Origin of the sequence: Nocardia sp. NBC_01329 (assembly GCF_035956715.1) — a bacterium.
Lineage (GTDB): Bacteria > Actinomycetota > Actinomycetes > Mycobacteriales > Mycobacteriaceae > Nocardia.
The window spans coordinates 6,332,747-6,390,417 of record NZ_CP108381.1 but is presented as its reverse complement, the minus strand read 5'-3'; the positions used below and the strand labels follow the sequence as shown (position 1 = coordinate 6,390,417).

Below are 57,671 nucleotides of genomic sequence, written 5' to 3'. Positions count from 1 at the left end.
AAATCGGAACGACCCAGATACTCCAGCTCCCCCACGGAGTTCCAGCGCACCAAGTCACCCGTGCGATACATCCGCACACCCGGCACAAACGGATCCGCCACAAACCGCTCCGCACTCAACTCCGCACGACCGAAATACCCCACCGCCAACTGAACACCCGCCAAATACAACTCACCCGACACACCATCAGGCACCGGCCGCAAACGACCATCCAACACATACACACGCGAATTCCACTGCGGCACACCGATCGGCACCGACACCACATCCACCGAAGTCACCCGATGAGTCGTCACCGACACCGCAGCCTCGGTCGGACCATACAAATTGAACAACCCAACACCCGGATACTCCGACAACACCCGCCCCGCCGTCACCACCGGCAAAGCCTCACCGATCGCCAACACCCGCCGCAAAGACCCGGACACACCCCCATCCACACCCAACAACGCATCCAACATCGACGGCACCACCGTCAACGTCGTCACACCCTCACCACGCATCAAACCACTCAAATACACCGGATCCCGATGCCCCTCCGGCGACGCGATCACCAACCGACCACCACAAACCACCGCAGCCCAGAACTCCCACACCGACAAATCGAACGTCGCCGCAGTCTTCAACAGAACCGCATCCGTGCCATCCAACCCGAATTCACTGATCAGATACCGCAACTGGTTCACCACCGCCACATGCGGCACCGCCACACCCTTCGGGCGACCCGTCGACCCGGACGTGAAAATCACATACGCCGTATTCGAGGAACGCAACGAGGCGACCCGCTCGCCATCCGACACCGGCGAGCCGTCGAAGGCATCGAGGTCCAGATCGTCGAGCACCACAACCGGCGTATCCGGCCCCGCACCGACACCGAATCCGGTTTCGGAATTCGTCAGCACACAGACCGGTCCCGCGGTGGCCAGGATGTACTCGCTGCGTTCGGCGGCTTGATCGGGATCGACAGGCACATACACACCGCCTGCCACCGACACCGCGTACATCGCGACAACCAGATCCACCGACCGGCGAATCGCCAACGCGACCCGATCCTCCGGGCCGACCCCACGACCGATCAGATACCGCGCCAGACGATTGACCCGCGCACCCAACTGGGCATAGGTCACCTGCGTACCGTCGGCACCCACCAACGCCACCGCAGAACCGTTCGCCGCGACCGAGGCGTCCAACAGTGATACCAGCGTCGCAGCCGAATCCAGCTCCCGGACAGTCGAATTCCGCTCCGCCAGCACCGCCCGCTCGGCGGGCGCCAGGATCTCCAGATCACCCACCGGCACCGACGGATCCGCCACGATCGCGCGCAGCAACCGCACGAACCGACCCGCGAAACCGTCCACGGTCGGCTGGTCGAAGAGCGCGGTGGCATAGGTCAGGTAACCGGCCACGCCTTCGGGGGCGCCCGACGGATCGTATTTGTCACCGACGATCAAGTGCAGATCGAACTGCGAGATCGCGGTATCGAAGTCCACACCCGACACCGTCAGATCGGGCAACCGCAACTCGGTCTGCGCCAGGTTCTGGAACGAGAAGCCCACCTGGAACAGCGGATGCCGCGCGGTCGAACGAACCGGGTTCAGCACCTCCACCAGCCGCTCGAACGGCACATCCGCGTGCGCGAACGCCGCGATATCCACCTCGCGCTGCCGCGCCAGCAGATCCGCGAACGACTCGCCCCGATCCAGCTGCGACCGGAAGACCAGCGTGTTGACGAACATACCGATCAGATCGTCGAGCGCCTGCTCACCACGACCCGCCACCGGTGTACCCACCGTGATGTCATCGACGCCCGACAGCCGCGACAGCAGCACCGCGAATGCCGAATGCACCACCATGAACAAGGTGGCGCCCTGCTGCTGCGCCAACCGCACCAAACCGGCATGGGTCTCGGCGTCGATTTCGACCGCCGCCCGGCCACCGGCGTAGGACTGTACCGCCGGACGCGGCCGATCCGCCGGCAGATCCAGCTGATCCGGCACACCTGCCAGCGCCGACCGCCAATACCCGATCTGCGCGGCCGCCAGCGACAGCGGATCGGACTCCGCACCCAGCAACTCACGTTGCCAGATGCTGTAGTCGGCGTACTGCACCGCCAACGGCGCCCAACCCGGTTCCACACCGGCGGCCCGCGCGGCATACGAGGTCATGATGTCCCGGGTCAACGGCACCATCGACGAACCGTCACCGGAGATGTGGTGTACGACCATCGCCAGCACGAATTCGTCTGCCGCATCATCGATCCGCAGCAGCGTGACCCGCAACGGCACCTCCGCGGTCACATCGAATCCGGTCGCGGCGAGTTCCGAAACGGCCGCGACCACGTCGGCGGCAGCGACCGAGCGAATATCCAACTGCGGTACGGCATCCCCGGCCGAGAGCACCACCTGCACCGGACCGGATTCCGTCTCCGGATACACCGTCCGCAGCACCTCGTGCCGCGCCACCACATCGGAGATCGCGACCCGCAACGCATCCACATCCAGTGCACCGGACAACCGGATCGCCATCGGAATGTGATAAGCCGCCGAATTCTCGTCGAAGCGGTTCAAGAACCACATCCGCTGCTGCGCCAGCGACAGCGGCGCCGCCTGCACGGCCTCACCCGAGGACAGCACCTGCCGCGACCGCGGCTGCGGCACCAGTTCCGCACGCCCCCCCGAACCGGCCTGCTCCTGGATCCGGGCAGCGACGGCGGTCACGGTGGAGGCTTCGAACAGCACCCGCACCGGCACCTGGGTATCGAGTGCTGCGCCCAGGCGCGCCACGACCTGGGTCGCGATCAGCGAGTTACCACCGAGCGCGAAGAAGTCGTCGTCCGCGCCGACCCGGTCCACACCGAGGACATCGGCGAACACGCCGGCCACGATCTCCTCGATCGGAGTGGCCGGGGCCCGGAACTCGCGGGTCTCGAACACCGGCTCCGGCAACGCCTTACGATCCAGCTTGCCGACCGGGGTCAGCGGGATCGAGTCCAGCACCATGATGGCCGACGGCACCATGTAACCGGGCAGCCGATCCTCGACGTACGCGGTGAGTGCCGCGACATCGACCGAATAACCGGTCGCGGCGACGACATACGACACCAGCGAGACCGCGCCCGCGGCGCTCTCGTGCCCGATCGTCACCGCGAAATCGACGGCGGCGTAGGAGGTGAGCGCGTTGTCGATCTCGCCGAGCTCGATGCGGAAACCGCGGACCTTGACCTGGAAATCGGACCGACCCACATATTCGAGCCGGTATTCGATTTCACCGGAGATGAGTTCGCGGGAGGCCCAGCGCACCACGTCACCGGTGCGGTACATACGTTCGCCCGACGCATAGGGGTCGGCTACGAACCGGTCGGCGGTGAGGCCGGGGCGGTCGTGATAACCGCGGGTCACCTGGGTACCGGACACATAGAGTTCGCCCGCCACACCGTCGGGTACCGGCTGCAGCCGGTCGTCGAGCACCAGCGAACGGATACCGCGGTTCGGCCCGCCGATGGTGAGTGCCTCGCCAGCCACCAGCGATTCACCGATATTGACCACGATGGTGGTTTCGGTGGGGCCGTAAACATTGTGGAATGCACGGACCGGGCCGTCCGGGCCACCCAGCGGAACCGCCCACTTCGCCAGCAGCTCGGGCGAATACGCCTCACCACCGACCGCCAACACCCGCAAACTGTCCAAGCCGGTCGGATCGAAGGTGGCCAGCGCCGCCGGGGTGATGAACAGATGGGTCACCTGTTCGTCCCGGATCAGACCGTAGAGCTCGGCACCACCGTAGGTACCCGGGGGCACCACCACCAGCGCGCCACCCGATCCGATCGCCAGCAGCAGCTCCATGATGGAGGCGTCGAAGCTCGGCGAGGAGAAGTGCAGGGTCCGGGTATCGGAGTCCATCCGGTACCGATGCACCTGTTCGGCGCTGAAATTCGCCAGACCGGCATGCGGAACCACCACGCCCTTGGGCACACCGGTGGAACCGGAGGTGTAGATGATGTAGGCGATATTCGCCGGCGTCAGCGGCCGCACCCGGTCCGCGTCGGTCACCGGTTCGGCCGAATGCTCGTCGAGCACCAGCTCGTCGAGCACCAGCCAGTCCACCGTGCCGGGCAGATCCGCCCGCACCCGCGACACCGTCACGCCCATCCGCACACCCGAATCGGCGAGCATATGGGCGATTCGCTCGGCCGGATAGGTCGGGTCGATCGGGACGAACGCCGCACCCGACTTCGTCACCGCCCACTCGGCCAGCACCGAATCCGCCGACCGCGGCACCGCGATCGCCACCAGATCCTCGGCCCCCAGCCCGGCAGCGATCAGCTCCCGCGCCAACCGGTTCGAGTGCTCGTCTGCCTGCCCGTACGTCCACCGCTCACCGGCGAACACCAGAGCCGGCGCCGACGGATCCACCGCCACCGCCGCGGCCAGCAACTCCGGCAACGTGCGGGCCGGTACCGCCGGGCCGCCGGTGCGGGTCAGCGCCGCCGCACGTTCACTTTCGTCCAGGATCTCGACCGCACCCAGCACCACGTCCGGGTCGGCGGCGACCGCGTCGAGCAACCGCTGCCACCGGGTGAGGAGGACCTTCGCGGTGGTTTCGTCGAACAGTTCTGTCGCGTAGTTCAGCGCCAGATCCATCCCGCCCGAGGCGTTCTCGCCCAATGTGAACTGCAGATCGAATCGGGCGACGTCTTCCGCGAGCTCCAGTCCGGACACTTCGAGACCCGCCAGATCCAGCACCGCCTGCTGGGCGTTCTGCAGCGACAGCGCGACCTGGAAGAGCGGATTACGCGCCTGCGACCGCTCCGGCGCCAGCAGATCCACCAGTCGCTCGAACGGCACATCGGCGTGGCCGAACGCATCCAGGTCGGCCTGTTTGGCACGATCCAGTAGTGCGGTGAAGGTTTCGCCCGAACGGACGGATGTCCGCAGTACGAGGGTGTTGACGAACATGCCGACCAGATCGTCGAGCGCCTGCTCACCACGACCCGCGATCGGCGTACCGACGGCGATATCGTCGCTACCGGACATCCGTGCCAGCAGCGCGGCCAGCGCCGCGTGCAGCACCATGAACATCGAGGCACCGCGCCCGCGGGCCAGCTCGTCCAGGGTGCGGGTCAGCTCGGCCGGCAGCTCACTGTGCACCGTCGCGCCGCGCAGCGAGGCCACCGCGGGACGCGGCCGGTCGGTCGGCAACGCCAGCTCGTCGGGCAGATCCGCGAGGGTGCGCTGCCAGAACGCGATCTGCCGCGCCATCGGCGAATCCGGATCGTCCTCGGCACCGAGCACCTGCCGCTGCCACAGCGTGAAGTCGGCGTACTGCACCGCCAGCGGTTCCCAGCTCGGCACACTCCGCTGAGCGCGCGCCGCGTACGCGGTCATCACATCCCGGGCCAGCGGCGCCATCGAGAAACCGTCCGCGGCGATATGGTGCACAACCACAACCAGCACATGCGCGTCCGGTGCGGCTTCGAACAGCCGCATCCGCAGCGGCACCGCGGCGGCCACATCGAAACCGGTGGCCACGAACTCGGTGACCGCCGCCACCACCTCGGCCGCGGCGACCGCGACCGGCTCCAGATCCAGCTCTACCTGCCCGGCGGGCACGATCACCTGCGCCGGGGCACCGTCGACCTCCGGGAAACGGGTGCGCAGCGACTCATGGCGCCACACCACATCGGCCACGGCCGCACGCAGGGCCGCCACATCGAGGTCACCGGAGAGCCGGATCGCCATCGGCAGGTTGTAGGCCACCGACGAGGTGTCGTACTGGTTGAGGAACCACATACGCTGCTGCGCGAACGACAGCGGCACCCGCGCCGGCCGCGGACCCGCTACCAGCGCCGGGCGTGCACTCTCCCCAGCCTGTTCGGCCCGCACGGCCAGCGCCGCGACCGTCGGCGCCTCGAACAGGGCGCGCACCGGCACACTCGCACCCAGCGCGGCGCTGAGCCGCGCCGCGACCTGGGTCGCGACCAGTGAATTACCACCGAGCTCGAAGAAATCGTCGTCCGCGCCGACCTGCTCCACCCCGAGGACGTCGGCGAACGTATTCGCCACGATCTCCTCGATCGGCGTGGACGCCGCGCGGAACACCCGGGCCTCGAACACCGGCTCCGGCAATGCTTTCTGGTCCAGCTTGCCCGAGGCGTTCAGCGGGAACGCCGCCAGCACCACGAACGCCGACGGCACCATGTACGACGGCAGCCGGCCACGCAGCTCGGCGCGCAACTCGTCGGTGTCGATCTCGTCGCCGGTAGCCGGCACCACGTACGCCACCAGATGGTCACCGGTCCGCGCGTGACTGCGCATGACGACCAGCGCCTGGGCGACGCTCGCCAGTTCGGTGAGCGCGTGCTCTATCTCGCCGGGCTCGATCCGCAGACCGTGCAGTTTCACCTGGAAATCGCTGCGGCCCAGGTACTCCAGCTCCCCGTCGGGAGACCACCGGACCACATCGCCGGTGCGGTACATGCGTTCCCCCGCGCGCAACGGGTTCGCGACGAAACGCGTGGTGGTCAGATCGGGGCGGCCCAGATAGCCGTGCGCCAATTGCGCACCACCGATGTAGAGCTCACCCGGAACACCCACCGGAACCGGCCGCACCCGGTCGTCGAGCACATAGGTCTGCGTATTGAAGCCGGGAACACCGATGGGCACCGCGCCGGACTCGACATCGGTCACCTCGTAATTGGTGACGTCGATCGTGGTCTCGGTCGGACCGTACTTGTTGTGCAGGCGCGCGCCGGTGCGTTCCCGCAACCGCTGTGCGATATCACCGGACAGCATTTCCCCGCCGACGACGATATCGCGCAGTCCGGCCCAGGCTCCGGGCTCGGACTCGGTGAGGAACACCGACAGCATCGACGGCACGAACTGCGCCATGGTGACGCCCTCGTCGGCGATCAGCCGGGTGAGATAGACCGCGTCACGATGACCTTCCGAACGTGCGATGACCAGGCGAGCACCCACCTGCAGCGGCAGGAAGAACTCCACCACGGACGGGTCGAAGGTCGCCAGGGTCCGCTGCAGCAGCACATCGTCGGCACCGACACCGTGCCGCGCATGTGCGTTCACCAGGTAATTGACCACTGCCCGATGCGATACCGCGACACCCTTCGGCCGGCCGGTCGATCCCGATGTGAAGATCACGTACGCGGTGTTGTCCGGGCGTAGTGGCCGGTTCCGATCGGCATCGGTGAGCGGGGTGTCCGCGAAATCGGAAAGGTCCAGGTGGTCGATGCGCACCTGATGCTCGATCCCCGGGTCGAGATCTTCCCCGGAGGTGAGTACACAGACCGGCCGCGCAGCATCGACGATGTACTCGAGGCGGTCGAGAGGCTGGTCCGGGTCCAAGGGCACATATGCGCCGCCCGCCGCCACCACCGCGTAGAGACCGGTGAGAAGATCGAAGGATCGGCGCATTCCGAGCGCCACACGGGACTCCGGGCCCACTCCGGCATCGCGCAGCCGGCGCGCCAGTCGGTGTACCCGGCTCGCGAACTCGCCGTAGGACAGACTGGTGCCCTCGAACGTGAGCGCCACCGCCTCGGGGGTCCGGGCGACCTGCGCCTCGAACAACGACACCAGCGTCATGATGGTGTTGCCCGGGGTCTCGGTGAGTGTCGTCTCCACGGGGAACTCCGTGGCATTCCACCGATCCAGTACCAGCGATCGCTCGACGGAATCCATGATCTCGATATCGCCGACCGGGACCTCCGGCTCAGCGACCACAGCACGCAGGATCCGCACGAAACGCCGGCCGAATTCGGCCGTGAACGATTCATCGAAGAGATCTGTGGCGTAGACGATCGCGGCGCCCATACCCGATCCATCGGCAGGCGCGTTGCTCAGCGTGAGCACCAAATCGTACTTCGTGGTCGGCGCTTCCACGTTCAGGTCGGTCATGGTCAGACCCGGCAGTTCCAGGCTCGAATCACCGAGATTCTGGAATGCCAGCATCACCTGGAACAGCGGCTGCCGCGACTGCGACCGCACCGGGTTCAGCACCTCGACCAGCCGTTCGAACGGCACATCGGCATGCGCGAACGCGTGCAGGTCGCGATCGCGCACCTGCGCGAGCAGCTCGGTGAACGGTACGCCCACATCGACCTGAGTGCGCAGCACCAGGGTGTTGACGAACATGCCGACCATATCGTCGAGCACGCGTTCACCGCGTCCGGCGATCGGAATACCGACCGCGATATCGGTGGTTCCGCTGAGCCGGGCGAGCAAGGCGGCGAAACTGCTGTGCAACAGCATGAACAGGGTAGTGCCCTGTGCTTTGGCCAGCTCGTCGAGCGGATCGATCAGTTCGCCGGGCACGACGAACCGGTGCGTCGCCGACTGTTCACTGGCCACCGCGGGACGAGTGCGCGTGGACAATCGGAGTTCGTCGGGTAGCCCGTCGAGCTCCGCGCGCCAGAAGTCGAGCTGGCGGGCGGCCAGCGACGCCGGATCGTCCTCGGAACCGAGGAGTTCGCGCTGCCAGATCGCATAGTCGATGTACTGGACCGGCATCGGCGTCCAGTCCGGAGCCTGACCGGCGGTCCGCGCCGCATAGGCGATCATCAGGTCACGGCTCAGCGGATGCATCGAGAAACCGTCGGCCGCGATATGGTGCACCACTCCGACCAGCACATGGTCGTCGGCGGCCAGGCGATAGACCCGCATCCGCACGGGCGGCTCGACCGTGAGATCGAACCCGAGGCAGACGAACTCGAGAATCGACGCGAGCAGCTCCCCACCGAGCTCGTTCACAGTTCCGGCGCCCGCGGAGACTTCGACTGTCTCCACATCCGGAACCACCTCGGCCGGCGGCAACACCTGCTGGTAGCCGACACCGTCGTACGACGGGTAGACGGTGCGCAGCGATTCGTGCCGAGCGATCACATCGCCGACCGCCTCGATCATCGCCGGCACATCGAGTGCGCCGCGCAGCCGGAGGACCACCGGGATGTTGTCGACCGGCGATTCCGGTTCGAAGCGGTTGAGGAACCATAGGCGCTGCTGTGCCTGCGACAGCGGTGGACGCTCCGGCCGGGGGCGGGGCGCGAGCACCGGACGCCCACCGGCGCCGGCCTGCTGCTCCACCCGGGCTGCCAGGGCGGCCACGGTGGAATCCTCGAACAGCATCCGCACCGGAACCTGAGTGTCGAGCGCGGCGCCGATCCGGGCGGCGACCTGGGTCGCGATCAGCGAATTACCACCGAGCGCGAAGAAATCGTCATCGGCGCCGACCCGTTCGGCGCCGAGCAGCTCGGCGAACACCCCGGCCACGATCTCCTCGATCGGTGTCGAGGCAGCCCGCGCCCCCCCTGATTCGAGCACAGGCGCCGGCAGCGCCCGCCGATCCAGTTTTCCGTTGATGGTCAACGGGATCCGGTCCAGCACCACCAGCGCCGACGGAACCATATAGGACGGCAGCCGCTGTGCCGCGCCCTCACGGACGGCGTCCGGATCGGTTTCGGCTCCGGTCTCCGGGACCACATAGCCGACGATCCGGTGATCGCCCGGCTTGTCCTCACGGACGATCACAGCGGCCTGCGCGACACCCGGCTGCGCGAGCACCGCGGCTTCTATCTCACCGAGCTCGATCCGGAATCCGCGCACCTTGACCTGGTCGTCGGCGCGGCCCAGATACTCGAGTTCGCCGGAGCGGTTCCAGCGGGCGAGGTCGCCGGAACGGTACAGACGGGCGCCGGGTTCGCCCAGCGGGTCGGCGACGAAACGTGCCGCCGTCAGATCCGGGCGGCCCCGGTAACCGCGCGACAGTTGCACACCGGAGACGTACAGTTCACCCGCGACACCCACGGGCACCGGCCGCAACCGATTGTCCAGCACATAGGTTTTCAGGCCGGCCAGCGCGCGGCCCACCACGCTGCCGGCCGCACCGGCGATCGTGGCCGCGTCGAGGGCGCGGTAGGACACATGCACCGTGGTCTCGGTGATGCCGTACATGTTCACCAGCAGCGGCGAGGCGGTTTCCCGGCCGTCGACCACCTGGGTACGTCCGGCCGTACCGTCACCGTGCCGTTCGACCCAGTCGGCGAGCCGGCGCAATTCCAGTGCCTCACCGCCGAACACCACATAGCGCAGCGCCAGCGGACGGTCGTCGGCCGCGATGCGATCGGCCTCGGCCAGCTGATAGAACGCCGACGGAGTCTGGTTCAACACCGTGACCCGTTCGGCGCGCAGCAGTTCCAGGAATTGCTGCGGCGAACGCGAGACGTAGTAGTCGACGACCACGAGGGTGCCGCCGAACAGCAGCGGTCCCCACAGCTCCCACACCGAGAAATCGAAGGCATAGGAGTGGAACAGTGTCCACACATCGTCGGCGCCGAAACCGAATTCGCGTTCGGTATTGGCGAACAACCGCACCACGTTCCGATGAGGCACCGCGACGCCCTTGGGGCGGCCGGTGGAACCGGAGGTGTAGATAACGTAGGCGGTGTTGTCCGGCCGCAGCGGCGCGAGCCGATCGGCGTCGGTGATCGGACCGTCGTCGGCGTCCTCGATATCGCCGGCTTCCACCGCGTAACCGTCCACCGCGACCCACGAGATACCGGCGGGAAGTCGCACCGGCACAGTGGAGTCGAGCACCACGGTCGCCGGATCGGCGTCACCGAGCACATACGCGAGGCGTTCGGCCGGCGAATCCGGATCCACCGGTACATAGCCGGCGCCCGATTTGATCACCGCGAGCAACGCGACCACCAGATCCAGCGAACGCGGCAGCAGAACCGCGACCAGACTCTCGGGCCCGGCGCCTTCGGCGATCAACCGCCGGGCCAGCACATTCGCCCGGCGATCCAACTCGGCGTAGCTGAGCCGATCGTCGCCGAACTTCACCGCGGTCCGCTGTGGATGCTCGCGGGCCGCCACCTCGAACAGGCTTGCCAGGGTGGCGCTCTCGGGCCGATCGACCGCCTGTCCGTCGACGCTGAACACACCCGCGGCCGCGTCGGCGCCGGTACCCGTCCAGCGCCGCACTACATCGGTGCGCTCGGATTCACCGAGCAGATCGATATCGCCGACCGCGACACCCGGATCCCGGGCGATCGCACGCAGGATCCGAACCAGTCGCTCGGCGAAGCCGGCCACCGTCTCCGGATCGAACAGGTCGGTGGCATACGCCCACTGCATGAGCAGGCTGCCGTCGGTGGCACTGTCCGTGCCGACCGTCAGCTGCAGATCGAATTTCGCATGTCCGGGATCGAATTCGACGACCTCGAGCTCCAGGCCCGGCAGCGCCACGGCCCGGGTATCGGCCGCCGACGCCGCTTCGAAGGACAGCGCCACCTGGAACAGCGGGTGATGTGCCTGCGAGCGGCGCGGATTCAGAATGTCGACCAGCCGCTCGAACGGGATATCGGCATGGCTGAAGGCCGCCAGGTCGGTCCGCCGTACCTGCGCCAGCAGTTCGGTGAACGGCATTGCCGGGGACACTTCGGTGCGCAGGACAAGGGTGTTCACGAACATCCCGACCAGATCGTCGAGCGCCTGCTCACCACGGCCTGCGATCGGAGTGCCGATCGCGATATCGCTGCGGGCGGCCATCCTGCTCGACCAGGCCGCCAGCGCGGCGTGCACCAGCATGAACAGCGTGGTGCCCTGCGCGCGGGACAGATTCTCGAGTTCGGCCCGCAGCGCCGGGTCCACGGCGAAATCGTGGACGGCACCAGAATAGGAGGCGATCTCCGGACGCGGCCGATCGGTCGGGAGTTCCAGCTGATCGGGCAGATCCCGCAACGTGTCGACCCAGTAGGCGACCTGCTGGGCGGCGACCGATTCCGGATCGTCCTCCGAGCCGAGCACCGCACGCTGCCAGAGCGTGTAATCGGCGTACTGCACCGGCAATGGTGCCCAGCCGGGCGCCACACCGCGACTGCGCTCGCTGTAGGCGACGACGAGATCGCGCAGCAGTGGTCGCGGCGAGAAACCGTCAGCGCTGATGTGATGCGCGACGAGAACGAAAACATAGGTGTTCTCGTCCAACCGCAGCAGGGTCGTCCGGAACGGCGGCGTATCGGTGACGTCGAAGAACACCCCGATCAATTCCAGAATCCGGGTGGGCAATTCCGCCGCGGCGACCGGTTCGGGGGTGAGGTCGAAGACCACTTCGTCGGCGGGCAGTACCTGCTGGTGGCCGATCCCGTCCACTTCGGGGTAAACGGTGCGCAAGACCTCGTGCCGGGCGACGACATCGGCGATGGCGGCGCGCAGCGCGTCCACCTCGAGATCGCCGGTCAGCCGGATGGCGAACGGAATGTTGTACGCCGCCGAGGCGTGGTCGAACCGGTTGAGGAACCACATCCGCTGCTGAGCCAGCGACAACGGCACCTGCTCCGGACGCGGCTGCGCCACCAGCGCCGCACGACCGCCTACGCCCACATGTTCCTGAACCTGCGCGGCCAACCCCGCCACGGTCGAAGCCTCGAACAACACCCGCACCGGAACCTGGGTATCCAACGCCGCACCCAACCGAGCAGCGACCTGAGTCGCGATCAGCGAATTACCACCCAACGCGAAGAAATCATCATCCACACCGACCCGCTGCACACCCAGAACATCGGCGAAGACGCCGGCCACGATCTCCTCGATCGGCGTCGACGCCGCCCGGAACTCCCGCGCCTGGAACACCGGCTCCGGCAACGCCTTCCGATCCAACTTCCCCGAAGTATTCAACGGGAACGCGTCCAGCTCCACCACAGCCGCCGGAACCATATAAACCGGCAGCACCCCACGCACCGACTCCAGCACAGAGGCCTGAACGATCTGCTGCCCCGGAGCCGGAACGACGTAGGCGACCAGCTGCTCACCCAACTGCGAACCCACAACCGCCACCACAGCCTGACTCACCAACGGCTGCGCCAAAAACGCCGACTCGATCTCACCCAACTCGATCCGCTGACCACGGAACTTCACCTGGAAATCAGTACGACCCAAATACTCCAACACCGGCCGCTCATCGACCCGCGTCCACCGCACCAGATCACCCGTGCGATACATCCGCGAACCCGCATCGAACGGACTCGCCACAAAACGATCCGCACTCAAATCCGGACGCGTCACATACCCACGCGCCAACTGACCACCCGCCAAATACAACTCACCCGTCACACCCTCGGGCACCGGACGCAACCGAGAATCCAACACATACACCCGAGAATTCCACTGCGGCACACCGATCGGCACACTCCCGACCTCCTCACCCGACGCCTCCCAATACGTCACCGACACCGCAGCCTCGGTCGGACCATAAAGGTTATGCACCACAGCACCAGAAACCGCACGCATCGCCGACACCGTCTCCAACGGCAACGCCTCACCGATCACGAACACATGCCTCAAAGACGGAACCGAACCCGCCACAACATTCGCCGCGAACACCGTCAACATCGACGGCACGAAATCAGTCACCGTCACCCGCTGCTCAGCAATCACCCCCGCCAAATACCCAGGATCACGATGACCATCCGCCGTCGCCACCACCAAACGCGCACCCACAGCCAACGGCAAGAAATAACCCCACAACGACACATCGAACGTCGTCGCCGTCTTCTGCAAATACACATCCCCAGCACCCAACCCATACTGAGACAACATCCACGCCACCTGATTACCGATCGCCGAATGCGACACAGCAACACCCTTAGGACGACCCGTCGAACCCGACGTGAAAATCACATACGCCGTATTGCTCGACCGCACCCGACCCAGCCGATCAACATCAACCACCGGCGACGCGTCATAACCACTGACATCCAAGACATCCAGTTCCAACACGGGCACACTCGTCCCCTCGGGAACCGCACCCACATCACCGGTCGTGGTCAGCACACACACCGGACCCGCCGTATCCAGGATGTAACCGATCCGCTCCACCGGATGCGCCGGATCCAACGGCACATACCCACCACCAGCAGCCACCACCGCATACATCCCGACCACCAAATCCAGCGACCGCGACACCAACAACCCGACCAACGACTCCGGACCCACACCCTGCGCGACCAGATACCGCGCCAACCGATTCACCCGACCCGAGAACTCCGCATACGACAGACTCGTCCCCTCGAACGACACCGCCACCCGATCCGGGAACTCCACCACCATCCGAGTGAAACCGTCCAGCAACAACCCCTCCGGCACCACCTGCCCGGTCGCGTTCCACTCCGACAACACCCGCACCCGCTCAACCGGAGCGAGAATCTCCAGATCACCCACCGCCGTCGACGGCTCGGCAACAATCGCCGCCAGCAACCGCACGAAACGATCCGCGAAACCCTGCACCGTGCCCTGATCGAACAAGTCAGTGGCGTAGGTCAGATAACCCCCGACCCCCTGCGGTGCACCGGAGGAGTCATAGCTGTCGCCCACGATCAGGTTCAGATCGAACTGCGAGACCTCGGCGTCGACCTCCACACCCGACACGGTCAGGCCCGGCAACTCGAGGCTGGACTGGGCCAGGTTCTGGAAGGTGAATCCGACCTGGAACAGCGGATGCCGCGCGGTCGAACGCGCCGGGTTCAACACCTCCACCAGACGCTCGAACGGCACATCCGCATGCGCGAACGCCTGGATATCCACCTGACGCTGACGGGCCAGCAACGCGGCGAAGGATTCCCCACGATCGAGCTCGGTCCGGAACACCAGCGTGTTCACGAACATACCGATCAGATCGTCCAGAGCCTGTTCACCACGACCCGCCACCGGCGTACCGATGGTGATGTCATCGGTCCCGGACAGACGCGACAGCAGTACCGCGAATGCCGAATGCACCACCATGAACATGGTGGCGCCCTGCTGCTGCGCCAAGCGCAGCAATCCGCCATGGAGTTCCGCGGTGATATGTATTTCGACGCGGCGCCCCGCGAACGATTGCGCCGGCGGGCGCGGACGATCGACAGGCAGATCCAGTTGGTCGGGGACCCCGGCCAGCGCCGACTTCCAGTAGGCGATCTGCTGGGCAGCCAGCGATTCCGGATCGTTCTCGTCACCGAGCAGTTCCCGCTGCCACAGCGCATAGTCGGCGTACTGCACCGCCAACGGCGTCCAACCCGGCACCATCCCGGCCGCGCGGGCCGTGTAGGCGGTCATCAGGTCTCGCATCAGCGGGAGCGCCGACGAACCGTCACCGGCGATATGGTGCGCCACCACCACCAATACGAACTCGCGCGCGTCGTCGGCCGAGTCGTCGATCTCGAACAGCGCCATCCGCAACGGCACCTCGGCCGTCACATCGAAGCCGGTGGAAACCAGCTCCGAAACCGCCGGAACGATATTCGCGCTGTCGATCGACCGCACGATCAGATCCGGAACCGCCTCGGCCGCCGGCAACACCACCTGCACGGGCCCGGACTCGGTTTCCGGGTAGAGGGTCCGCAGCACCTCATGCCGACCCACCAGATCACCGATAGCGGCACGCAGCGCGTCCACGTCCAGGTCTCCGGCCAACCGACTGGCCCACGGAATGTTGTAGACAGCCGACCGCTGATCGAACCGATTGAGGAACCACATCCGCTGTTGCGCCAGCGACAGCGGAATCCGAGTCGGGCGCGACACCGCTACCAAGGGCTGACGCCCACCGGATCCGGCCTGCTGCTCCACCCGCGCGGCCAGCGATGCCACAGTGGACGCCTCGAACAGCATCCGCACCGGCACATGGGTGTTCAACGCCCGGCCGAGACGGGCCGCCACCTGGGTGGCGATCAGCGAGTTACCACCCAGATCGAAGAAGTCGTCGTCCATACCGACGCGCTGGATATCGAGAACCTCGGCGAAGGCGCCCGCCACGATCTCCTCGATCGGGGTGGACGGCGCGCGGAACGCGCGGGTTTCGAAGACCGGTTCGGGCAACGCCCGGCGATCCAACTTGCCGCCCGGAGTCAGTGGGATCTCGTCGATCACCACAATCGATGCCGGCACCATATACGACGGCAACCGCTCACCGAGGAACTCACGCACCTGCGCGACATCGGCCGGGAAGCCCGGCACCGCAACGATATAGGACACCAGCGACACCGCACCCGCGGCGCCCTCATGACCGACCGTCACCGCGAAGTCCACATCACCGTGCGCGGTCAGAGCGGCGTCGATCTCGCCCAGTTCGATGCGATAGCCACGGATCTTGACCTGGAAGTCGTTACGACCCACATACTCCAGCGCCGGGTCACCGGCACTGTCACGCCGCCAGCGCACCACATCACCGGTGCGATACAACCGCGAGCCCGGGGTGTACGGATCGGCCACGAATCGCTGCGCGGACAGTCCCGGGCGGGCATGGTAGCCGCGGGCCAGCTGGATTCCGCCGACGTACAGTTCACCGGCGACTCCCTCGGGCACCGGCTGGAGCCGATCGTCGAGAACCAGCGTCCGCATACCTCGCACCGGACCGCCGATGGTCACCGGATCACCCGGCAACAGGACCGCGCTGATATTGGTGGCGATGGTCGCTTCGGTCGGGCCGTAGGCATTGTGGAAGCGACGGTCGGCACCGGCCTCGGTGACCGTGGACCAGCGTGCCACCAGGTCCGCCGAAACAGCTTCGCCACCGGCGATGATGACCTGCATACCGGCCAGATCCGCCGGATCCAGCGACGCCAGTACCGACGGCGTGATCAGTCCCACGGTCACCCGCTCGCGCGCGATGAGTCCGCCCAGTTCGGCGCCACCGTAGGTACCGGTCGGCACCACCACCAGCGCACCCGCCGACCCCACAGCGAGCAACAACTCCAGGATCGAGGCATCGAAACTCGGGGACGCGAACGCCAAAGTCCGCGAATCCGGCGTCAATCGGTACCGCTCGACCTGCTCGGCACTGAAATTCGCCAAACCGGCATGGCTGACCACCACGCCCTTGGGCACACCGGTAGAACCGGAGGTGTAGATGACATAGGCGGTGTTGGCCGCGGTCAACGGCCGCACACGGTCGGCATCGGTAATGGAGTCGCCGGAATATCCGTCCAGAACCAGCTCGTCGAGCACGATCCAATCCACCGAATCCGGCAGATCACCCCGTACCGCCGCGACCGTGATACCCATCGGCGCACCGGAATCGGTGAGCATATGCGCGATCCGGTCGGCTGGATAGGTCGGATCGATCGGCAGGAACGCCGCACCCGACTTGGATACCGCCCATTCGGCCAGCACCGAATCCGCCGACCGCGGTACGGCTACCGCCACCAGCTCCTCGGTACCCAGGCCGGCGGCGATCAGCACCCGGGCCAGGCGGTTCGACCGCTCGTCGAACTCCCCGTAGGAGAACCGTTCGCCCTCGAACACCACCGCCGGTGCTGTCGGATCCACGGCCACCGCATCCGACAGCAACTCCGGCAGCGTCCGAGCAGGCATCGCCGGCCCACCCGAACGGGACAGGATCTCGGTGCGCTCGGCCTCGTCCAGGATCTCGACCGCACCCAGTTCGAGAGCAGGATCGGAGACCACGGCCGACAGCAACCGCACGAACCGGTTCACGAATCCGCGCACCGTGTCCTGATCGAACAGATCGGTGGCATAGGTGAGGAACCCGGTCACCCCGTCGGGCTCGCCCGCAGTGTTGTACGAATCGCTGAGGATCAAGTTCAGATCGAACTGATATACCTCGGTATCGACCTCGACACCGGACACCGTGAGTCCAGGCAGATCCAGGCTCCACTGCGCCAGGTTCTGGAACGTCAACCCCACCTGGAACAACGGATTCCGCGCCTGTGAACGCGCCGGGTTCAGCACCTCTACCAGGCGCTCGAACGGCACATCCGCATGCGCGAACGCCTCGATATCCACCTGCCGCTGGTGAGCCAGCAAATCGGTGAACGACGCGCCACGATCCAGCTCGGTCCGGAACACCAGCGTGTTCACGAACATACCGATCAGCTCGTCCAGGGCCGACTCACCACGACCCGCCACCGGCGTACCGATCGTGATGTCGTCACTACCCGACAACCGCGACAACAACAGCGCGAACGCCGCGTGCACCACCATGAACAACGTCGCGCCCTGCTCCCGCGCGACCCGCAGCAACCCGGCATGGACCTCAGCGTCGATTCGCACATCGACGCGCGCGCCGCGGTAGGACTGCACGGCGGGACGGGGCCGATCCACCGGTAGATCCAGCTGACCGGGGATACCGGCCAGCCTCGACTGCCAGTAGCCCAGCTGCTCGGCCGCCAGCGACCCGGGATCGCTCTCGTCGCCCAGCAGTTCCCGCTGCCACAGCGCGTAGTCGGCGTACTGCACCGGCAACGGCGCCCACCCGGGAGCCTCACCCGCTGTCCGAGCCGCGTACGCGGTCATCAGATCACGCGTCACCGGCCCCGTCGAGAAACCGTCACCGGCGATATGGTGCACCACCAACGCCAGCACGAAAACGCTCGGCACGCTGTCTGTCGCATCGATATCATCGGACGTTGCGCCGGCGTCGCCTGCCTCGTTCAATCGGAACAGCGCCACCCGCATCGGCACTTCGGCGGTCACATCGAAAACGGTCCCGGCGAACTCCGTCACCGCAGCCACGACGTCCGGTGCGGCCACCGGCCGCACCTCCAGTCGCGGCACCGCGTCGCCGACCGGCAACACCAGCTGCACCGGACCCGACTCCGTCTCCGGATACACGGTCCGCAGCACCTCGTGCCGGCTCACCAGATCGGCGACGGCGGCGCGCAAGGCGTCCACATCGAGGTCGCCGGTCAGCCGGATCGCCAGCGGAATGTTGTATGCCGCGGTGGCACCGTCGAACCGGTTGAGGAACCACATCCGCTGCTGCGCCAGCGACAACGGCGCAGCCTCGACGACCTCACCCGACAACAGCACCTGCTCCGGACGCGGCTGCGCCACCAACGCCTTACGCCCACCCGAACCGGCCTGCTCCTGAACCCGCACCGCCAACCCCGCCACGGTCGAAGCCTCGAACAACACCCGCACCGGAACCTGGGTATCCAACGCCGCACCCAACCGAGCAGCGACCTGAGTCGCGATCAGCGAATTACCACCCAAAGCGAAGAAATCATCATCCACACCAACCCGACCCACACCCAGAACATCAGCGAACACCCCCGCCACGATCTCCTCGATCGGAGTCGACGCCGCCCGGAACTCCCGCGCCTGGAACACCGGCTCCGGCAACGCCTTCCGATCCAACTTCCCCGAAGTATTCAACGGAAACGCATCCAGCTCCACCACAGCCGCCGGAACCATATAAACCGGCAGCACCCCACGCACCGACTCCAGCAGCTCGGCCGGCACGATCCGCTGCCCCGGCACCGGAACAACGTAGGCAACCAGCTGCTCACCCAACTGCGAACCCACAACCGCCACCACAGCCTGACTCACCAACGGCTGCGCCAAAAACGCCGACTCGATCTCACCCAACTCGATCCGCTGACCACGGAACTTCACCTGGAAATCAGTACGACCCAAATACTCCAACACCGGCCGCGACCCCGCCGAATCACCAGCAACCCCTTCGGTCCCGGCAGCCACCCGCGTCCACCGCACCAGATCACCCGTGCGATACATCCGCGAACCCGCATCGAACGGACTCGCCACAAAACGATCCGCACTCAAATCCGGACGCGTCACATACCCACGCGCCAACTGACCACCCGCCAAATACAACTCACCCGTCACACCCTCGGGCACCGGACGCAACCGAGAATCCAACACATACACCCGAGAATTCCACTGCGGCACACCGATCGGCACACTCCCGACCTCCTCACCCGACGCCTCCCAATACGTCACCGACACCGCAGCCTCGGTCGGACCATAAAGGTTATGCACCACAGCACCAGAAACCGCACGCATCGCCGACACCGTCTCCAACGGCAACGCCTCACCGATCACGAACACATGCCTCAAAGACGGAACCGAACCCGCCACAACATTCGCCGCGAACACCGTCAACATCGACGGCACGAAATCAGTCACCGTCACCCGCTGCTCAGCAATCACCCCCGCCAAATACCCAGGATCACGATGACCATCCGCCGTCGCCACCACCAAACGCGCACCCACAGCCAACGGCAAGAAATAACCCCACAACGACACATCGAACGTCGTCGCCGTCTTCTGCAAATACACATCCCCAGCACCCAACCCATACTGAGACAACATCCACGCCACCTGATTACCGATCGCCGAATGCGACACAGCAACACCCTTAGGACGACCCGTCGAACCCGACGTGAAAATCACATACGCCGTATTGCTCGACCGCACCCGACCCAGCCGATCCACATCAACCACCGGCGACGCGTCATAACCACTGACATCCAAGACATCCAGTTCCAACACGGGCACACTCGTCCCCTCGGGAACCGCACCCACATCACCGGTCGTGGTCAGCACACACACCGGACCCGCCGTATCCAGGATGTAACCGATCCGCTCCACCGGATGCGCCGGATCCAACGGCACATACCCACCACCAGCAGCCACCACCGCATACATCCCGACCACCAAATCCAGCGACCGCGACACCAACAACCCGACCAACGACTCCGGACCCACACCCTGCGCGACCAGATACCGCGCCAACCGATTCACCCGACCCGAGAACTCCGCATACGACAGACTCGCCCCCTCGAACGACACCGCCACCCGATCCGGGAACTCCGCCACCATCCGAGTGAAACCGTCCAGCAACAACCCCTCCGGCACCACATGCCCGGTCGCGTTCCACTCCGACAACACACGCACCCGCTCAACCGGAGCGAGAACCTCGAAATCACCCACCGCCGAAGCCGGGTCCGTCACCGCCGCTTCCAGCAACCGCACGAACCGGTCGGCGAACGATGCGGCAGTCGCGGGATCGAACAGGTCCCGGGAGAACGACAGTTCGCCCAGCATCCCGGATTCCGTATCCTCGCCCATTCCTCGGAAATTGAACGACAGGTCGAATTTCTCGAGCCCGATTTCGTACTCGACCGGGGCCACTCGCAATTCCGGCAGTTCGAAATGCCGATCCGGCAGGTTCTCGAACGACAACGCCACTTGGAAGAACGGGTGCCGAGCCTGGGAGCGGGTGGGGTTCAGTACCTCGACAAGACGCTCGAATGGCACATCGGCGTGCGCGAACGCCTGCAGATCCGTGTTGCGGGCCTCTGCCAGCAGTTCGGTGAAACTCATACTGCCCTGGACCTGAGTGCGCAAGACCAGCGTGTTGACGAACATGCCGACCAGGTTCTCCAGCGCGGCTTCGCCACGCCCGGCAACCGGAGTACCGACGGAGATATCGGATTCACCGGTCAGCCTGGCCAGTAGTGCGGCCAGCGCACTGTGCACCACCATGAACGGTGAGGCATTGTGCCGGCGGCCGAGTTCTATGATCCCGCGCCGCACCTCCGCACTGATCACGAACGAATGGACGCCGCCCAGATAGGACGACACCGCGGGGCGCGGTCGATCCGCGGGCAGTGCCAGTTCATCCGGGAGCCCGGCCAGTTTCTGCTTCCAGTACCGGACCTGACCCGAGATCAGCGATTCCGGATCGTCCTCCGATCCCAGTACCTCCCGCTGCCAGAGCGCGTAGTCCGCGTATTGCACCGGAAGCTGCACCCAGGCCGGTGATTCCCAGCTGATGCGTGCCGCGTAGGCAGCCATGACATCCCGCGCCAGCGGGCCGATCGACCAGCCGTCAGCGGAGATATGGTGCACCACCATACCGAGCACGTACTCGGTATCGCTGATCTCGAAGAGCCGGGCGTGCAGGGGCACTTCGCTGGTGACATCGAAGGCCATCGACGCCAGATCGATCAGATAATCGATCAGCTTGTCCTGGCGGATCCGGAACGGGGTCAGATCCGGAACCACCTGCGCCGCGTCCAGGATCACCTGGATGGGCGCGTGCCCGGTCTCCGGGAACACAGTTCGCAGGGATTCGTGCCGGTCGATCACATCGATAACCGCCACCTGGAGTGCGGCCACATCGAGTTCACCGGACATCCGGATGGCGATCGGGATGTTGTTGACCGCTGATCCGGTGTCGTAGCGGTTGAGGAACCACATCCGCTGCTGAGCCAGCGACAGCGGGATATCCTCCTGCCGGCTCCGGGCGACCAATGCCTGGCGCGCTCCCTCACCGACATGGGATTCGACCCGCGCCGCCAGCGCCATCACGCTGGACGCCTCGAACAGCAGGCGCACCGGCACCCGGGTATCCAGCGCGGCACCGAGTCGCGCCGCGACCTGCGTCGCGACCAGTGAATTACCGCCGAGTTCGAAGAAGTCGTCGTCGATACCGACCCGCTCGACGTCGAGTACCTCAGCGAAGACCGCCGCCACGATCTCTTCGATGGGTGTGACGGGCGCCCGGAACGCCTGCGTCTGGAATTGCGGTGCCGGAAGCGCCTTCCGATCCAGTTTCCCGGACGGGGTCAGCGGGATCTCGTCCAGCTCCATGATCGAGGACGGCACCATATAGGCGGGCAGCCGGTCCTGGACATGTGCCGTCAGCGCGGGCACATCGATCGAGTCCCCCGGCACGGCGACGACATACGACACCAGCGACATCGCACCGGAGACGTTCTCGTGGCCGATCGTCACCGCGAAGTCGACAGCGCCGTAGGAGGTCAGCGCGGTGTCGATCTCGCCCAGCTCGATGCGGAAACCGCGAACCTTGACCTGGAAGTCGTTGCGGCCCACGTATTCCACGGTCAGCGCACCGGAGCCGTCCCGGCGCCAGCGCACGACATCGCCGGTTCGGTAGAGGCGATCGCCCTGCTCGCCGAAGGGATCGGCGACAAACCGGCCGGCAGTCAATGCGGACCGGGAATGATAGCCGCGGGCCAGTTGGATTCCGCCGATGTACAGTTCGCCGGTGACGCCCTCCGGTACCGGATTCAACCGGCCGTCCAATATTAGTGACCGCATCCCGCGTACCGGACCACCGATGGTGACCGGTCCCCCGGGAACAAGCGGCGCGCTGATATTGGACATGATCGTGGTCTCGGTCGGACCGTATCCGTTGTAGAACTCACGCCCGGGCATAGCGGACCAGCGCGCGGTCAGATCGGGCGGGACGGCCTCACCACCGGCAACGATCGCCCGCATACCCGACAACGCGTGCGGGTCGAGCGATGCCAGCACCGACGGGGTGATGAAGGCATGGGTCACCCCTGCCGTCTCGATCAGATCGGCCAATTCCGCACCGCCGTACATCATCGGCGGCACCACCACCAACGTTCCAGCGGACCCGACAGCCAGCAACAACTCCAGCATCGAGGCATCGAACGACGGAGACGCGAAAGCCAAGGCGCGGGTGGAAGTATCCAGGCCGTACCGCTGGACCTGTTCGACACTGAAGTTCCGCAAACCCGCATGCGTGACCGCGACGCCCTTGGGCAAACCGGTCGAACCGGAGGTATAGATCATGTACGCCGTATTCGACGTGCGCAGCGGCGCGCGCCGCTCCGCGTCGGTGATCGCGTCCGCCGAACTCACCATGATCTCGGCGCTGAACTCCGGATCGTCCACGCTGATCCAGCCGCCGGACAGCACCGGCAGTTCCGCCAGCTCGGCGTCCTCGGTGAGCCCGAAGGCAGCGCCGGAATCGGTGACCATGTACACGATGCGGTCGGGCGGATAGGTCGGATCGATCGGGACCAGCACCGCTCCGGACTTGGCGATCGCCCACAGCGTCAGCTGATAACGCCACGAACGGCTCATCGCGAGCGCGACCGAGACCTCCGGTCCGGCTCCCCGTTCGATCAGGACCCGCGCCAGCTGGTTCGACGCCGCGTCGAGCTCGGCATAGGTGTAGGACCTGTCATCGGCGAAAACCGCCGTGCCCTCGGGGTTGGTGACCGCCGCGGCGGCGAGCAGGCCCGCCAGGGTATCCGGCTGTTCGGCCGGTCCACCGCTGCAGGAGGTGAGTTCGGCGCGCTCGGCGGCATCGAGCAGTCCGATGGCTCCTACGCGGAACTCCGGGTCGTCGACGATCGCGGAGAGCAACCACTGCCAGCGAGTGACGAACGATCGCACGGTGGACTCGTCGAACAGATCGGTGGCATAGGAGAGGACAAGCCCCATCCCCGTCGGTTCGCCCCGGCTGCCGCGCTTCTCGGTGATCGTCCAGAGGAGGTCGAACTTGGCGATATCGAGCTCGATCTCCTCCGCGCTGATCGAGAGCCCCGGAACCTCCAGGGTCGCGTGTGAGATCTCCTGGAACGACAACACCACCTGCGCCAGCGGATGCGCGGCCTGCGAACGCACCGGGTGGACGATCTCGGCGATCCGCTCGAACGGCACATCCGCGTTCGCGAACGCTGCCAGGTCCCGTTTGCGGGTTTCGGCGAGCAGTTCGGTAAATGTCTGCTCGTCCTCGATCTCCGAGCGCAGCACCAGGGTATTGACGAACATACCGATCAGGTCATCGAGCGCGGCCTCACCACGTCCGCCGACCGGTGTGCCGACCCCGATGTCGGTGTTTCCCGAGAGCCGTGACAGCAGCACTGCCAGCGACGCGTGCAACAGCATGAACAGGGTGGCTCCCTGTTGCCGCGCCAAGGCATCGAGGCGATTGTGCATCTCGGCGTCGATATCGGCCGCCACCCGGCTGCCGCGGAAACTCTGCGCCGCCGGCCGCGGCCGGTCGGTGGGAAGTTCGAGTTGGTCGGGCAAACCCGCGAGCTGTTCACGGTGGTAGGCGATCTGACGCGCGGCAACGGAATCCGGGTCCGACTCCGAACCGAGCATCTCGCGCTGCCAGATGCTGTAGTCCTGGTACTGCACCGGCAGCGGCGACAGTTGTGGCTCCGAGCCCGCGGCGCGCGCCAGATAAGCGGCAGCGACATCGCGGGACAGCGGCCCCATCGACCATCCGTCGGCGGCGATATGGTGCAGCACGAACGCGACGGCGTACTCCGCCATGCCGTTGGTACGGCTGCCCATCACCTCGTAGACCCGCCAACGGAACGGTATCTCCTGGGTGACGTCGAAGCCGACGGCCGCGAATTCGGTGAGTGCGGTGGACAGGTGCGCCGAGTCGATCGGCTCGACCGCGACATCTGTCCGGATCTCGTCCATCGGCAGCACCAACTGGTAGCCGCCGTCCTCCGATTCGGGGTGAACGGTCCGCAGCGACTGTTGACGCGCCATGACATCACGCACGGCGGCGTGCAGCGCCGCCAGGTCGACCCGGCCCTTCATCCGGATCACGAAGGGCACGTTGTAGGCCGGAATCGTCGGGTCGAACTGGTTGATGAACCACATGCGCTGCTGCGCCGGGGACAACGGCACCGCCTCGACGACCTCGCCGGATGCGGTGATCCTGGTCGGCCGCGGCCGCGGCAGCAACGGCTGACGCCGGCCGGACCCGGCCTCTTCCTGTAGCCGGCGGGCCAGTGCGGCCACGGTCGAGGATTCGAACAGCATCCGCACCGGCACCTGGGTATCCAGCGCCGCACCGAGCCGGGCCGCGACCTGCGTCGCGATCAGCGAATTACCGCCCAACTCGAAGAAGTCGTCATCTGCCCCCACTCGCTCGAGACCCACGACCTCGGCGAATGTCGCGGCAACGATCTCCTCGACCGGAGTCGACGGCGCGCGGAACTCCCGCTGCCGGAACACCGGCTCCGGCAACGCTTTGCGATCCAGCTTCCCGGAGGCGTTCAGCGGCAAATCGTCGAGCACCATGAGCGCCGACGGCACCATATAGGTGGGCAACCTGGCACCGAGGAAACGCGTCAACTCGTCTACGTCGACCGTATGTCCCGGCGCCGCGACCACATACCCGACCAGATGCTGACCGGCAGCCGTATCGACCACGAGCACCACCGCCCGGCCGACCTCCGGATGCGCGAGCATATGGCTTTCGATATCGCCGAGTTCGATGCGCTGACCGCGGAACTTCACCTGGAAATCGGTACGCCCGAGGTAATCGAGCGTTCCCTCGGCACGCCACCGCACCAGATCGCCGGTGCGATACATCCGCTCGCCCGGCACGCCGAACGGGTCAGCGACGAAGCGGTCGGCACTCAGATCCGGTCGGCCGTAGTAGCTCCGGGCCAGCTGTGGGCCCGACAGGTACAACTCACCCTGCGCACCGACGGGAACCGGACGCAGGCGGGAATCCAGCACACGGACCCCGACATTCCATTCCGGGACACCGATCGGCACCGAACCGGTCTCGGCGCCCGTCGCTTCCCAGTAGGTGACAGATACCGTGGTCTCGGTGGGGCCGTACAGGTTGTACAGGCTCGCCCGCGAAATCGCCGCAACGGCAGCGACGGTTTCTCCCGGCAGCGCCTCACCGATCACCAGCAGCAGGCGCAGCGATTCGAGTTGCTCGGCACCGGCGTGCGCGGTGAACGCCGCCAGCACGGACGGGACGAAGTCGGTGACGGTGACCCCGCGAGCGGCGATCGTCTCCGCGATGTACCGCGGATCGCGATGACCGTCGGGGGTCGCCAGAACCAGTGTGCTGCCGGATATCAGCGGCAGGAAGTAACCCCACACCGAGAGGTCGAACGTGGCCGCAGATTTCTGCAGGTAGACGTCGTCGACGCCGATACCGAACTCCGCACGCATCCACAGTTGCTGGTTGACGACCGCGCGGTGGGATACCGCGACGCCCTTCGGACGGCCGGTGGTACCCGAGGTATAGAGGACGTACGCGGTGTTGTCCGGCCGCAACGGGCCGCTGCGATCCTCATCGGTGATCGGCATGTCGGAATAGCCGGAAGTATCGAGGAGGTCCACCTCGACGACGCGCACCGAATCGGGGAACTCCGCGCCGTCCGTGCTGACAGTCAGCACACAGACCGGTACGGAGCTCTCCAGGACGTAGGCGGTGCGCTCTGTCGGATGATCCGGGTCGATCGGCACATAGGCGCCGCCCGCACACAGGATCGCGTGCATGGCCACGACCAGATCGAGTGAGCGGCGCATACCGACGGCGACTCGTGACTCCGGGCCCACCCCGTCGGCGATCAGTTTCCGTGCCAGCCGGTTCACCCGGGCACCGAAGTCCTCGTAGGACAGAGCTGTCCCGTCGAATTCGACGGCGGTGCGCTCCGGGGTACGCAGCTGTTGCGCATCCAGCAATGCCGGCAAGGTAGTGGCCGGCACCTCATGGTAGGTATCGGTCCACGCCCGGGTCACCTTGTCGAACTCGGCAGGCGTCGTGATATCCAGCCGGTTCACGAGTTCATCGGCGTCGGCGGCGAGGAACCGATCGAAAAACTCCAGGAACCGCGAGTGGTGCGCGTGGGTCTCGGCTTCGGTGTAGAGGTTCTGGTTCGCCTCGAAATCGATATGGAGCTCGGTACCGCCGAGCGATTGGTACAGGTTGACCGCCAGATCTTCGACGTTGCCGGTCGTCAGCACCTGGACATTGCCGATCATCTCGCCCAGGCGGACCTCGTCCTGGAACAACATGATATTCACCCAGGGTCCGAAGAACGACGTGGTGACCGCCCCGTCGCCAGCCGTATCCCGCCGGATGTCCTCATGCCGATAACGCTGATGCCGCAGCGCACCCGAAACCTCGAGCTGAACTTGTTTACGCAGTTCGGCGACGGTGACACCGGCGCCGACCCGCAGCCGTAGCGGCACTATGGTCGACGACACACCACCGGAACGGCGCATGATCGCCGTAGTGCGGGCGGTGACGGGCAGGCTCAGAATCACCTCGTCCGCACTGTTCCACCGGGCCAGGTAGACGGCGAAGGCTGCGAGCAACTCCTGGGCCGGGGTGGAGCCCTGGTCTTGCGCGCACGCGTCCAGCAGACGCCGGGTCTCCGCGCTCAGCACCGCGCGCGATTCCGACTTGCGCGCGGCGGGAGGGGCCGAACGGCCCGCCAGGCTACTGCCCTCCTCCAGCCCGGCAACACGCTCGGCCCAATACTGTTTGTCCGATTCGAAGCGCGTGCTGCCGCGGTAGGCGATCTCCTGCTCATAGAGCGTGTGCAGGTCGGTCGTCTTCACCGGGGACGGTTCGATGCCCTGAACCATCGCGGTGTACAACTCGGCGAGCCGGGTCATGTTCGTCATCGCGCCGAAACCATCGAGCACGATGTGGTGGGCCCGCAGGTACCAGAACCAATGATCGTCGGCCAGCTGCAGGCCGGCCAGTCGGAACAACCGGTCCCGGGTCATATCGAGGGGGCGGCTGTACTCGGCACGCATCCACTCGTGGGCGGCGGCCTCCGGGTTCTCGCTGTCGCGCAGATCTACATAGTGGATCTTGTCGGTGTCGGGAATGCTGTAGTCGATGTACTGCATCGGTTCGCCATCGCGCTCGACGATACGTACAAAGCCCGATCCGAATTCCCGGGCCGCCGCGATACTGGCTTCCCGCAGGACTTCCAGATCGAAGTTACCGCGCAGGTCGACGTACTGCGCGATATTGACCGGTACCCGGGGGTCCAGATGCTGTACATACCAGATGCCCAGCTGCGCGGGCGACAGGGGGAACAGTTTCCCGTCGGTGGCCTCCGAGCCACTATCCGCACCGTTCCCGCCGTTGTCCAGCTGGTACAACCGTATCCTCGCTTCCGGAACGCACGTCCGTACGTCCCCTCAACACCCGGCCGCGACGCGCACGCCCTAGCACGCCGTCCGCTGTTCCAGGTCCACTTCTCGTTCGATCAGGTAGAAATGTCCATCGGAAGTATCCGCTTATCGGGCCGAGGACGTTACATCGGACGCCCGGTACCGCCCGGCACGTCCGGTGCCGGGCGACACCCCGCACCGGCACCTGCGCGCCGACTCCTGACCACCGATCCAATCTACCGTTGCACCGGCGCGAGACCAACCGCGTTCCGAACGCGCAGGCCCGGGCCCGAGACTGTTACCCCAGCCCTTCGGGCGAACCCGTCGAGCAAACCCCTTCCCACATCTATCAGCTCAGATGCGCCCGGCCGCGGGCCGGATCGTAAAGGTGTGATTGCGCACAGTCGATACCCGATTCGAGCGACCATCCGACCAGGATCACCGCCGCCTGCCGCAACCCGGCCGCCTCGACTCGGTCGGCGATCTCGGCGAGGGTCCCGCGCAGCACCAGCTGCTCCGGCTGACTGGCACGATAGACGACGGCGACCGGGCAGTCGGACCCGTACTCTCCGGCCAGTTCCGCGACCAGCTCCCGGATACGGGTGACGGCCAGATGCAGCGCCAGCGTGGCACGGGTCCGCGCGAACTCCGAAAGCGCCTCCGATTCCGGCATCACAGTCGACCGGGCGCGGACCCGGGTCAACACCACCGACTGCGCGACCTCCGGAACGGTCAGCTCCGTTCCGAGAAGTGCGGCCGCGGCGGCATAGGCGGGGACACCCGGTGTGATATCCCACGGCACCCCGGCGGCGTCGAGCCGACGGGTCTGCTCGGTGAGGGCGGAATAGAGCGACGGATCACCGGAACACAGCCGGGCCACGTCCTGGCCGGCCGCCTCCGCACGCACGAGACGCTCGATGATCTCATCGAGGTCCAGCCGCTGAGTGTCGACGAGCTCGGTGCCCGGTGCACAGTGGGCGATCACCTCGGGGTCCAGATAAGTCCCCGGGTACAGGCACACCGGACAACGCCGCAGCAGCTCGACCGCGCGCACGGTCAGCAGGTCGGCGGCGCCGGGCCCGGCCCCGATGAAGTGCACCGTCATGGCTCCGAGCATAGGACCGCCGCCGGCCCGCCCGGCACCCGACCGACCGCGCCCGGATCAGCCGACGGCGTCGAAGAAAGCGATGACCTTGGTCGGGTGCACGCGGACCAGGACTTCGCCGGGCACACCGTTGCGGCGGCCGAACTCGTCGGCGCGGGCCGTACCCATATAGCGGCCGCCGATCGCGGTGGCCGAACGCAGCAGTTCGGCCGGATCCTCGGAGAAGGTGACGGTGCCCTGGATCTGCACCGCCCCGTACGGCGGCTCCTCGAGGTCCACCACCATCGCGATCCGAGGATCGCGCTGCAGTGCCTTTCCTTTCGCGGTGTCCTTACCGGTGTTGAACACGATTCCGTCGCCGTCGAGCAGGAACCACACCGGCGTCACCAGTGGACGCCCGTCGCTCGCGATGAACGCCACCTTGGCGGTTCGGGTTCCGTGGCTGAGGAATTCACGCACCTTGGGATCGGAAAGTGAGGCCATACCGACCAGCCTAGGGGGCTGTGTCGGATTGCCCCGCCTTCGGCGGGGCGGGTCGGGCAGGGCTCGCGGCAATGTGGGTGCTCGACGGGGTGGTGCGGCGGTTCCTGCAGGGTTTCGCGGTGGGCGGCGAGTGGGGCGGCGCGGTACTGCTGGTGGCCGAGCACAGCCCGGACCGCAGTCGCGGATTCTGGGCGAGCTGGCCTCTGGGGCTGCCTTCCCGATGATGGACACCGGCAACGGCTGGGTGATCACCGCGGCGATCATGCTCGGCCTGATTCGGCGGTTCCCATCGCGCTGTATCCGGCGGCGGCGACCGCGGTGACAGCGGTCGCGGTGCTGGTCGCCCGCGAGACCGAAGGGTTCGACCTGACCGATATCGATCGCGCCGACGCCGCCCGCGATAGAGCGGCAAGCGTCCGGCAGTAAATACGGCGCGGCCGCAGAAGGCGCGAGGCCCGACACCTACTCCTGGATGAGCGACGCCAGTTCGCGCCATTCCGGCAACGGCAGTACGCCCGGGGTGGCGGTGAGCACCTGCAGGCAGACGTGGTCGGCACCGGCTCGGAAGTGGTCCCGGACCCGATCGGCGATGGTTTCGATGCTGCCACCGGCGACGATCGCGTCGACGAGCCGGTCGCTGCCGCCATCGGCGAGGTCGGTTGCGTCGAAGCCGAGGCGCAGCAGATTGTTTCGCTGGTGCGGTGCGAGCAGGTAGCCACCGACGTGCTCGCGCTGGGTCCGGCGAGCGCGCTCCGGATCCGGATCGAGCACTACGGCCTGCTCGACGGCGAGATACGCGTCCGGGCCCATGCGTTCGCGAGCCATTGCGGTATGCGAGACGGGTACGAAATAGGTGTGCGCTCCCCGAGTCCGCTCGGCGGCAAGATCGAGCATCTTCGGTCCGAGTGCCGCGAGGACACGCCGGGGTGGTTGCGCCGCGGCAGCGTTGAGCGGGACCTTCTCCAGGCTGTCGAGGTACTCGCGCATGCTCGATATCGGTTTGCCGCTGAAGGGGATTTCCGAGCCCGCGGACGCGGTCGACGAGGCGGGGACGCGGTGGCCGCCGAGTCCGAGCACGAACCGGCCGGGGTGCTGCTCGCCGAGCGAGCGCTCGGCGGCCGCCATGGCGATCGGATGCCGCAGGTAGATGTTCGCGATTCCGGTCGCCACGGCGATGCGCTCTGTCGCGTCGAGCAGCAGCGCGGCCTGGGATACGGCGTCCCGGCCGAATGCCTCGCCGAACCACACCGCGCCGTAGCCCAAGCCCTCCAACTCCGCGACGGCATCGCGGACCCGTGCGGCGGGATGCGGGTCGAAAGCGAACGTCCAGATCCCGAGTCGGCTGCGGTCGTATTGCGTGTGGGACATATTCTCCGAACTCTCCACTTAAACTGAGGGTGCCTCCGATTACGAGAATACGGAGGGTGCCTCCGATTAGCAACGAGTTCGTGACGAGTGAGGAAATGACGACCGAGCAACGCCCGATGCGGGCCGACGCCCGCCGGAACTACGAACAACTGCTCACGGCAGCCGAGACGGCCTTTCGCGAGCATGGAACCGATGCCGCGCTGGAAGAGATCGCGCGCGCCGCGAAAGTCGGCATAGGCACCCTCTACCGGCACTTTCCGACGCGGGACGCGCTGCTCGAAGCACTCCTGCACGATCGCTTCTCCGCACTGAGCGAGCAGGGCGCCGGCCTACTGAAGGCGGAGTCGCCGCGGATCGCTCTGATCACCTGGCTGCGCGCATTCGTGACTTCGTCGAACAGGTATCGGGGGTTGCCCGCTTCTGTGGTCGAAACACTGAACAACGAGGAGTCCCGGCTCTACGCGTCCTGCCATGCGATGCAGGACGCGGGGGAACGACTACTGGTGCGCGCCCAGCAGGCCGGCGAGGTTCGCCCCGACCTCCAGGGCGACGAACTCTTACTGTTGGCGGCGTCGATCTCCTGGGCGGGCGAGCACCGAACGAACAGCACGGAGCGATTCCTCACCTTGCTCGTCGAGGGCATCGAGCCCTGAGCCGGCGCCACCGCACCGCGGCGGGCCTACTGGCACAGGGCCGGCTCGCCCAGCACCTCGCCCCAGATCTCCACGTAGCGGCGCTGGGTGCGCCGGAGTATGAGCGCCTCGCGTATGCCTTCGGTGTCAGGACTTGCGTGCGACGACCCCGGTCGCGGTCACCAGGTCCGCCAACCAGATGACCGGCCGCCACGCGAGCGCCGCCCGTACCTCCTGCTCACCCAGATACGGGATCACCACCACCTCGGCACCGTGTTCGAGCACGTACTGCACGGCAATCCGCGCCGCGAACTCGGATCCGGTATCGGTGTAGACCGTGTACACCACTTCCAGATCATGCGCCCGCGACAGGCACTCGAGCTGCCCGCCGTCGCTGTCGGCACGGCACAGCCCGACCGCCCGTCGCGCAATGGTCATCGACACGCCTCCGACGCGTACGCTGCCGCCGCCTCGTAACGCGGGCAGCGATGCGCGGCATGCACGTCCATCACCTGATGGGCATGCGCGTACCCGCGAATCGGGTCCCGCGACCGACAGTGCGCAGCGGGACGATCTGCCGGTAACGCCCTCAGCCCGTCAGCCAGCTGCCGCAGGATCACCGGGTCGTCGGTAACCCATCTCTTGCCCGCCTGCCACAGTCGGACCGTGGCGGCCATGGCCAGATTGTGCGGAGCCCTGACGGGCAGGGCCGGAGTCTCCTGACACATACGGGTACCTCGTTCATGGTTGTTGTGTGGTGATTCGATCCGCCCGGGCCCGAAGCCAACCGCTCGCCTGCGGGCGATCGACCTGGCAACCCGAGCGGTCGTCACAGGCATGAGCGATGTGCGCAGGGTCGGATACCGACCGAGCGAGAAGCTCGACGTAGGGCTTGCCGTGATGAGACCAACCGCTTGAGCGCTGCGGAAGTCGGCAGCTCTCGATATCTGCCCATCGGACCGGTTCACCCTCGATCGAATCCTTGTGGGATGGCGTTGTTGCTGGTCATGACGACGACACTATGAGCGAGGACACGCTGCGGTTTGTACAAAATGTGTGAGTACCTGCAACTAGTTCAGCTGCGGAGAGATCAGTACTGTTGAGCCGGTGTCGCCAGGGCCTCGCTTCGGCCCGCTACGCCTCACAGCCGGCCCGTAGACCTCCACGTAGTGAGAGACCAACCGCATGGACGAGCAAGCTCACTCAATCGGTCGCCGCGTTCGATACTGGCGAATCCGGCGCAACCTCGACCGGCAACAGTTCGCTGACATGGTGGGCCGCTCGACTTCGTGGCTCGACAAGATCGAAAAGGGCGAGCGCAATCTTCTTCGCCTGCCCATGCTCGACCGAGTAGCCGAGGTTCTGGGCGTTGATCCCGCCGCCCTGAGCGACATCTCAACTGCTCGCCGGGCGGCGCGGTGTGTGGATGCCCTCGAGGTGCGGACTATTCGCGAGGCATTGAGTCGGTACCCGTCGTTGTCGGCGCAGGACAGCAAGCAGGAGCCGACTCTTGATCGAGTGGCCAAGCAACTGCAATACGTCGATCAGGCCTGGATGTCTTCGCATTTCACGGTTGTGGTCCGCCATCTTCCGAGGCTGTTGCACGAGGCCCAGATGTTGGCGTACATCGCTCAACCTTCCCAACAGGTCCCGGCAACCCGAACGCTGGTCCTGGCTTATCGGTTGGCTTCCTCGGTTCTCCTGAAGTTCGAGACGAACGACGTGGCGTGGCTTGCGGCAGATCGCGCTATGCAAGAAGCCCTGGCAGTGGACGACACACTAGCCCTCGCAAGAGCGACACGCAGCGTGGCGCGATCCCTGGCCAGCACGGGCCAACTGTCGAGTGCTATCGATGCCGTTACAGGAATGGCAGACCGAATGCGACCCGAACTCGACACGCGGGCAGACGAATTACTGTCGCTGTACGGCATGCTTTTCTTGGCTGCCTCGATCGCCGCAGCCAAAAAGGAAGACGCAGCCACAGCGCTTCTGATGCATGAGCAGGCACGAACCGCAGCTGAAAGGCTTTGTCCCGGCTACGATATGCACCGAACGTTCTTCGGGCCTACAAATGTTGGGCTTCATCGGGTGGCTGCCCTTGTTCGATTGAATGAGCCGGGGCAAGCTTTGGAATATGCCCAAACCATTGATCCGGAATCGATTTCGAATCTGCCGCCAGAGCGAAGAGCCAGCTACATGCTCGACATTGCTTCCGCACATACCCAGACCGGCCGATATCCGGAAGCCGCCCGGACCTTGATCGACGTGGATCGAATCGCGCCCGAGGAGGTCCGCTGCCGCCCCTTGTCGCATGGCCTGCTCCGGGCAATGCTGAGAAATACGGGCGAGGATACGGGGCGCGCAGTGCGGCGGATAGCATCGCAGGCAGGCGTCACCGTATGAGTGACCGCGTTCTGTACCTGTTCATCTGTGGCGCGGGCCCAGCGAGCCGGATAGTCGAGATGGTGACATCAGCACAGTCCGAGGGCTGGTCGGTGTACTGCATTGCCACTCCGGCGGCGATCGAGTATTTCGTGGATATTCAGGAGCTGGAGAATGCGACCGGCCATCAAGTGCGCACGGCGTATCGGAAGCCGGGCGATGAGTCATTACCGAGACCGGACGGCGTCGTCGTGGCACCAGCGACGTATAACACCATCAACAAGTGGGCGGCAGGAATCTCGGATACGTACGCGCTCAACCAGCTTGCGGAGCTGACCGGACTCGGGGTCAAGATCGTGGTCTTGCCGTTTGTCAATCGAGCACTCGCGGCCAACCGGGTATTCGTGCGCAGTGTGGAAGAACTGCGGCAAGCCGGAATACGCGTACTATTCGGACCCGGAGAATTCGAGCCCCACCCACCACGTACGGGTGGAGAAATACTCGATATCTATCCTTGGAGCCTGGCCCTCGATGCGCTCAACTGAAAGGATCGGGCGGCATTAACTTTTCCCCCAACAACATTCCTTCCAGAAGCACCAGATCCGCCCGCGTGGCCGAAGACGGCGGCGATGCGAGTCGGATCTGCGGCCGAATGGCAATCCACCAAGCGGGTTAAAAGTAGCCTTTCAGCATCTCGGTGGACCAGGCCGCCTGGTGGACCTCTCCGCGCGGGCCGAACTCCGCGAACCACGGTTTGATGTCCAATACCGGCGTGCCGTCCACGGAATCCAACTCGGCGACATGGAGGTCCAGCCCGTCGACCGCCAACAGACGAGTGCGGGATACTCCGAGCCAATTGAGGCGCCGCATGTTTCTGTGGCCGAAAATGCCGACCGCGGTCAGAGCAGAACCTTATGTGGTGCATGCCCGTTCGATTTCTCCGGCACGGGCTTGCACTGTTCCGAGGTATGTCAATACGGTGAGGGCCCGGTGAGCGCGGACAGGGCCATCGCGCGCAGTACCGCCCGGGTACGACCGGGGACCGGCCCGGCACTGTGCGGGGTGGAGTTGAGCAACCCGAATGCCGCGTGTGCCTGTACTCGCGCGGTCTCCTCGTCGAGGGTGGGAGTCAGTTCGCACAGCACCTCGACCCAGATCTCCACGTAACGGCGTTGGGTGCGCCGGATCTCGCGACGGGCGGACGGCGGCACATTGTCGAGATCGCGGTCCTGGATGCGGATCAGTTCGGGGTCGCCGAGCGCGAAGTCGAGATGGAAATCCACCAGGCCGGCCAGTGCCTCCGGCGGACCAGCTGCGGCCGCGGCGACGGCGCTGCCGCCGTCGAGCAACCGGCGGCTGATCCCGACCAGCAGTTCCACCAGCAGCGCCTCCTTGTTGGGGAAGTGCCGGTACACCGCGGGACCGCTGATTCCGACGGCGGCGCCCAGATCGTCGAGGCGCATACCGAGGTAGCCACGTTCGGCGATGAGCCGCGCCCCGGCGGCGAGCAACTGGCCGCGCCGCTGCTGTTTGAGCAGTTCGCGCCGGGTCGGGATGGCAGAATCCGCACTGGTCACCCGCACTCCTTCCACCAGCTCTGGACAACTCGGTTAGTCAAGATTAACCTCAATTCCAGTTATCAGCGATTAACTCATACGTCAGGACGACGCGATGACCCGCACCGCGAGCCCAGCGCCCGCCACCCGGCCCGGATCCGATAACCGAACCGCGAACCTCGCCCTGGCCGGCCGGCTGCGGCATCGGCTCACCGAAACCGCCCGGGGCGGCCCGGAGAAGGCCCGGCAGCGTCATATCGCCCGCGGCAAACTCCTGCCGCGCGACCGGGTAGACCAACTGCTCGACACCGGCAGCCCGTTCCTGGAACTGTCCCCGCTGGCCGCCGACGGTATGTACGGCGGCGACTGCCCCGGCGCCGGCATCATCACCGGCATCGGACGCGTCTCCGGGCGCGAATGCGTGATCGTCGCCAACGACGCCACGGTCAAGGGCGGGACCTACTACCCCGTCACGGTGAAGAAGCACCTGCGCGCCCAAGAGGTCGCGCTGCACAACAATCTGCCGTGCGTGTACCTGGTGGATTCCGGCGGCGCCTACCTGCCCGAACAGGACGACGTATTCCCCGATCGCGAACATTTCGGCCGAATCTTCTACAACCAGGCCACCATGAGCGCCCGCGGGATCGCCCAGATCGCCGCTGTCATGGGGTCGTGCACCGCGGGCGGGGCGTACGTCCCGGCGATGAGCGACGAGGCGGTTATCGTGCGCGACCAGGGCACTATCTTCCTGGGCGGGCCGCCCCTGGTGAAAGCTGCCACCGGCGAGGTGGTGACCGCCGAGGAACTGGGCGGCGGCGCGTTGCATTCGCGCACCTCCGGGGTCACCGACCATCTGGCCGACGACGACCGTGACGCCCTGCGCACGGTGCGCCGGATCGTCGCCACCCTGGGTCCGCGTCCGGACCCGGTGTGGGAGGTGCGGCCCGCGCGCGAGCCCGCCGCGCCCGTCGACGAGCTCTACGACATCGTGCCCGCCGACCTGCGAACCCCCTACGACGTACGCGAGGTGATCGCCCGCATCGTCGACTCCGACTCCGACTCCGACTCCGACTCCGGTGGTGCGGCCGGATTCCACGAGTTCAAGGCCGAATACGGCACCACCCTGGTCACCGGTTTCGCGCATATCCACGGCCATCCGGTGGGCATCGTCGCCAACAACGGCGTGCTGTTCAGCGAATCCGCCATGAAGGGCGCGCATTTCATCGAACTCTGCGATAAACGCGGGATCCCGCTGCTGTTCCTGCAGAACATCACCGGTTTCATGGTCGGCCGCGATTACGAAGCCGGCGGTATCGCCAAACACGGGGCGAAGATGGTGACCGCCGTGGCGTGCGCGCGGGTGCCCAAACTGACCGTCGTGATCGGCGGCTCCTACGGCGCCGGGAACTATTCGATGTGCGGGCGGGCCTACTCTCCACGGTTTCTGTGGATGTGGCCCAACGCCCGCATCTCGGTGATGGGCGGCGAACAGGCGGCGTCGGTCTTGGCGACCGTGCGCGGCGACCAGCTCGACGGCAACGGCCGACCGTGGAGCGAAGCCGATCGAGAGGCCTTCAAAGAACCGATCCGCCGCCAGTACGAAGAGCAGGGCAATCCCTATTACTCGACGGCCCGGCTGTGGGACGACGGTGTCATCGACCCCGCCGATACCCGCACCGTGCTCGGACTGGCGCTCTCGGTGTGCGCGCAGGCGCCACTGGAACCGGTCTCCTACGGCGTCTTCCGGATGTGATCACCATGCTGAATTCCGATCACCCGCTGCCCTTCGACACGGTGCTGGTGGCCAATCGCGGTGAAATCGCGGTACGGGTCATCCGGACATTGCGGGCCATGGGCCTGCGCTCGGTCGCGGTCTACAGCGACGCCGACACCCGAGCCGCCCATGTCCGAGCCGCGGATACCGCGGTGCGGCTGGGTCCGGCACCCGCCCGGGACAGCTACCTGAATATCGAGCGGATCGTCGACGCCGCGCGTCGTACCGGAGCCGGTGCCGTCCACCCCGGATACGGGTTCCTCTCCGAGAACGCCGCTTTCGCCACCGCGCTGGACGCTGCCGGGCTCGTCTTCCTGGGTCCTGCGGCGAAGGCGATCGAGATCATGGGTGACAAGATCACCGCCAAAACCACAGTCGCCGCATCCGGCGTACCGGTGGTCCCGGGGATCGCCGAACCCGGGCTGACCGATACCGCGCTGATCGCGGCGGCCACCGATATCGGTTACCCGGTACTGGTGAAACCGTCCGCCGGCGGTGGCGGCAAGGGGATGCGGCGGGTCGACGATCCCGCCGATCTGCCCGCCGCACTGGTCAGCGCCCGGCGGGAGGCCGCGTCGGCGTTCGGTGACGACACCCTGTTCCTGGAGCGTTTCGTCAACCGGCCCCGGCATATCGAGGTGCAGATCCTGGCCGATACCCACGGCACCGTCCTACATCTGGGCGAACGCGAATGCAGCCTGCAACGACGGCACCAGAAGGTGATCGAGGAAGCGCCGTCGCCACTGCTCGACCCCGCCACTCGCGCCCGGATCGGTGCCGCCGCCTGCGATACCGCCCGCAGTGTCGACTATGTGGGCGCGGGCACGGTGGAGTTCATCGTCTCCGCCGACCGGCCCGACGAGTTCTTCTTCATGGAGATGAACACCCGTCTGCAGGTGGAACATCCGGTCACCGAGCTGGTCACCGGGTTCGATCTGGTGGAATGCCAGGTGCGGATCGCGGCCGGCCAGCGGATCCGGTTGCAACAGGACGATATCCGGCTGCGCGGCCACGCCGTGGAGGCCCGGGTGTACGCCGAGGATCCGGCCCGCGACTTCCTACCGACCGGTGGCACCGTCCTGGACCTGGCCGAACCCGGCGGCCCGGGGGTGCGGGTGGATTCCGGGCTCGCGCTGGGCACGGTGGTGGGCAGCGATTACGACCCGATGCTCGCCAAGGTCGTCGCGCACGGTCACGATCGCGATACCGCGCTGGCCACCCTGGACCGCGCACTCGGCGATACGGTCCTGCTCGGAGTCCGGACCAATATCGATTTCCTGCGTTTCCTGCTGGCCGATGTGGATGTGGTGGCGGGCCGGCTGGACACCGCGCTGCTGGACCGTCGGGCCGGTGATTTCCGGGCACCACCGGTCGCCGACGACGTTCTCGCGGCCGCGGCGATGTACCGGTGGTTGCGGCGCTGGCCGGCGAGTGCGGCCGACCCGTGGGCGTATCCGAACGGCTGGCGGGTCGGTGCCCAGGCGCCGATCCGGATCCGGCTGGCAGGCGGGGACCGCGTGGTGCACGTCCACCTCACCGGCACACCCGATGCCGCCGAAGTGCGGATCGAGGACGGCGAACCGGCCACCGCGACGGCCGAGATCGGTCCCGGCGAGGCGACCGCCGGGGTCCCGGCCGGGGCCGTGGTCCGCGCGGTGACCCTCACCCTGGACGGTGTCCGCCGCGACTACCGGATCGCGGAATCCGAGGCCACGATCTGGGTCGCCGGCGCGTCCGGAGTGGCGCTGCTGCGCGAACTGGCCGAGGAATCCGTGCGCGCCGGTGACGCCACCGTGCACGACGCCGAGATCCGCAGTCCCATGCCGGGAACGGTGCTCGCTGTGACGGCGGAATCCGGCAAGCCGGTGCGTGCGGGCGAACCGATCCTGGTGGTCGAGGCCATGAAGATGGAGCATTCGCTCACCGCGCCACTGGCCGGCACTGTCGAAATACTCGTCCCGGCGGGCGCTTCGGTGCGGTTGGACGAGGTACTCGCGCGGGTGCACCCCGAGCCCGCACCCGGGACGGACCCGGAGCCCGGCACCGCGCCTGCCACCGAACCCGCCCCGAGCTGATCCCGGGCCGCGAACCGCGAAACCGTCCCGAGAACGAGATGAGGACAAGGTGACCGATTTCCTTTCCACCGGCACACTGCCCGAGCACTACCGCGACCTGGCGCTGACCGTCCGGGATTTCGCGAATCAGGTGGTCGCCCCCGTGGCGGCGAAACACGATGCCGAGCACAGCTTCCCGTACGAAGTCGTCGCGGGGATGGCACGGATGGGCCTGTTCGGGCTGCCGTTCCCGGAAGAGTACGGCGGGATGGGCGGCGACTATTTCGCGCTCTGCCTCGCCCTCGAGGAACTCGGCAAGATCGACCAGAGCGTAGCCATCACGCTCGAGGCCGGTGTCTCGCTCGGTGCCATGCCGATCTACCGCTTCGGAAACGAGAGACAGAAACAGGAGTGGTTGCCGCGCCTGGCGAGCGGACAGAACCTCGGCGCGTTCGGGCTCACCGAGGCCGGAGCCGGAAGCGACGCGGGCGGGACCCGCACGACCGCCGTCGAAGACGGTGACAGCTGGGTGATCAACGGCAGCAAACAGTTCATCACCAACTCCGGCACCGATATCACCGCCCTGATCACGGTGACCGCGGTGACCGGGCAGACCGCGGGTAAAAAGGAGATCTCCACCGTTCTGGTACCCGCGGACACCCCCGGATTCACCGCCGAACCCGCCTACGACAAGGTCGGCTGGAACGCCTCGGACACCCATCCGCTCACCTTCGACGACGTCCGGGTGCCCAAGGAGAACCTGCTCGGCGAACGCGGCCGCGGCTACGCCAACTTCCTGCGCATCCTCGACGAGGGACGGATCGCCATCGCGGCGCTGTCCGTGGGCGCCGCCCAGGGTTGCGTGGACGAATGCGTACGTTACGCCGGCGAGCGGGAGGCGTTCGGAAAAACGATCGGGAGCAACCAGGCGATCGCGTTCAAGATCGCCCGCATGGAGGCCCGCGCCCATACCGCCCGCACCGCCTACTACGACGCCGCCGCGCTCATGCTGTCCGGCAAACCCTTCAAGAAGCAGGCTTCCATCGCCAAACTGGTGGCCAGCGAGGCTGCCATGGACAATTCCCGCGACGCCACCCAGATCTTCGGCGGCTACGGATTCATGAACGAATACCCGGTGGCGCGGCACTACCGGGACAGCAAGATCCTCGAAATCGGCGAGGGCACCACGGAGGTACAACTCATGCTGATCGGTCGGGAGCTCGGTCTATGAGCGGCGAGAAGATCACCAAGGACGTCGACCACGATATCTCCGGCCTCCAACGGGTCGTCCAGACCGGTTTGTGGTTCGAGGAACTCGAGACCGGGGTTCTCTACGAGCACCGTCCCGGCCGGACCATGACCGAAACCGATAACGTCCTGTTCAGCACTTTGACCATGAACACCCAGGGTTTGCACATCGACAAGGCTTTCAGTGATGCCCAGGAGCCGTTCCACGAGCGGCTGGTGAACTCCCTGTTCACCCTGGGCACCATGATCGGGCAGGCGGTGGCGCACCTGACGCAGGGCACCACAGTCGCCAACCTCGGCTTCGAGGAAGTGACGTTCCCGGCGCCCTTGTTCCACGGCGACACCGTGTACACCGAGACCGTGGTGCTCGATAAACGGGAATCGAAGAGCCGTCCCGGTCAAGGCGTGGTCACCTTCCGGCACGTCGCCCGCAATCAGCACGGCACCGTGGTCGGGGTGGCCGTCCGCAACGCGCTGATCCGGTTGCGACCGGCCGGGGAGCAGGTATGAGGTCCACGACCGGCGAGCACACCATGAAGAGGTGCGACCAGTGACCGATCAGCACAACGTGGACGCCACCTGGCAGTCCCCCGGACCGGCGTGGTTGTTCTGTCCCGCAGATCGTCCCGAGCGCTACCGCAAGGCCGCCGATGCCGCCGATGTGGTGATCCTCGACCTCGAGGACGGCGTGGCCCCCGCCGATAAACCCGATGCCCGTGCAGCCCTCGTGGCGACCCCGCTCGACCCCGCGACCACCGTCGTCCGGGTCAATCCGGCGGGCACCCCCGACCACGAACTGGACCTGGCAACATTGCGCCACACCGGCTACCGCCTGGTGATGCTGCCCAAGACCGAGTCGATCCATCAGGTGACGGGGTTGTCCCAGTACCAGGTGCTCGCGCTGATCGAAACTCCGCTGGGCGCGCTGGAGATCCGGCAGATCGCTTCGGCCGCCAATACTCGCGGCGTGATGTGCGGGGTGGAGGATCTGGTTGCCGCGATGGGCGGTACCGGCACCCGCCGGCCCGACGGTAGCTATCGCGATGTGGCGCTGCACCTGCGCAGCGCCGGCCTGCTCGCCGCCAAGTCACACGGGCGGCTGGCCCTGGACATGGTGTACCTGAATATTCGCGATCTCGACGGCCTGCGGGTCGAGGCCGAGGACGCGGTGGCGGTGGGCTTCGATATCAAGGTCGCCATCCATCCCGCGCAGATCCCGGTCATCAGGGCCGCGTACGCGCCGTCACAGGACGAGGTCGACTGGGCCCGGGGTGTACTCGCCGCCGCACCGAACCATCGCGGTGTCTTCGCCTACGAGGGCCGGATGGTGGACGCACCCCTGCTCCGGCACGCCGAACAACTCCTGCAGCGCGCGCAGGAGTAACCGACCGGACAGCTCTTGCCCGAATATGCGCGAGCTCGAATCAATCCGTGGAACTGGGCCCCTCGAACACCTACAGTGACATGAACCCGTTCCGGTTGATCGAAACACCCGCCCGCACAAACTTTTCGCCTAACGCATACGCCCCGACCACCCCGCCGAAGGCGGGGCAAACAACACAGTCGGGGCCCGCCCCGGTTCTGGAGCGACGAAGCGAAGGAGCGCAGCGACTGAGCGTAGGAGTGAAGAACCGGGGTTAATAGGGCCCCGACCCGCGGCGCCGAAGGCGCCGCCATAGACACAGAAGGGTCATAGCGGTGGAACCACAGTGGGTACCGAGCGAACGGGATATCGCCGACGCCCGGGTCACCGATTTCGCCCGCTTCGTCGCCGCGCGTTCCGGTACGGAACTACCGGACTACCAAACACTCTGGCGATGGTCGGTGGATAATCTGGCCGAGTTCTGGCTGGCGGTGTGGGAGTACTTCGAGCTCGGGCCTGTCGCCGGGGAGGTGCTGCCCTGTCCGGAGATGCCCGGGACGCGCTGGTTTCCCGGTACGACGTTGAACTATGTGGACCGGGTGGTCGCGCAGGCGCGGTCCGACCGGCCGGCGATCCTGCAGGTCACCGAAGACAGCGACGAGGTCGTGGCGACCTCGTGGGCGGAGCTGCTGGCCCGGGTGGCCGCGTTCGCTCGAACCTTGCGCGACCTCGGTGTCCGGCCCGGTGACCGAGTGGTCGGCTATCTGCCCGATATCTCCGAGACCGTGGTGGCGTTCCTAGGGACCGTGGCGGTCGGGGCGGTCTGGAGCGCTTGTGGGCAGGACTATTCGGCCAAGGCGGCACTGGACCGGCTGGGGCAGTTGGAGCCCGTCGTCCTGGTCACCGCGGACGGGTACCGGTACGGCGGGAAGACCCACGACAAGAGCGCCGATGTCGCCGTGTTGCGTGCCGGTCTGGATACCGTGCGCACCACCGTCGTGGTGTCCCGGCTGGGTGTCGAGATCCCCGACAGCACACCGTGGTCGACCGCGACCGATCCCGCCGGTGGTGGTCCGCTCCCGGAGACCGAGATCGTCGATTTCGCACATCCGCTGTGGATCGTTTTCTCCTCCGGTACCACCGGTCTGCCCAAGGGGATTGTGCACGGGCACGGCGGCGTACTGCTCGAACATCTCAAAGCCATAGCCCTGCAATCGGATATCGGCCCCGACGACACCTTCCTCTGGTACACCAGCCCGAGCTGGATGATGTGGAATTTCCAGGTAGCCGGTCTGCTCGCCGGGGCGACCATCGTCTGTTACGACGGCAGCCCGGCCCATCCGCGGCCGGATGCGCTCTGGGAGATCACCGCCCGCACCCGCGCCACCGTGCTCGGCACCAGTCCGGGTTATGTCCTCGGCTGTATCAAGGCGGGCGCGGTACCGCGTACCGATCACGACCTGTCCGCGCTGCGGCTCATCGGGATCACCGGTTCCGCATTGCCCGCGGCCTCGGCGCTGTGGTTACGCGACAATGCCGGCGATATCCCGGTGGCGTCCATCAGCGGCGGTACCGATGTCGTCTCGGCGTTCGCCGGTGGGGTGCGTACTGTGCCGGTCTGGCCGGGTGAACTGTCGGCGCCCTACCTGGGTGTCGCGCTCGACGCCTTCGACGAAGTCGGGCAGCCGGTGCGCGGCGAGGTCGGTGAACTCGTGATCACCGCCCCGATGCCGTCCATGCCGATCTATTTCTGGCGCGACCCCCAGGGCGCCCGCTACTACGACGCCTACTTCGACGCCTTTCCCGGAGTCTGGCGTCACGGCGACTGGATCACGTTCACCGGGCGCGGCAGCGTCGTGGTGCACGGGCGTTCCGATTCCACGCTCAACCGGCACGGGATCCGGATGGGTAGCGCCGATATCTATCAAGCGGTGGAGCGGCTGCCCGAGGTGGCCGAAGCGCTGGTCATCGGTGCCGAACAGCCGGACGGCGGCTATTGGATGCCATTGTTCGTGGTGCTGGCGCCCGGTGCCGAACTCACCGACGCGCTGCGCGGCCGGATCAACGAGGTGATCCGTACCGAGGTCTCGCCGCGGCACGTGCCCGACGAGATCCTGGCCGCCCCGGCCGTACCGCACACTCGTACCGGTAAGAAGCTCGAGGTCCCGATCAAACGCCTGTTCCAGGGCGCCGACCCGGCGCGCGTGGTGGAACGCAGCGCCGTCGACGACCCGGCCCTGCTCGACTGGTACACCGGGATCCGCCCACCGGCCCAGCGCTGAGCGGCCCACGCCCATCCGCCCGGCGCCGGAGCTTCCGCGGACTCGACAACCGCGGCCCGGTCGGATGCGTAAATGCCCCTGGCTCGGCGCGGCCCGGCTAGCCTGGTCGCAACTGCTGTATCCGCACGTTCGCTGCCGTTCCACCAGTACGCACCCAGTCGCTCGGCTCAGAGAGGACAGGCGCTATGAAGGCACTGCAATACGTGACCGTCGGGGCAGAACCGGAGGTTCGGGAGATCCCCACCCCCGAACCGGGCCCCGGCGAGGTCCTGCTCCGGGTGACCGCGGCGGGAGTTTGTCATTCCGACGATTTCGTCATGAACAATCCGCCGGAACAGTTCGGTATCGAACTCCCCCTGACCCTCGGGCACGAGGGCGCCGGGCAGGTCACCGCCGTCGGTGACGGGGTGCGCGGGATCGATATCGGTACGAATGTCGTCGTCTACGGGCCCTGGGGTTGCGGAAACTGCTGGTTCTGCGCGCAGGGTATGGAGAACTACTGTTCCCGGGCCGCCGAGTTGGGCATCATGCCGCCCGGTCTCGGCTCGCCGGGCGCCATCGCCGAGTACCTGATCGTCGATTCACCTCGCCATCTGGTGCCCATCGGTGACCTCGATCCGGTGGCGACCGTGCCGCTCACCGACGCCGGTCTGACCCCTTATCACGCGATCAAACGATCACTGGGCAAGCTGCGGCCGGGCTCCACGACCGTGGTGATCGGCAGTGGCGGCCTCGGCCATGTCGCCATCCAGCTGCTGCGTCATCTGTCCGCGACCCGGGTCGTCGCGCTGGACGTGACCGACGAGAAACTCGACTTCGCCCGTTCGGTCGGGGCGCACGAGGCCGTGCTCTCCGACGAGAATGCCGCCGGCAACGTCCGCAAGATCACCGGGCCGGCCGGGGCGAGCCTGGTCCTCGACTTCGTCGGTTTCCAGCCGACCATCGATACCGCGATGGCGGTGGCCGGGATCGACTCCGATGTGACCATCGTCGGGATCGGCGACGGCAGATCCGCGGCGCGGGTCGGGTTCGGGGTCAGCCCGTATGAAGCGACCGCGACCTCACCGTACTGGGGCGCCCGCGCCGAACTGATCGAACTCATCGACCTCGCGCACGACGGGGTGCTCGATATCGCCACGGAACGTTTCAGCCTGGACGAGGCACCCGAGGCGTATCGGCGGCTGGCGGCCGGAACTCTGCGCGGCCGAGCGGTCATCGTCCCGTAGCGCGGAGGAAGGCAGGACAGACCTCTCGCGGGAGTACGCGCCGCTGGTCTCCGCGCTCGGTTGCGAGAACTGGAAACCAGGTCGGTAAGTTCGACAGATGTGGATGTGCACGTGAGCGGGATCGAGCTTGTCGATATCCCGCCGGGGCGGGTGACGCTGTCGGATCGGCGGACACAACGCAGTTGGCCGGTGGAAGTCGGTCCGTACCAGCTGGCGGCCGTCCCGGTCACTCGGTCGCAGTACGCACAGATCTCGGGCTGTCGACCCGACGGTATCCGGGAAGATCGGCTGCCCGCCGACAGCGTCTCCTGGTACGAGGCGATTCGTTTCTGCAATGCCCTGTCCGAACGTAGCGGCATGACGCCGGCGTACCGGATCGGCGGCGACGATCAGGTGGATCGGATCGCGGCGGCCGACGGATATCGGCTGCCGACCGAAGCCGAGTGGGAATACGCGTGCCGCGCGGGCACGACCGGCCCGCGCTACGGCACGCTCGACGATATCGCCTGGTACCGGGGGAATTTCGACGACCGGCTACCCGAAGTCGGAACCAAGCAACCCAATGCGTGGGGACTCCACGACATGCTCGGCACGGTCTGGGAATGGTGCTGGGACCTGTACGACCCGGACGTCTACGGCAGCTACCGGGTACTTCGCGGTGGCGGATGGTTCGACGAGCACTGGAGTTGCCGGGCCTCGGTCCGCCGCCGCAGTCATCCCACGGTCCGGCTCGACGATATCGGATTCCGAATCGCGCGGTCGGCGCTGTGACGCTCACCCGGTAGGCGGGCCTCGAAGCAAGAATCTCCGTCACCACCGCCGCAGGACCTTTCCCGCCCAGCGGGAGCGGTTTCGGTCACGGCCCGGTGACCGGGAGGTACGGGGTCGCCGGCAATCCGGCGGACCTAGCGTCGCCCGCATGGATACGGTATTCGCCGGTGGCGCGCGATGAAGCGCCTGCAGAACCGGGTAGCGGTGGTGACCGGGGCAGCCGGCGGGATGGGTCGTGCCCATTGCCGCCGGCTGGCCGAGGAGGGCGCCGATATCATCGCTGTCGACCTGGAGGAGAACGCGGCCGATATGGTCGCCGTGGCCGAAGAGGTGGAGAGCCTCGGCCGCCGATGCGTCACCGGTTTCGCCGATGTGCGCGATCCGCTCGCGGTCGAGGAAGCCCTGAACACGGGTGTGACGCGGCTGGGCCGCCTCGATACGGTGGTCGCGAATGCCGGGGTGTACGCGGATCTCGCCCCGACCTGGGAACTCTCCGATAATTCCTGGCAGCGTGCCCTCGATATCAACCTGACCGGGGTCTGGCACACCGTCCGGGCAGCCGGACCGCATCTGGGCTCCGGTGCTTCGATCGTGATCGTCGGCTCCACGAACGGCATCAAGGGCGGCGCCGCCGCTGCCCACTATTCGGCGAGCAAACACGCGGTGGTCGGCCTGGCCCGGACCCTCGCCAACGAACTCGGCCCGCAGGGGATCCGGGTGAACACCGTGCACCCGGGTTCGGTGGCGACGCCGATGATCCTCAACGCCGACGTGTACGCGAAATTGCTACCGGACCTGCCGAATCCGACCCGGGACGACGCGGCGCGGGTCCTCGCGCAACGCACGATCCTCCCGGTCCCGTGGGTGGAGCCGGTGGATATCGGTAATGCGGTGTTGTTCCTCGCGTCCGACGAGTCCCGATACATCACCGGGATCCAGCTCGTCGTGGACGCCGGACTTACTCAGAAGGTGTGACATGGGACGGGTTTCGGGCAAAGTAGCGCTGGTCACCGGCGCCGCACGGGGCATAGGACGCGCCCAAGCGGTCCGGCTGGCCGAGGAAGGCGCCGATATCGTCGCCTTCGATATCTGCGGTCCGGTGGAGACGGTGATCATTCCGCCCGCCACCGAAGCGGACCTCGAACAGACCGTGCGGGCCGTCGAGAAAACGGGGGCGCGGATCATCGCCGCGACCGTCGACGTCCGCGACGGCGCCGCGCTGCGAGAAGCCACCGATTCGGCAGTGAACGAATTCGGCGCCCTCGACGTGGTGTGCGCGACCGCCGGGATCACGTCGAGCGCCCCGGGCTTGCAACTCACCGAAGAGCAGTGGCGCACCATGCTGGACGTCAACCTGACCGGCGTATGGCAGACCTGCAAGGCCACGGCTCCCCATCTCATCGCACGCGGCAGCGGGTCGATGATCCTGACCAGTTCGATCGCCGGCCTGGTCGGATTGGTCGGGGTGGCGCACTATACGGCCGCCAAACACGGCGTGGTCGGCCTGATGCGTTCCCTGGCGAAAGAACTCGCGCCGCACGGAGTCCGGGTGAACTCGGTACACCCGACCAATGTGGACACCCCGATGATCCAGAACGATATGGTCCGCCGGTCGTTCCGGCCCGACTTGGCGAACCCTACTCGCGAGGAATTCGCCCAAGCCGCGAAAACTATGAATATGCTGCCGATTCCGTGGGTGGAACCGGTCGATATCGCCAACGCGTCACTGTTCCTGGCCTCCGAGGAGGCCCGCTACATCACCGCGATCACCCTTCCGGTCGACGCCGGCAGCACCCAGCGGTAGGGGCAACACATCTCGGCTCACCAGGCCGCCGCCCAGTGAGCCGAGATCGACACTGAGCGACCGACTCGACGGATCTATGGACCTGAGGGCCACCGAATCGCCACTGCTATCACCAGCAGCGGCAGACCGATCGCGATCACGAAGCCGGTCGCCACCGGAGCACTCACGACTTGTCCTTCCCCGCTGTCCAGCGTGCAAAAGTGAGCCGCGGTACCACCGTTTCCACCTCGGCCACGTCCAAAACCGCGTCGAGTTCGAGCGGGCTGAGGTGATCGGGTGCGGACATCCATCACCTGGTGAGCATGTGCATAACCACGGATCGGCTCTCGCGAACGACAAGTCGGCATGTGGTGATCGGGTAGCGCTCGCAACCCGGTAGCGATTCGTTCGAGCAGCGCGCGAGAGTATCGACCGGTGCGCCGGAGACGCAGGGTGGCGGCCATAGCCCGTTGCCGGGCTCGCGCATGGGAAGCGGGGCAACTCCTGGTGCATCGAGTACCTCGCGCGCTCGCACGTCGCCGGGGCAACTCTGCGGGTTACTAGCTGTTGCGAGACGGCAGGTTGTTGACGTCCGGCCTGCACGGTCGCCCCAATTGTGTCTCGATCAGTTGTTTCGTATGACATCGGTTGAGTCGACGTCGACGCGGTCGCCGTGAGAGTCGGTCGGGCGCAGTTGGGCTAGCGGATGGCCGCTCTCGTCCACGAGAGTGGAGTGCGCTTCGTCGTCGGCGAACGCGTGTCGCTCGCCCCACTGACGCATGGCCACGATGACGGTGAAGAGGTCGCGGCCCGCGTCGGTGAGTACATAAATCTGGCGGCGTCCGGATGCTGCCGTCTCTCGCTCGAGGATGCCGTGATCGACGAGGCGACGAAGCCTGTCGGTGAGGATGTTGCGCGCGACCCCGGTGCGTTGCTGAAAGTCGGTGAACGACCGCGCACTGTCCATCGCGTCGCGAATGATCAGCAGGCTCCATCGGTCTCCAACGAGGTCGAGCGTACGCGCGACCGGGCATGTGGGGTCGGTCCAGGTCACGTCGTCAACGTTCACGGCCGGCTTCATCACACCTCCCACAGAGTTGCAGATTGAAACCATTCTGTCATACTCCAATCAGTTGCAAATTGCTACTGATTGGAGTGGATGTGGGACTCACGCATGGCCGAAGGATGCTGCTCGCGATGGTCTGCTCCGTCGCCGTCGCGACGATCTACGTCGCCCAGCCCGTGCTCGCGCAGATCGGGCGAGACTTGGGAGTGGCCGATTCTGACCTGGGGTGGATCGTGGCAGCTGGCCAGATCGGTTACTTGGTCGGCTTGGCTGCCCTTGTCCCGTTGGGAGACATGCTGGACCGGCGCAAGCTCATCGGTGGCCAACTCCTCCTCGCCGCGGTCGGCATGCTGGTGGCCGCGGTCTCTCCGAGCCTGTGGCTGTTGCTCGTCGGTCTCGCCGCGACGGGTCTGTTCGCCGTCGTCGTACAGACCACCGTCGCGATGGCCGCCGACCTATCGACGCCTACGGAGCGTGGTCGCACGCTCGGAATCGTCACCTCCGGGGTCATCATCGGAATCCTCGGGGCGCGTGTCCTGGCGGGGGTCCTCGCTGACCTGTGGGGATGGCGAAGTGTCTATGTCACGCTCATGCTGCTGCTCGTCGTGCTCTCGATTGCGGTGCTGAAGCAGCTGCCAGCAGACCACCGGTCGAATCGTCGGACCTACGGCGACGTGCTGACCTCGCTCGTGCACCTCTTCCGCGAGCCGCTATTCATCTCGCGCGGGATGATCGCGTTCTTCCTCTTCGCTTCGTTCGGCACGCTCTGGAGCGGACTCGCGCTACCACTGGCTGCCGAGCCATGGCAGCTGAGCACGGCCCAGATCGGCATGTTCGGAATCGCTGGGCTCGCCGGCGCACTGGGAGCTGCACGGGCAGGCCGATGGGCGGACACTGGCAGGGCCACCCCCGTGACCGGTACCGCACTCGCACTGCTGGCACTGTCCTGGATCGCATCCGTGCAGGCGACCTGGTCACTCTGGCTAGTCGGCGTCGGTGTCATCGTCCTGGACTTCGCGGTCCAGGCCGCGCACGTCAGCAACCAGTCTCTTCTCTCCGCTGCCTACTCGGGCCAGACCAGCAGCGCCATCGGCGGCTACATGATCTTCTACTCGCTCGGCTCCGCCCTCGGCGCGACCGCCACCACCACGATCTACTCCACTTCAGGGTGGACAGGATGCGCCGTTCTCGGTGCGAGTTTTGCGCTCTGCGGACTGCTCACCTGGGCGCTCGACCGGCGCACGGTCACGAGAACGCGACGTGACGCCGCCGGCCACAGATCAGGTCGCACGGGCACGACGCCGAAGGCAGGTTGAGGATGACTCATCCGGACGCGCCCCTGTCGATCGAGGGACGCCGACGATTGATCGAGCGCTGCAAGACCAGACCAATCGCCCACGTCGCGGCAGAGATGGGGGCGGCGGTCACCGCACAGATGCATGCCGACCGGTCGACCCGGTCAGCCCTTGCGGGTCAGGAACGCCATCACCGCGGATTCGAAGGCGGCCTTCTGCTCGATCATCGCCCAGTGACCGCAATCCGGGAACACGTGCAGTTCGGCGCGAGGAATGGTGCGCATCGGGATCAGGGCCATATCGAGGGGGCTCACCCGGTCGTCACGACCCCAGGTCACCAGCGTGGGGGCCTTGACCTTGTGCAGCATCGCCCACGGGGGCGGGGTGTCGGCGGCCTCCATGGCCCGGACCATCCCGGTGAACGCGGCCTTGCTGTACATGCGACGCGCGCTGTCGAGGGTGGCCGGGTCGGTCGCCTGGGTCCAGCGCTCCTCGATCATCTCGTCGGTGACCAGCGCCGGGTCGTAGACCATCGAATGCAGCCAGGCGATGAGCCGTTCCCGGGTGGGGTTCTCCGTGAAATCCTGGAGGAGCCGGATACCCTCCCCCAGGCCCGGGCTGAAGATGTTCTTGCCGATCCCGCCGATGGTCACGATCTTGCCGACCCGTTCGGGGTGGGCGATCGCGTAGTTCAGCGCGACCCCGCCGCCCATCGAGTTACCGACGATATCGACCCGGTCGAGGCCGAGCGCGTCCACGAACCGGACCACGGAGTCGAGGGCGGTGATCATCGGGTGGCCGCCGAAGTCGTCGCTGACACCGAACCCGGGGAATTCCAGGATCAGGGTGCGGAACCGTTCGGCGAAGAAGCCGAGGTTGCCGCGGAAATTACGCCACCCGGTGACCCCTGGCCCGGAACCGTGCAACAGCAGCAGCGGCGTACCTTCACCTGCCTCGTAGTACCGCAGCACTCCGGCGTCGGTGTGGACTTCGCGCAGTTCGTGCGCGGCGCTGGACTCCGATGTCATCGTCGACCTCCATCTCGGCATAGTTCGGTGGACCACGCTGCCAGGTCCGGGCTGCCCGCTCACCGGGCGTTCCCGGTGAGTGGTCGGTATGCGGTTCAGCCCAGGCGGCCCGGGACGGGTTCGCTGCGGAGCCCGTCGGTGGACAGGCCCCCGGCGGCGACGGCGCGTTCGATCGAATCACGCAGCGCCGCGCAGGTCGGGATCCATTTGCTGTGCTCACCCAGGGCCGCCCGACGGGCGAATTCGGGGCAGGCGGATTCGGCGTCGTCGAGCCACTGCACGCTGGTGTGGCTGGGGCTGAACTTCTCGACCAGCACTCGGTTTCCGCAGTTGGCGCACTGTACGGGCTGCACGGTTACTCCTTCGTCGCGGCGTGGCGGGCGGCGATATAGCCGAACACCATCGCGGGTCCGATGGTGGCGCCGGCGCCCGCGTAGTCGTTGCCCATGACCGCGGCGGAGGTGTTGCCGGCGGCGTACAGGCCGTCGATCACGGATCCGTCCCCGCGCAGCACCTGGGCATTTTCGTTGTACACCAGGCCGCCCTTGGTGCCCAGGTCACCGATCCGGATTCGCAACGCGTAGAAGGGGGCGCGGTCGAGGAAGTCGAGGGTGGGGTGCGGCAGGGTCGGGTCGCCGTAGTACTTGTCGTAGGCGCTCTCACCACGGGCGAACTCGGCGTCGCGACCGCCCCGTACGGACTCGTTGTAGCGGCGCAGGGTCGCTTCCAGCGCGTCGGCCGGTACACCGATCGCCGTGGCGAGTTCACCGACGGTGGCGGCGCTGCGGATCAGTCCCGCGGAGAGCCACTCGGCGGGGAACTTCTGGCCGGGCAGGATCCCGCCGATCGGGTAGCGGCTCTTGGCTTTTCCGTCGAACAGCAGCCACGCGGGGTCGTGGCCGCCGGCCAGCTGCGCGTGCACGAACGTGACGTAGGGCGCGGCCTCGTTGGTGAACCGGGCACCGGAGCCGTCGACGATGACCGAGCGCGGGATCGAACGTTCCGATACCAGGACCTGATTGATCCCGTCGGGCCGCTGGAACGACGGCATCCACCACGCGTCGTCCATCAGATCCACGGCGGCACCGGCCCGTTCACCGGCGACGATCCCGTCCCCGGTGTTGTCGGTGGACGCCGCGCTGAAATTATCGCGTCCGCCGCTGGGCAGATGCTGTTTGCGCAGCGCCTGGTTGTATTCGAAACCGCCTGTCGCCAGCAGCACTCCCTCGCGGGCCCGGATCCGTATCTCCCGGCCCGCGCGTTCGGCCACCACCCCCAGTACCGCGCCCGATTCGTCGGTGATCAGTGAACGCATCGGGGTGTTCAGCCAGAGCGGGACCCCGGCATCGCGCAGGGCCAGCCGGAGCCGGGCGATCAGGGCACGGCCGAGGGTATCCATATGCCGCCGCAGGACAACGGCTTTCACTGCCCGCAGGCCGGTGAGCAGTGCGGTCCAGCGGGCCTTCCACGAGCGGGTCACCATGTTCAGCTGGACGAAATCCTTGGATGTGATGAACAGACCCGGTGGGGTGGCGAGGGCGGCCGGGCGCAGCCGGTCCTCATCGGCGCCGAGCTTCTTCAGGTCCACCGGCAGCGGTTCGATCGACCGTCCGGCCGGACGTCCGCCGGGCGCCTCCGGGTGGTAGTCGGAATAGCCGGTGCACCACTGGAAACGCAGATGCGGGCCGGTGCGCTCCAGGAAGTCCAGCATCGCCGGGCCTTCGTCGATGAACGCGTCCAGATTGGCCGCGGGCACCCGCTCCCCCACCACCGCGTCCAGGTAGGCGCGCACATCCGCCCGGGAATCACGCAGGCCCTCCCGGAGCAGCACCGGGTTGTTCGGCACCCAGACCCCGCCGCCGGACAGCGCCGTACTGCCGCCGTAGTAGGCGGCCTTCTCGATCACCAGGGTGTCCGAACCCCGGTCGGCGGCCGCCAGCGCGCCGGTGAGGCCGCCGGCGCCGCTGCCCACGACCAGGAATCCCACCTCGTGGTCCCAGTGCTGTTCGATAGGGGACACGGATATCTCTTTTCTCGCGGAGCCGGCGACTCAGCCGAAGCTGATGTCCTCGGCGGACCAGAACGCGCGCATACTGGTGATCCGCGCGTCCTCGTCGAAGGTCATGACGTCGATGGGTTCGACGGTGATGGTCTGATCACCGGTCTCGGTGATCACCCGGAAACCGAACGCGGCACTGTCGCCGCTCACCCGCAGGCTGATCAGCTCGGTGCTGCGGTGCGCGGATTCGAGGCTCCGGTAGAACTTCTCGATGGCCGCCCGGCCGGTGTGCGAGGGGCTGCCCACGGGATCTTCCAGGGTGGCGTTCTCGGCGTAGAGGGCAGCGATATCGGCCGCCGTTCCGGTGGCGACGGCATCGAGATAGCGGCGTACGGCCGCGCGGATCCGTTCGGGTTCGGGCATCGGGATATTCCTGTTCGGTTCGGGGGCACATGATCAGGGGCCGCCCATGGGTGCGTGCGTCGCGGTGACGGGCGTCAACGGCCGAGGATGTCGAGGACGGCGAGATGGCCGAACAGCAGCGAAGCGCCGATCGGATTGCCACCGCCGGGATAGACGGTGCCGCTCACTGCGGCCATGGTGTTTCCGGCGGCGTACAGGCCGGGGATCGGTGCGCCGTCGCGGCCCAGCACCCGGGCGGCGGTATCGGTGCGCAGCCCGCCCTTGGTGCCCAGGTCGGACAGGCCGAACGCGGCGGCGTGGAACGGCCCCCGTTCGATCGGCACCAGCGGCAACTCGCCCTGGGAGAACGCGCGGTCGTAGGCCTCGTCGCCCCGGCCGAAATCGGTATCGGCGCCTGCCGCGACCATTGTGTTGTACCGCTCGACGGTCTCGACCAGGTTCGCGGCCGGTACACCGATGATCGCGGCCAGTTCCGCCAGCGTGCCGGCGGTATGCCAGAGCCCGGCGGCCTCGTACTTCTCGGTTTCGACCATCGACACATTCGTGGCCTGGACCGGTGGCCTGACACCGTCCCGGTCGTCGTAGATCATCCAATACGGAAGGGTCAGAGTGCCGTCCCGCAGCCGGTCGATCGCGGCCCGGCCGAGCCGGTCGTAGGGGGCGGATTCGTTGACGAACCGCTTACCGTCCTGGTCGACAAAGATCCCGCCGGTGAACCACAGCGCGAAGGCCGAGCGCCCGTCGGGATGGGTGAGACCGGGCGACCACCACGCCTGATCCATCAGGTCGGTGTCGGCTCCGGCGGCGATACCCGCCCGATGGGCCCGGCCCTGGTTCCCGGGCGGTCCCATCGTGTCGCGGGCGGCACCGGGGACCCCGTAGTGGCTGCGCATCTCCGCGTTGCCCTCGAACCCACCTGCCGCCAGCACCACTCCGCGCCGGGCGCGGATCGCGATCGTGCCATCGGGTCGTTCGATCCGCGCGCCGATCACCGCCCCGGCCTCGACGATCAATTCCACCAGCGCGGCGTTCCGGTACAGCCGGACCGCCGGATAGGTCGAGAGGGCGCGCAGGAAACGGCCGATGAGCGCCTGCCCGCCGATCAAGATCTCCGGCGGCTCAGCGCCGAGCCTGTCGGTATCCAACGGGCCGCGTAGATGTTCGCGCAGTTCACCGAGTTCGGTGGCCGGAAGCGGAACGGGGACGATATGACGCTGCCCGTCCAGACGCGCTTTCGGGGCCGCGCCGAAATAGTCGGGCCAGGGGTACATCTGGAATTCGAAATGCTCGTCGCTCTCCAGGTATTCGACGAGATCGCGACCGCGGCGCACATAGGTTTCCTGGAGCTCTCGCGGGGTGCGGTCCCCCACGACCGCGCGGTAATAGGTGAGCGCGTCGTCGAGGGTGTCGTCGGTACCGGCGCGCTCGAGTACCGGATTGCACGGGAACCAGACCCCGCCGCCACCCGAGTACGCGGTGGTACCACCGAATTTGTCGGTCGCCTCCACCACTGCGACCGACAGCCCCTCTCGCGCCGCGGTGTAGGCACCGGCGAGCCCGCCGCCGGAACCCGCCACCAGCACATCCACTTCCTCGTCGAAGTCCACCACTGCTCCACCGCCTCCTCGCGCTGCCGGCTGCTGCCGAGGCCGACGGTAGGGCCGGTACGCGGCGCGGGCGAACGCGTCTCCCGGTGACCGGGAGAGCGGTGAGTCGGGTGAATGTGCCGGTCAGCGGGAGGTGGGCGTCCAGGACCGGCGGGCCCTCCCTACCGTCGCAACGGAACACCGGACACCCGAGCAGTTGGAGGCACTGTGAACCCCGGAAACCTCTCGTCACCCGGCCGGACCCGAGTCGATGTGGCGGTCGTCGGCGCGGGTATCGCGGGACTGTACGCGCTGCACCGGTTCCGTAGCCGGGGCCTCACGGTACGGGTGTTCGAGGCCGCCGACGGGGTGGGCGGGGTGTGGTACTGGAACCGCTACCCCGGCGCACGCTGCGATGTGGAGAGCGTGGACTACTCGTACTCGTTCGACGACGAGCTCCAGCAGGAGTGGGAGTGGAGCGAGAAATACGCGGCGCAACCGGAGATCCTGGCCTACCTCGAACACGTGGCCGACCGGTTCGATCTGCGCCGCGATATCGAATTCGGTACGCGGGTCACCGATATCGCCCTCGACGAATCGGCGCTGACCTGGCAGGTGGATACCGATACCGGGAGCACCGTCACGGCCCGGTTCGTGGTGCTGGCCACCGGCCCGCTGTCCAATGCCAACACCCCGGCGATCGAGGGCCTGGACATGTTCGCCGGGCAACTGCTGCACACCTCCGCCTGGCCGCACGGCGGAGTCGATCTCACCGGGCAGCGGGTCGGGGTGATCGGTACCGGGTCCTCCGGTATCCAGGCGATCCCGGTACTGGCCGAACAGGCCGCGCGGTTGCACGTGTTCCAGCGCACCGCCAACTACAGCGTGCCCGCCGGGAACACCGAACTCGACGACGCTGTCCGGCGCGACCAGAAGGCGAACTACACCCAGCGGCGACAGTTGTCGATGGCCAGCGGCGGCGGATCGCCGCACCGCGCCCACCCGAAATCGGCGCTGGAGGTGAGCGCGGAGGAGCGTCGCGCCGCCTACGAACAGCGCTGGCGTCTGGGCGGTGTGCTGTTCAGCAAGACCTTCCCCGACCAGCTCACCGACCCCGCGGCCAACGACACCGCCCGATTGTTCTGGGAGGGCAAGATCCGCGCCGAGGTCGACGATCCCCGGGTGGCCGAACTGCTCATCCCCCGCGACCATCCCATCGGCACCAAACGCATCTGCACGGATACGAACTACTACCGGACCTTCAACCGGGAGAACGTGCAGCTGGTGGACCTGCGCACCACACCGATCGCCCGGATCGACGCGGGCGGACTGCACACCACGGGAGCGTATTTCCCGTTGGACGCGCTGGTGCTGGCCACCGGGTTCGACGCGATGACCGGCTCGGTGGCCGAGATCGCGATCACCGGCCGCGTCGGCCGGACCCTGAACGCGGCCTGGCAGGACGGTCCGGCGACTTATCTGGGGCTCGGTATCCCCGGATTCCCGAATCTGTTCAACCTCACCGGTCCGGGCAGCCCGTCGGTTCTGGCCAATATGGTGCTGCATTCGGAATTACACGTGGACTGGGTGGCGGACGCGATCGGGTTCGTAGAAGGGCGCGGTGCCAGAGCGATCGAGGCCCGTACCGACGCGGCGGCGGCCTGGGTCGCCGAATGTGCCGAGCGGGCTTCCGGGACCCTGATGACCCGGGCGAACTCCTGGTACCTGGGTGCGAACATTCCGGGCAAACC

At 66.6% G+C, this 57,671-nt stretch carries 31 protein-coding genes (2 of these 31 running past the window's edge); 16 read left to right on the top strand and 15 right to left on the bottom strand.

The window, feature by feature from the left end; translation table 11 throughout:
* The 3 genes from OG405_RS29065 to OG405_RS29055 form a co-directional block, all read right to left on the bottom strand.
* Positions 1-28,484, bottom strand: the 5' portion of a protein-coding gene (locus tag OG405_RS29065; protein ID WP_327149585.1) for a non-ribosomal peptide synthase/polyketide synthase. The gene continues 23,551 nt to the left of window position 1, outside the view; only the first 28,484 of its 52,035 coding nucleotides appear in the window; its start codon is at positions 28,482-28,484; the stop codon falls past the left edge of the window.
* Between the two features lie 361 nt (positions 28,485-28,845).
* The gene (gene cobM / locus OG405_RS29060) at positions 28,846-29,601 is read right to left on the bottom strand and encodes a precorrin-4 C(11)-methyltransferase (protein WP_327149584.1); all 756 of its coding nucleotides are present in this window, start codon (positions 29,599-29,601) and stop codon (positions 28,846-28,848) included.
* A gap of 57 nt (positions 29,602-29,658) precedes the next feature.
* Entirely contained in the window at positions 29,659-30,084 is a 426-nt protein-coding gene (locus OG405_RS29055) for a PPOX class F420-dependent oxidoreductase (RefSeq protein ID WP_327149583.1), read from the bottom strand.
* A gap of 20 nt (positions 30,085-30,104) precedes the next feature.
* Here OG405_RS29055 and OG405_RS29050 point away from each other — a divergent pair, with 20 nt between their 5' ends.
* The gene (locus tag OG405_RS29050; protein WP_327152630.1) at positions 30,105-30,308 is read left to right on the top strand and encodes a hypothetical protein; all 204 of its coding nucleotides are present in this window, start codon (positions 30,105-30,107) and stop codon (positions 30,306-30,308) included.
* A gap of 238 nt (positions 30,309-30,546) precedes the next feature.
* On the opposite strand, the gene OG405_RS29045 is transcribed toward OG405_RS29050, so the two are convergent.
* The gene (locus tag OG405_RS29045) at positions 30,547-31,452 is read right to left on the bottom strand and encodes a TIGR03620 family F420-dependent LLM class oxidoreductase (RefSeq protein WP_327149582.1); all 906 of its coding nucleotides are present in this window, start codon (positions 31,450-31,452) and stop codon (positions 30,547-30,549) included.
* Between the two features lie 80 nt (positions 31,453-31,532).
* Between OG405_RS29045 and OG405_RS29040 the strand changes: the two genes are divergently transcribed.
* Entirely contained in the window at positions 31,533-32,105 is a 573-nt protein-coding gene (locus OG405_RS29040) for a TetR/AcrR family transcriptional regulator (RefSeq protein ID WP_327149581.1), read from the top strand.
* Between the two features lie 126 nt (positions 32,106-32,231).
* Here the strand turns inward: OG405_RS29040 and OG405_RS29035 are convergent, their stop codons facing one another.
* Complete coding sequence (locus tag OG405_RS29035) at positions 32,232-32,522, bottom strand: hypothetical protein (protein WP_327149580.1); 291 nt, start codon at positions 32,520-32,522, stop codon at positions 32,232-32,234.
* Entirely contained in the window at positions 32,519-32,761 is a 243-nt protein-coding gene (locus tag OG405_RS29030) for a hypothetical protein (protein ID WP_327149579.1), read from the bottom strand. Before OG405_RS29030 ends, OG405_RS29035 begins: the two co-directional genes overlap by 4 nt.
* A 508-nt stretch (positions 32,762-33,269) precedes the next feature.
* Here OG405_RS29030 and OG405_RS29025 point away from each other — a divergent pair.
* Positions 33,270-34,487 (top strand): helix-turn-helix domain-containing protein, encoded by a 1,218-nt coding sequence (locus OG405_RS29025; RefSeq protein WP_327149578.1) that lies wholly within the window; start codon positions 33,270-33,272, stop codon positions 34,485-34,487.
* On the top strand, positions 34,484-35,011 hold the full coding sequence (locus OG405_RS29020) for a flavoprotein (protein WP_327149577.1): 528 nt from the start codon (positions 34,484-34,486) through the stop codon (positions 35,009-35,011). Before OG405_RS29025 ends, OG405_RS29020 begins: the two co-directional genes overlap by 4 nt.
* A 127-nt stretch (positions 35,012-35,138) precedes the next feature.
* Here the strand turns inward: OG405_RS29020 and OG405_RS29015 are convergent, their stop codons facing one another.
* Both OG405_RS29015 and OG405_RS29010 read right to left on the bottom strand, forming a co-directional pair.
* Positions 35,139-35,336: a TrmO family methyltransferase domain-containing protein gene (locus tag OG405_RS29015; protein ID WP_327149576.1), complete on the bottom strand. Its 198-nt coding sequence runs from the start codon at positions 35,334-35,336 to the stop codon at positions 35,139-35,141.
* A gap of 101 nt (positions 35,337-35,437) precedes the next feature.
* The gene (locus OG405_RS29010; RefSeq protein WP_327149575.1) at positions 35,438-36,043 is read right to left on the bottom strand and encodes an SACE_7040 family transcriptional regulator; all 606 of its coding nucleotides are present in this window, start codon (positions 36,041-36,043) and stop codon (positions 35,438-35,440) included.
* Positions 36,044-36,137: 94 nt separating this feature from the next.
* Between OG405_RS29010 and OG405_RS29005 the strand changes: the two genes are divergently transcribed.
* The 10 genes from OG405_RS29005 to OG405_RS28960 all read left to right on the top strand — a co-directional run bounded on the left by OG405_RS29005 (position 36,138) and on the right by OG405_RS28960 (position 48,544).
* The gene (locus OG405_RS29005; protein WP_327149574.1) at positions 36,138-37,775 is read left to right on the top strand and encodes a carboxyl transferase domain-containing protein; all 1,638 of its coding nucleotides are present in this window, start codon (positions 36,138-36,140) and stop codon (positions 37,773-37,775) included.
* Positions 37,776-37,780: 5 nt separating this feature from the next.
* The gene (locus tag OG405_RS29000; protein ID WP_327149573.1) at positions 37,781-39,871 is read left to right on the top strand and encodes an ATP-binding protein; all 2,091 of its coding nucleotides are present in this window, start codon (positions 37,781-37,783) and stop codon (positions 39,869-39,871) included.
* Positions 39,872-39,920: 49 nt separating this feature from the next.
* Positions 39,921-41,081, top strand: coding sequence for an acyl-CoA dehydrogenase family protein (locus tag OG405_RS28995; RefSeq protein ID WP_327149572.1), 1,161 nt, complete (start codon positions 39,921-39,923; stop codon positions 41,079-41,081).
* Entirely contained in the window at positions 41,078-41,608 is a 531-nt protein-coding gene (locus OG405_RS28990) for a MaoC family dehydratase (protein WP_327149571.1), read from the top strand. Before OG405_RS28995 ends, OG405_RS28990 begins: the two co-directional genes overlap by 4 nt.
* Before the next feature lie 40 nt (positions 41,609-41,648).
* Positions 41,649-42,482 carry an HpcH/HpaI aldolase/citrate lyase family protein gene (locus OG405_RS28985; protein ID WP_327149570.1) on the top strand — a complete coding sequence of 278 codons (834 nt, stop codon included), beginning with the start codon at positions 41,649-41,651 and terminating at the stop codon, positions 42,480-42,482.
* Positions 42,483-42,796: 314 nt separating this feature from the next.
* On the top strand, positions 42,797-44,743 hold the full coding sequence (locus OG405_RS28980) for an acetoacetate--CoA ligase (protein WP_327149569.1): 1,947 nt from the start codon (positions 42,797-42,799) through the stop codon (positions 44,741-44,743).
* 185 nt (positions 44,744-44,928) lie between these two features.
* Positions 44,929-45,969, top strand: a complete 1,041-nt coding sequence (locus tag OG405_RS28975) for an NAD(P)-dependent alcohol dehydrogenase (RefSeq protein WP_327149568.1) — start codon at positions 44,929-44,931, stop codon at positions 45,967-45,969.
* A gap of 111 nt (positions 45,970-46,080) precedes the next feature.
* Positions 46,081-46,740, top strand: coding sequence for a formylglycine-generating enzyme family protein (locus tag OG405_RS28970; protein WP_327149567.1), 660 nt, complete (start codon positions 46,081-46,083; stop codon positions 46,738-46,740).
* 177 nt (positions 46,741-46,917) lie between these two features.
* Positions 46,918-47,715 (top strand): mycofactocin-coupled SDR family oxidoreductase, encoded by a 798-nt coding sequence (locus OG405_RS28965; protein WP_327149566.1) that lies wholly within the window; start codon positions 46,918-46,920, stop codon positions 47,713-47,715.
* 1 nt (position 47,716) lies between these two features.
* Positions 47,717-48,544, top strand: coding sequence for a mycofactocin-coupled SDR family oxidoreductase (locus OG405_RS28960; protein WP_327149565.1), 828 nt, complete (start codon positions 47,717-47,719; stop codon positions 48,542-48,544).
* A gap of 163 nt (positions 48,545-48,707) precedes the next feature.
* On the opposite strand, the gene OG405_RS28955 is transcribed toward OG405_RS28960, so the two are convergent.
* Together OG405_RS28955 and OG405_RS28950 are read right to left on the bottom strand one after the other, a co-directional pair.
* The gene (locus OG405_RS28955) at positions 48,708-48,830 is read right to left on the bottom strand and encodes a hypothetical protein (protein ID WP_327149564.1); all 123 of its coding nucleotides are present in this window, start codon (positions 48,828-48,830) and stop codon (positions 48,708-48,710) included.
* 318 nt (positions 48,831-49,148) lie between these two features.
* Positions 49,149-49,604 (bottom strand): winged helix-turn-helix transcriptional regulator, encoded by a 456-nt coding sequence (locus OG405_RS28950; RefSeq protein ID WP_327149563.1) that lies wholly within the window; start codon positions 49,602-49,604, stop codon positions 49,149-49,151.
* A 104-nt stretch (positions 49,605-49,708) separates the two neighbouring features.
* Here OG405_RS28950 and OG405_RS28945 point away from each other — a divergent pair, with 104 nt between their 5' ends.
* Positions 49,709-50,905 (top strand): MFS transporter, encoded by a 1,197-nt coding sequence (locus OG405_RS28945; protein WP_327149562.1) that lies wholly within the window; start codon positions 49,709-49,711, stop codon positions 50,903-50,905.
* A gap of 143 nt (positions 50,906-51,048) precedes the next feature.
* On the opposite strand, the gene OG405_RS28935 is transcribed toward OG405_RS28945, so the two are convergent.
* The 5 genes from OG405_RS28935 to OG405_RS28915 all read right to left on the bottom strand — a co-directional run bounded on the left by OG405_RS28935 (position 51,049) and on the right by OG405_RS28915 (position 55,944).
* A complete protein-coding gene (locus tag OG405_RS28935; RefSeq protein ID WP_327149561.1) occupies positions 51,049-51,912 on the bottom strand; it encodes an alpha/beta fold hydrolase in 864 nt (287 codons plus the stop codon).
* Positions 51,913-52,007: 95 nt separating this feature from the next.
* Positions 52,008-52,265: a hypothetical protein gene (locus OG405_RS28930; RefSeq protein WP_327149560.1), complete on the bottom strand. Its 258-nt coding sequence runs from the start codon at positions 52,263-52,265 to the stop codon at positions 52,008-52,010.
* Positions 52,266-52,267: 2 nt separating this feature from the next.
* Positions 52,268-53,932 carry an FAD-binding protein gene (locus OG405_RS28925; RefSeq protein ID WP_327149559.1) on the bottom strand — a complete coding sequence of 555 codons (1,665 nt, stop codon included), beginning with the start codon at positions 53,930-53,932 and terminating at the stop codon, positions 52,268-52,270.
* Between the two features lie 30 nt (positions 53,933-53,962).
* Positions 53,963-54,334, bottom strand: coding sequence for a nuclear transport factor 2 family protein (locus tag OG405_RS28920; RefSeq protein ID WP_327149558.1), 372 nt, complete (start codon positions 54,332-54,334; stop codon positions 53,963-53,965).
* Between the two features lie 74 nt (positions 54,335-54,408).
* Positions 54,409-55,944 carry an FAD-binding protein gene (locus OG405_RS28915; RefSeq protein WP_327149557.1) on the bottom strand — a complete coding sequence of 512 codons (1,536 nt, stop codon included), beginning with the start codon at positions 55,942-55,944 and terminating at the stop codon, positions 54,409-54,411.
* A 204-nt stretch (positions 55,945-56,148) separates the two neighbouring features.
* Between OG405_RS28915 and OG405_RS28910 the strand changes: the two genes are divergently transcribed.
* Positions 56,149-57,671 carry the 5' portion of a flavin-containing monooxygenase gene (locus tag OG405_RS28910; protein ID WP_327149556.1) on the top strand. Its footprint extends 100 nt past the window's final position, so the window shows 1,523 of its 1,623 coding nt (coding positions 1-1,523); its start codon is at positions 56,149-56,151; the stop codon falls past the right edge of the window.

Bases quoted from the DNA above. Each gene is read 5' to 3' on its own strand.
- OG405_RS29020 (WP_327149577.1), top strand. From the start codon at position 34,484: ATGAGTGACCGCGTTCTGTACCTGTTCATCTGTGGCGCGGGCCCAGCG.
- OG405_RS28975 (WP_327149568.1), top strand. From the start codon at position 44,929: ATGAAGGCACTGCAATACGTGACCGTCGGGGCAGAACCGGAGGTTCGG.
- OG405_RS28965 (WP_327149566.1), top strand. From the start codon at position 46,918: ATGAAGCGCCTGCAGAACCGGGTAGCGGTGGTGACCGGGGCAGCCGGC.
- cobM (WP_327149584.1), bottom strand. From the start codon at position 29,601: ATGACGGTGCACTTCATCGGGGCCGGGCCCGGCGCCGCCGACCTGCTG.
- OG405_RS28950 (WP_327149563.1), bottom strand. From the start codon at position 49,604: ATGAAGCCGGCCGTGAACGTTGACGACGTGACCTGGACCGACCCCACA.
- OG405_RS29000 (WP_327149573.1), top strand. From the start codon at position 37,781: ATGCTGAATTCCGATCACCCGCTGCCCTTCGACACGGTGCTGGTGGCC.
- OG405_RS28945 (WP_327149562.1), top strand. From the start codon at position 49,709: ATGCTGCTCGCGATGGTCTGCTCCGTCGCCGTCGCGACGATCTACGTC.
- OG405_RS29015 (WP_327149576.1), bottom strand. From the start codon at position 35,336: ATGCGGCGCCTCAATTGGCTCGGAGTATCCCGCACTCGTCTGTTGGCG.
- OG405_RS28990 (WP_327149571.1), top strand. From the start codon at position 41,078: ATGAGCGGCGAGAAGATCACCAAGGACGTCGACCACGATATCTCCGGC.
- OG405_RS29005 (WP_327149574.1), top strand. From the start codon at position 36,138: ATGACCCGCACCGCGAGCCCAGCGCCCGCCACCCGGCCCGGATCCGAT.
- OG405_RS28935 (WP_327149561.1), bottom strand. From the start codon at position 51,912: ATGACATCGGAGTCCAGCGCCGCGCACGAACTGCGCGAAGTCCACACC.
- OG405_RS29055 (WP_327149583.1), bottom strand. From the start codon at position 30,084: ATGGCCTCACTTTCCGATCCCAAGGTGCGTGAATTCCTCAGCCACGGA.
- OG405_RS28920 (WP_327149558.1), bottom strand. From the start codon at position 54,334: ATGCCCGAACCCGAACGGATCCGCGCGGCCGTACGCCGCTATCTCGAT.
- OG405_RS29035 (WP_327149580.1), bottom strand. From the start codon at position 32,522: ATGACCATTGCGCGACGGGCGGTCGGGCTGTGCCGTGCCGACAGCGAC.
- OG405_RS29025 (WP_327149578.1), top strand. From the start codon at position 33,270: ATGGACGAGCAAGCTCACTCAATCGGTCGCCGCGTTCGATACTGGCGA.
- OG405_RS28960 (WP_327149565.1), top strand. From the start codon at position 47,717: ATGGGACGGGTTTCGGGCAAAGTAGCGCTGGTCACCGGCGCCGCACGG.
- OG405_RS28955 (WP_327149564.1), bottom strand. From the start codon at position 48,830: ATGTCCGCACCCGATCACCTCAGCCCGCTCGAACTCGACGCGGTTTTG.
- OG405_RS29045 (WP_327149582.1), bottom strand. From the start codon at position 31,452: ATGTCCCACACGCAATACGACCGCAGCCGACTCGGGATCTGGACGTTC.
- OG405_RS29030 (WP_327149579.1), bottom strand. From the start codon at position 32,761: ATGGCCGCCACGGTCCGACTGTGGCAGGCGGGCAAGAGATGGGTTACC.